The sequence below is a fragment of the Micromonospora coxensis genome, from assembly GCF_900090295.1.
GTDB lineage: Bacteria > Actinomycetota > Actinomycetes > Mycobacteriales > Micromonosporaceae > Micromonospora > Micromonospora coxensis.
On the sequence record NZ_LT607753.1, the window covers coordinates 1,251,410 to 1,309,080 of the forward strand.

43 protein-coding genes (2 of these 43 running past the window's edge) are annotated in these 57,671 nt (G+C 74.1%); 12 read left to right on the forward strand and 31 right to left on the reverse strand.

Features of this window, described 5'->3' with window-relative positions; all coding sequences use genetic code 11:
* On the reverse strand, positions 1-1,438 hold the 5' portion of the coding sequence (locus tag GA0070614_RS05560) for a 4-hydroxyphenylacetate 3-hydroxylase family protein (RefSeq protein WP_157744944.1). Its footprint begins 137 nt before the window's first position; the window shows 1,438 of its 1,575 coding nt (coding positions 1-1,438); the start codon lies at positions 1,436-1,438; its stop codon lies beyond the left edge, outside the window.
* A 296-nt stretch (positions 1,439-1,734) separates the two neighbouring features.
* Between GA0070614_RS05560 and GA0070614_RS05565 the strand changes: the two genes are divergently transcribed.
* Positions 1,735-3,360 (forward strand): MFS transporter, encoded by a 1,626-nt coding sequence (locus tag GA0070614_RS05565; protein WP_088974945.1) that lies wholly within the window; start codon positions 1,735-1,737, stop codon positions 3,358-3,360.
* Positions 3,361-3,821: 461 nt separating this feature from the next.
* Here the strand turns inward: GA0070614_RS05565 and GA0070614_RS05570 are convergent, their stop codons facing one another.
* Complete coding sequence (locus GA0070614_RS05570; protein WP_157744945.1) at positions 3,822-5,216, reverse strand: FAD-dependent oxidoreductase; 1,395 nt, start codon at positions 5,214-5,216, stop codon at positions 3,822-3,824.
* A 410-nt stretch (positions 5,217-5,626) separates the two neighbouring features.
* Here GA0070614_RS05570 and GA0070614_RS05575 point away from each other — a divergent pair, with 410 nt between their 5' ends.
* The 4 genes from GA0070614_RS05575 to GA0070614_RS05590 all read left to right on the forward strand — a co-directional run bounded on the left by GA0070614_RS05575 (position 5,627) and on the right by GA0070614_RS05590 (position 9,681).
* On the forward strand, positions 5,627-6,682 hold the full coding sequence (locus GA0070614_RS05575) for an RNA polymerase subunit sigma-70 (RefSeq protein WP_408630759.1): 1,056 nt from the start codon (positions 5,627-5,629) through the stop codon (positions 6,680-6,682).
* 238 nt (positions 6,683-6,920) lie between these two features.
* Positions 6,921-8,120 carry an acyl-CoA dehydrogenase family protein gene (locus tag GA0070614_RS05580; RefSeq protein ID WP_172892376.1) on the forward strand — a complete coding sequence of 400 codons (1,200 nt, stop codon included), beginning with the start codon at positions 6,921-6,923 and terminating at the stop codon, positions 8,118-8,120.
* Positions 8,121-8,151: 31 nt separating this feature from the next.
* Positions 8,152-8,574, forward strand: coding sequence for an SgcJ/EcaC family oxidoreductase (locus GA0070614_RS05585; RefSeq protein WP_088974948.1), 423 nt, complete (start codon positions 8,152-8,154; stop codon positions 8,572-8,574).
* Positions 8,575-8,667: 93 nt separating this feature from the next.
* Positions 8,668-9,681 carry an NAD-dependent epimerase/dehydratase family protein gene (locus tag GA0070614_RS05590; RefSeq protein ID WP_088974949.1) on the forward strand — a complete coding sequence of 338 codons (1,014 nt, stop codon included), beginning with the start codon at positions 8,668-8,670 and terminating at the stop codon, positions 9,679-9,681.
* A gap of 67 nt (positions 9,682-9,748) precedes the next feature.
* On the opposite strand, the gene GA0070614_RS05595 is transcribed toward GA0070614_RS05590, so the two are convergent.
* From GA0070614_RS05595 to GA0070614_RS05610, 4 genes are read right to left on the reverse strand one after another with little or no spacing between them, the layout of a single operon-like run.
* Positions 9,749-11,137: a condensation domain-containing protein gene (locus GA0070614_RS05595; RefSeq protein WP_088974950.1), complete on the reverse strand. Its 1,389-nt coding sequence runs from the start codon at positions 11,135-11,137 to the stop codon at positions 9,749-9,751.
* A gap of 14 nt (positions 11,138-11,151) precedes the next feature.
* Positions 11,152-12,654, reverse strand: a complete 1,503-nt coding sequence (locus GA0070614_RS05600) for a tryptophan 7-halogenase (RefSeq protein ID WP_088974951.1) — start codon at positions 12,652-12,654, stop codon at positions 11,152-11,154.
* Between the two features lie 30 nt (positions 12,655-12,684).
* Positions 12,685-14,292: a tyrosine 2,3-aminomutase gene (cmdF, locus tag GA0070614_RS05605; RefSeq protein WP_088974952.1), complete on the reverse strand. Its 1,608-nt coding sequence runs from the start codon at positions 14,290-14,292 to the stop codon at positions 12,685-12,687.
* 5 nt (positions 14,293-14,297) lie between these two features.
* Complete coding sequence (locus GA0070614_RS05610; RefSeq protein ID WP_231933546.1) at positions 14,298-17,564, reverse strand: non-ribosomal peptide synthetase; 3,267 nt, start codon at positions 17,562-17,564, stop codon at positions 14,298-14,300.
* A gap of 282 nt (positions 17,565-17,846) precedes the next feature.
* On the opposite strand from GA0070614_RS05610, the gene GA0070614_RS05615 reads away from it, so the two are divergent.
* The gene (locus GA0070614_RS05615) at positions 17,847-18,137 is read left to right on the forward strand and encodes a phosphopantetheine-binding protein (RefSeq protein ID WP_088974954.1); all 291 of its coding nucleotides are present in this window, start codon (positions 17,847-17,849) and stop codon (positions 18,135-18,137) included.
* A gap of 220 nt (positions 18,138-18,357) precedes the next feature.
* Here the strand turns inward: GA0070614_RS05615 and GA0070614_RS05620 are convergent, their stop codons facing one another.
* From GA0070614_RS05620 to GA0070614_RS05680, 13 genes are all read right to left on the reverse strand, one after another.
* The gene (locus tag GA0070614_RS05620; RefSeq protein WP_088974955.1) at positions 18,358-19,047 is read right to left on the reverse strand and encodes an O-methyltransferase; all 690 of its coding nucleotides are present in this window, start codon (positions 19,045-19,047) and stop codon (positions 18,358-18,360) included.
* A 185-nt stretch (positions 19,048-19,232) separates the two neighbouring features.
* Positions 19,233-20,597: a cytochrome P450 gene (locus tag GA0070614_RS05625; protein WP_088979245.1), complete on the reverse strand. Its 1,365-nt coding sequence runs from the start codon at positions 20,595-20,597 to the stop codon at positions 19,233-19,235.
* On the reverse strand, positions 20,594-21,175 hold the full coding sequence (locus GA0070614_RS05630) for a flavin reductase family protein (RefSeq protein WP_088974956.1): 582 nt from the start codon (positions 21,173-21,175) through the stop codon (positions 20,594-20,596). The genes GA0070614_RS05625 and GA0070614_RS05630 overlap by 4 nt, the downstream gene beginning before the upstream one ends.
* A 19-nt stretch (positions 21,176-21,194) precedes the next feature.
* A complete protein-coding gene (locus GA0070614_RS05635; RefSeq protein WP_088974957.1) occupies positions 21,195-21,635 on the reverse strand; it encodes an acyl-CoA thioesterase in 441 nt (146 codons plus the stop codon).
* Position 21,636: 1 nt separating this feature from the next.
* The gene (locus GA0070614_RS05640) at positions 21,637-27,387 is read right to left on the reverse strand and encodes a type I polyketide synthase (protein ID WP_088974958.1); all 5,751 of its coding nucleotides are present in this window, start codon (positions 27,385-27,387) and stop codon (positions 21,637-21,639) included.
* The gene (locus GA0070614_RS05645; protein ID WP_088974959.1) at positions 27,384-28,394 is read right to left on the reverse strand and encodes an RnfABCDGE type electron transport complex subunit D; all 1,011 of its coding nucleotides are present in this window, start codon (positions 28,392-28,394) and stop codon (positions 27,384-27,386) included. The genes GA0070614_RS05640 and GA0070614_RS05645 overlap by 4 nt, the downstream gene beginning before the upstream one ends.
* Positions 28,395-28,399: 5 nt before the next feature.
* On the reverse strand, positions 28,400-30,349 hold the full coding sequence (locus tag GA0070614_RS05650) for a CRTAC1 family protein (RefSeq protein WP_088974960.1): 1,950 nt from the start codon (positions 30,347-30,349) through the stop codon (positions 28,400-28,402).
* 371 nt (positions 30,350-30,720) lie between these two features.
* Positions 30,721-31,716, reverse strand: a complete 996-nt coding sequence (locus tag GA0070614_RS05655) for a DUF1702 family protein (protein ID WP_088974961.1) — start codon at positions 31,714-31,716, stop codon at positions 30,721-30,723.
* Between the two features lie 70 nt (positions 31,717-31,786).
* On the reverse strand, positions 31,787-32,848 hold the full coding sequence (locus GA0070614_RS05660; RefSeq protein ID WP_088974962.1) for a carboxymuconolactone decarboxylase family protein: 1,062 nt from the start codon (positions 32,846-32,848) through the stop codon (positions 31,787-31,789).
* Positions 32,845-34,500 carry an FAD-dependent oxidoreductase gene (locus GA0070614_RS05665; RefSeq protein ID WP_088974963.1) on the reverse strand — a complete coding sequence of 552 codons (1,656 nt, stop codon included), beginning with the start codon at positions 34,498-34,500 and terminating at the stop codon, positions 32,845-32,847. Before GA0070614_RS05665 ends, GA0070614_RS05660 begins: the two co-directional genes overlap by 4 nt.
* The gene (locus tag GA0070614_RS05670; RefSeq protein WP_408630735.1) at positions 34,497-35,069 is read right to left on the reverse strand and encodes a DUF5987 family protein; all 573 of its coding nucleotides are present in this window, start codon (positions 35,067-35,069) and stop codon (positions 34,497-34,499) included. Before GA0070614_RS05670 ends, GA0070614_RS05665 begins: the two co-directional genes overlap by 4 nt.
* Positions 35,070-35,480: 411 nt before the next feature.
* Entirely contained in the window at positions 35,481-37,016 is a 1,536-nt protein-coding gene (locus GA0070614_RS05675) for a polyketide synthase dehydratase domain-containing protein (RefSeq protein ID WP_157744946.1), read from the reverse strand.
* 30 nt (positions 37,017-37,046) lie between these two features.
* Positions 37,047-37,997: a DUF1702 family protein gene (locus tag GA0070614_RS05680; RefSeq protein ID WP_088974966.1), complete on the reverse strand. Its 951-nt coding sequence runs from the start codon at positions 37,995-37,997 to the stop codon at positions 37,047-37,049.
* 477 nt (positions 37,998-38,474) lie between these two features.
* Between GA0070614_RS05680 and GA0070614_RS05685 the strand changes: the two genes are divergently transcribed.
* The 5 genes from GA0070614_RS05685 (at position 38,475) to GA0070614_RS05705 (ending at position 45,123) form a co-directional block, all read left to right on the forward strand.
* Positions 38,475-39,281 carry a TIGR03084 family metal-binding protein gene (locus GA0070614_RS05685; RefSeq protein ID WP_088974967.1) on the forward strand — a complete coding sequence of 269 codons (807 nt, stop codon included), beginning with the start codon at positions 38,475-38,477 and terminating at the stop codon, positions 39,279-39,281.
* Positions 39,282-39,748: 467 nt separating this feature from the next.
* A complete protein-coding gene (locus GA0070614_RS05690) occupies positions 39,749-40,492 on the forward strand; it encodes a helix-turn-helix domain-containing protein (RefSeq protein WP_088974968.1) in 744 nt (247 codons plus the stop codon).
* 1,099 nt (positions 40,493-41,591) lie between these two features.
* Complete coding sequence (locus tag GA0070614_RS05695) at positions 41,592-43,040, forward strand: MFS transporter (protein WP_088974969.1); 1,449 nt, start codon at positions 41,592-41,594, stop codon at positions 43,038-43,040.
* Positions 43,041-43,093: 53 nt separating this feature from the next.
* A complete protein-coding gene (locus GA0070614_RS05700) occupies positions 43,094-43,615 on the forward strand; it encodes a winged helix-turn-helix transcriptional regulator (protein ID WP_088974970.1) in 522 nt (173 codons plus the stop codon).
* A 143-nt stretch (positions 43,616-43,758) separates the two neighbouring features.
* Positions 43,759-45,123 (forward strand): cation:proton antiporter, encoded by a 1,365-nt coding sequence (locus GA0070614_RS05705; RefSeq protein WP_088974971.1) that lies wholly within the window; start codon positions 43,759-43,761, stop codon positions 45,121-45,123.
* A 101-nt stretch (positions 45,124-45,224) separates the two neighbouring features.
* On the opposite strand, the gene GA0070614_RS05710 is transcribed toward GA0070614_RS05705, so the two are convergent.
* The 10 genes from GA0070614_RS05710 to GA0070614_RS05755 form a co-directional block, all read right to left on the reverse strand.
* Positions 45,225-45,893, reverse strand: a complete 669-nt coding sequence (locus GA0070614_RS05710) for a DUF2238 domain-containing protein (protein WP_231933547.1) — start codon at positions 45,891-45,893, stop codon at positions 45,225-45,227.
* Between the two features lie 230 nt (positions 45,894-46,123).
* Positions 46,124-47,059, reverse strand: coding sequence for a mycothiol conjugate amidase Mca (gene mca, locus GA0070614_RS05715; RefSeq protein WP_088974973.1), 936 nt, complete (start codon positions 47,057-47,059; stop codon positions 46,124-46,126).
* 63 nt (positions 47,060-47,122) lie between these two features.
* Complete coding sequence (locus GA0070614_RS05720) at positions 47,123-47,878, reverse strand: SDR family NAD(P)-dependent oxidoreductase (RefSeq protein ID WP_088974974.1); 756 nt, start codon at positions 47,876-47,878, stop codon at positions 47,123-47,125.
* Entirely contained in the window at positions 47,875-49,194 is a 1,320-nt protein-coding gene (locus GA0070614_RS05725; RefSeq protein ID WP_157744947.1) for a glycosyltransferase, read from the reverse strand. Before GA0070614_RS05725 ends, GA0070614_RS05720 begins: the two co-directional genes overlap by 4 nt.
* On the reverse strand, positions 49,191-50,147 hold the full coding sequence (locus GA0070614_RS05730) for a sugar phosphate isomerase/epimerase family protein (protein ID WP_088974976.1): 957 nt from the start codon (positions 50,145-50,147) through the stop codon (positions 49,191-49,193). Before GA0070614_RS05730 ends, GA0070614_RS05725 begins: the two co-directional genes overlap by 4 nt.
* Before the next feature lie 46 nt (positions 50,148-50,193).
* A complete protein-coding gene (locus GA0070614_RS05735) occupies positions 50,194-51,186 on the reverse strand; it encodes a BadF/BadG/BcrA/BcrD ATPase family protein (protein ID WP_088974977.1) in 993 nt (330 codons plus the stop codon).
* A complete protein-coding gene (locus GA0070614_RS05740) occupies positions 51,173-52,090 on the reverse strand; it encodes an SDR family oxidoreductase (RefSeq protein ID WP_088974978.1) in 918 nt (305 codons plus the stop codon). The genes GA0070614_RS05735 and GA0070614_RS05740 overlap by 14 nt, the downstream gene beginning before the upstream one ends.
* Complete coding sequence (locus GA0070614_RS05745) at positions 52,087-52,758, reverse strand: HAD-IA family hydrolase (protein WP_088974979.1); 672 nt, start codon at positions 52,756-52,758, stop codon at positions 52,087-52,089. The genes GA0070614_RS05740 and GA0070614_RS05745 overlap by 4 nt, the downstream gene beginning before the upstream one ends.
* Positions 52,755-53,885, reverse strand: a complete 1,131-nt coding sequence (gene aroB / locus GA0070614_RS05750) for a 3-dehydroquinate synthase (protein WP_231933548.1) — start codon at positions 53,883-53,885, stop codon at positions 52,755-52,757. The genes GA0070614_RS05745 and aroB overlap by 4 nt, the downstream gene beginning before the upstream one ends.
* 481 nt (positions 53,886-54,366) lie before the next feature.
* Entirely contained in the window at positions 54,367-55,587 is a 1,221-nt protein-coding gene (locus GA0070614_RS05755) for an MFS transporter (protein WP_088974981.1), read from the reverse strand.
* Positions 55,588-55,679: 92 nt separating this feature from the next.
* Here GA0070614_RS05755 and GA0070614_RS05760 point away from each other — a divergent pair, with 92 nt between their 5' ends.
* Positions 55,680-56,186, forward strand: coding sequence for an Lrp/AsnC family transcriptional regulator (locus GA0070614_RS05760; RefSeq protein ID WP_088974982.1), 507 nt, complete (start codon positions 55,680-55,682; stop codon positions 56,184-56,186).
* A gap of 60 nt (positions 56,187-56,246) precedes the next feature.
* Here GA0070614_RS05760 and GA0070614_RS05765 read toward each other — a convergent pair whose 3' ends face one another.
* Both GA0070614_RS05765 and GA0070614_RS05770 read right to left on the reverse strand, forming a co-directional pair.
* The gene (locus tag GA0070614_RS05765; protein ID WP_088974983.1) at positions 56,247-56,876 is read right to left on the reverse strand and encodes a mycothiol-dependent nitroreductase Rv2466c family protein; all 630 of its coding nucleotides are present in this window, start codon (positions 56,874-56,876) and stop codon (positions 56,247-56,249) included.
* A protein-coding gene (locus GA0070614_RS05770) for an amidohydrolase family protein (protein WP_231933549.1) crosses the window boundary here: on the reverse strand, positions 56,873-57,671 show its 3' portion. 446 nt of this gene lie beyond the right edge of the window; only the last 799 of its 1,245 coding nucleotides appear in the window; the start codon falls outside the window, past its right edge; its stop codon occupies positions 56,873-56,875. The genes GA0070614_RS05765 and GA0070614_RS05770 overlap by 4 nt, the downstream gene beginning before the upstream one ends.

Sequence of the window (57,671 nt, forward strand, 5' to 3'; positions counted from 1 at the left end):
GGATCTGGGCGTTGAGCAGCTCGACGCGGGTGTTCTCGTGGTTGCCGGCGTAGTTGCGCTCGTACAGCTCGTGCCGGCCGCCGAACTCGGAGCCGACCGCGTCCCAGAGCAGCTTCATCAGCTTGACCCGCTCCGCCGCCTCGACCCCGCCCGAGCCCCGCACGTACGTGTCGAGGTAGCGGCGCAGGTCCGGGTTGGCGAAGTCCTCGGCGCTGGAGTTGACGTAGATCAGGCCGCTGGCCACGTCCTGGAGCACGATCTCCCGTACCCGGGCGTAGCCGACCTGCATGAACCACCGGTACGCCATGCCGTAGGCCGGGTTGGGCAGGACCGCGCCGTTGTGCCAGGTGATCGGGTTGCGGGCGGCGGCGTCGGAGAGCCCCCAGAACAGGTTGCGCCAGGCCAGCACCTCCCCCAGCCGGCTCTGCACGCCCCGGAAGTCGGCCGTCCCGGTCGTCTCCAGGGCCTTGGCCAGCAGCCCGGCGATGAACTCCAGCTTGACCGCGAGGCGGGTGCAGCCGTGGAAGGTGAAGCGCTCGGTGAAGCCGGACCGGCCGGCGAACATCTGCACCTTGCCGAGGTCGCCGTAGATGAAGACGTTCTCCCACGGGATGAGGACCTTGTCCAGCACCAGGATGGTGTCGTTCTCGTCCAGCCGTGAGGAGAGCGGGTAGTCGAACGGGCTGCCCATCACCGCGGCGGTGGCCGAATAGGACGGACGGCAGATCAGCTTCATCCCGGGCGCGTCCATCGGCACGGTCGCCACCAGGGCGAACTCCCGCTTGCGCACCGGCAGGCCGTAGTGGGCCAGGAAGTTGTGGTGGGTCAACGCCGAGGCCGTGGCGACCACCTTCGCGCCGCTGACCACCACCCCGGCGTCGGTCTCCCGTTCCACGTGGACGAAGACGTCGGAGACCTCGTCCGGCGGGCGGGACCGGTCCACCGGCGGATGCACGATGGCGTGGTTCCAGTAGAGGACCTTCTCCTGGGCCTCCCGGTACCAGCGGCGGGCGTTGTCGGCGAACGGCTCGTAGAAGTCGGCGTTGGCGCCGAGGGTGCCGAGGAACGAGGCCTTGTAGTCCGGGCTGCGCCCCATCCAGCCGTAGCTCAGCCGGGCCCACGCGGCGATGGCCTGCTGGTCGGCCACCAGGTCCTCGGCCGAGTGCGGGGTGGTGAAGAACCGGTGCGTCCAGCCCTCGCTGCCGGTGTCCGTCGGCGCGGTCAGCACCGGACGCTGCCGCGGGTCGTGCAGCGCGTCGTAGAGCCGGGCGGTCATCCGCACCGGGTTGTGGAACGCCGGGTGCCGGGTGACGTCGCGCACCCGGTCGCCGTAGAGGTAGATCTCCCGGCCGTCGCGCAGCGACTCGACGTACTCGTCACCGGTCATCGGGCGGGTCCGGCGCGCGCCGGTCGCCGGACGGTCTGCCAGTTCGGTCATGGGTCGCCTTTCGCCGGGCCGGGCAGGCCGTCGGGGCGGAGCGGACCGGGCGATCGGCACGGCCGGCCCTGGTCCGCCTTCAGCATGGTGAGCGCCGGACGGCGGGACAAGGCCGTACGCCGCAGAGCGCAACCGGGAAGACGCCGACCCCTTGTCGGCGCACCCGCGCCGGGCCCGCCACGCCCGGTGGGACTTCCGTGACACCGGAGTCGCATAGAGCGATGACTTTCCTGGGGCCGTGCCGTCTCAACAGTGAGCCGCAGGACAGCGCGGCCGATATCGAGAGGACCAAGAGCATGACTACAGTCGACGGGCAGGCGGGCGCAGCCGCCGCCCCGGCCGTGGCTCCTCGGGCCACCTGGCGGGAGTGGCTCGGGCTGGCCGTGATGTGCCTGCCCACCATGTTGACGACGGTGGATCTCAACGTCATGTTCCTGGCGTTGCCACACGTCACCGCGGACCTGGGCCCGAGCAGCACCGAACAGCTGTGGATCTCGGACATCTACGGCTTCATGATCGCCGGCTTCCTGGTCACCATGGGAACGCTGGGCGACCGCGTCGGGCGCAAGAAGGTCCTGCTGTTCGGCGGCGCGGCCTTCCTCGCGTCGTCGCTGCTGGCCGCGTTCGCGACCTCCACGATCGTCCTCATCGTCGCCCGCGCCCTGCTCGGTGTGGCCGGCGCGACGCTGATCCCGTCGATCCTCGCCCTGCTGCGGACCATGTTCAAGGACCCGAAGCAGATGGGCGCCGCGATGGGCCTGTGGGGCACCTCCCTGATGGCCGGCGTGGTGCTCGGCCCGGTCATCGGTGGTCTGATGCTCGGCGCGTGGTGGTGGGGTTCGGTGTTCCTGCTCGCCGTGCCGATCATGGGCCTGCTGCTGCTCGCCGGCCCGGCGCTGATCCCCGAGTCCAAGGACCCGAACGCCGGCCGGCTGGACCTGTTCAGCGTGGCGCTGTCGCTGCTGGCCATCCTGCCGTTCGTCTACGGCCTCAAGGAGCTGGCCCGCAACGGCTGGGAGCCGGTGCCGGTGGTCGCCCTCGTGGCGGGGCTGGTCTTCCTCGTCGTCTTCCTGCGCCGGCAGGCCACCCTGGCCCACCCGCTGCTGGACCTGAGCCTGTTCAAGATCCGCGCACTGTCGACGGCGTTGACGATGGCCCTGATGATCGCCTTCGTCATGGGCGGCGCCGGCCTGATGGCCAGCCTCTACATGCAGATGGTCGAGGGGCTCAGCCCGGTCCGGGTCGGCACGCTGCTGCTGATCCCGTCCATCGTGATGATCGTCGTCGGCAACCTCGCCCCGGCGATCGCCCGCAAGGTCCGCCCCGCCTACGTGCTCGCCGCCGGCTCGCTGATCGCGGCGATCGGCATGGTGGTGCTGACCCAGGTCGAGAGCACCGCCGGGCTGACCACCCTGCTGGTCGGTCTCGGCGTCGTCTACGTCGGTGGCGCGTCCGTCGGCCCGATGACGCCGTTCCTGGTGATGTCCCAGACGCCGCCGGAGAAGGCCGGCGCCGCCGGCTCGCTCTCCTCGGCCGTCGGCGAGCTGGGTGTCGCCCTGGGTGTGGCGATCCTCGGCCTCATCGGCACCGCCACGTACCGGGGCCAGGTCGACGTCCCGGGCGAGCTGCCGGCGGACGCGGCGGCCACCGCCAAGGAGAGCATCGCCGGCGCCACGGTGGTCGCCGAGCAGGTCGGTGGCCCGTCCGCGGGTTCGCTGCTCGACTCGGCCCGTGAGGCGTTCACCAGCGGCCTGAACACCGTCGCGCTCGTCTGCGTCTTCGTCTTCGTCGCCCTGGCCGTGGTGGCGTTCGCCGGGCTGCGGCACGTGCCGTCGCTGGGCGACATGCCGATGCCGGGCATGCCGCCGAAGGAGCCGAAGCCGGCGGCCGACGCGGCCGGGTCGGCGCAGCCGGTGCACTGACCGGACGAGTGGCACCAGCACACCACGGCCGCTCCGGTCACCCCTCGCGGGTGACCGGGGCGGCCGGTGCCGTTCCCGGACGTGGCTCCCGCGCCGGCGCGGCGGAGGCACCACCCGCCCGTGCCCGGCCGAGCCACGGGCGGACGTACGGGTGTCCCGGCTCAGGGGCGTCCCCGGTGGCGGGCGTGCCGCGGGTCCGGCCCCGGGCGGTGTCGCGAACGGTAGGTGGACCCGACGGGACGGCGGACGGAACAGCCGAGCGACCCGGCCCCACGCCCGGAGCCGGGCGGTGGGCGGGGCCGACAGAACCGGCCCGGAGCCGAGCGGTGGGCAGGGCCGACAGAACCGGCCCGGAGCCGAGCGGTGGGCGGAGCTGACAGAACCGGCCCGGGGCCGGGCGGTGGGCGGACGTGCGGCGCCCCGGGCCGGTGGCCGGCCCGGGGCGGTGTGCGCGGGTGGGGTCAGGCGGCCGGCGGGGCCACCGTGCCGGCGGTGGGCGTGGCCAGCGAGGGGTTGGCCGGCGGGGCGACCGGGCGCAGCGGCGCGTGCCGCAGCACCCGCAGCACCATCGACGGGCGCATCAGCGCCTGGGGCGGGTCGATCAGCCCGGCGACCCGCATGAAGCCCTCGGTCACCCGGGCGTCCCTGGTGGCCGCGTACTGCACCCGGGCCATGTAGGCGTTGCCGACCCGCACCTGCAGGGTGCGCCGGCCCTGCACGCCCGGGAAGTCGAGATCGCCACCGGCGGAGATGTCCCACGGGGTGTCGATCACCCGCGACACGTCGGCCATGAACGCGCCGGTCCGTGGCGGCCGGCCCCGGCGCAGGTGCTCCCGCAACGTCAGCGCCTCGATGGAGGCGACGCTCATCCCCTGCCCGTAGACCGGGTTGAAGCTGCACACCGCGTCGCCCATGACGAGGAGCCGGTCGGGCATCCGGGTCAGCCGCTCGTAGCGACGCCGGACGCTCGCCGGGAAGGTGAACGACACCGGGTCGTCGAGCGCCTCCGCGTCGTGCACCGCGTCGTAGACGTCCGGCACCGGCAGCGAGCGGACGAAGGCGAGGAAGCCCTCGGGGTCGGTCGGCGGATGGTCGCCCAGCACCCCGGTCAGCGACAGGATGCAGACGTCCCGGCCGACCTGGCCGAAGAACGCGCCACGGGGGTGCGCGGGCGAGGCGACCGGGTTGATCGACTGCACGCCGTCGAACATCTCCGGACGCAGCCGGTAGTGCCGGGTGGTGTAGGCCAGCCCGACCTTGACCCGCTCCTCCTCCGGCCGCTGGTAGCCCAGTTCGGCCAGCCAGGCCGGGGTGCGCGAGCCGCGCCCGGTCGCGTCGACCACCAGGTCCGCGTCCAGTTCCTGCGGGGTGGCGCCGTCGGTGCGGGGGCGGACCCGTACGCCGACCACCCGCTCCCGGTCGTCGGTGGTGACCAGGCCGAGGACGTCGTGCTGCTCCAGGAACCGCACGTTGGGCAGGGCCGCCACCCGGCTGCGGACGTGGTGCTCCAGCACCGGCCGGGGGGCGGTCACCGAGACCAGGCCGGTCCGGGCCGGACGGATCTTGCGGGCGTTGAAGAACCAGCGCATCTCGCCGAGGTCCCCGGTCGGCACGCCGGCCGCCCGCAGCTCGTCGGTGATGCCGGGGAAGAGTTCCTCCATGTTGAGGTGACCGCGGGCGTGCAGGCCGTGCGCGTGCACCGTGTGCGGTGCGCCGCGCCGGGGCTCGCGTACGCCCAGCAGCGTGTCCCGGTCGACGACCAGGACCTCGCCGTAGGACTCGGCCAGCACCCGGGCGGCGAGGACGCCGGCCATGCTGCCGCCCAGTACGACGGCGCGTCTACCGATCTCACTCACTGCCGCAACCTCCCTGACGACGACCAGTTCCACCCACCCGGCGACGACGCGGCCCGGGACGCCGCGGCGGTCGCCGTCGGCACACCGGAGCGCCTCCGCCCCGACCGCCCACGGCGTCCCCGGCGGGTCACCGCGGGTCGGGCGGGCGTCGCCGCGGCGGTCGTCGCGCCGGCCGCACGGCCAGCGTCACGGTCACCCGCTGCCGGCCGCATCCTCTGCCGTGCGGTGCGCGGCGCCGCTCCCGCCGGCACGACCGGCACCGGCCACGCCGGCATGCCACCCACGGCCACTGCGGCGAGTGGTCCCGCCACGACGAAAGGTGAGCTGAGCCGCACCCCATCCGTGCTACGGTTTTGGCCGACCGTCATCGATCAGTTGCTGTCGGGAGCGGGGCACGTTCAGTGAGCCGTGTGAAGGTCAACTCCACCGAGTTCGAGGCACGCCCGTCGACGCCCCTCGACGAGGTGGCATTCGGTCGTCTGGTCGAGGGTCACCGCCGTGAGCTGCAGGTCCACTGCTACCGGATGCTCGGCTCCTTCGAGGACGCCGAGGACCTGGTCCAGGAGACGTTCCTGCGCGCCTGGCGCAAGCGGGACACCTTCGAGGCCCGGTCCACCTTCCGGGCCTGGCTGTACCGCATCGCGACCAACGCCTGCCTGGACTTCCTCAGCCGCCATCCCCGGCAGCCGCGCGCCGGGCGCAGCCCGCTGCCGACGGAGGCCGGTCCCCGTCCGACCACCTCGGACGAGGTGTACTGGTTGCAGCCCTACCCGGATCGGCTGCTGGAACCGGCCGCCCCGGCCGACGCGGAGCCCGACGCGGCGGTGGTCGCCAAGGAAACCATCGAGCTGGCGTTCCTGGTCGCGATCCAGCACCTGCCGCCCCGCCAGCGGGCGGTGCTGATCCTGCGCGACGTGCTCGGCTGGCCCGCCGCCGAGGCGGCCGAGCTGCTGGAGGTCAGCGTCGCCTCGGCCAACAGCGCGCTGCAACGGGCCCGGGCCAACCTCAAGGACCACCTGCCGCCCCGGCGGATCGAGTGGGCGCCCACGGAGGATCCGACCGACGAGGAGCGCGCGCTGCTGCAGCGCTACATGGGGGTGCTGGAGCGCGCCGACACCGGGGCGATGGCCCAGCTGCTGCGGGAGGACATCCGGATCACCATGCCGATGCCGGTGCCGTGCGTGCCCGGCATGCCCGACCCGGCCTGGTGGGACCGGTCCTCCTTCCTGGCCAGCCTGCGCGACGTGCTCGACCCGGGCTCGCCGGCCTACCTCGGGCAGTGGCGCAGCGTGCCGACCCGGGCCAACCGGCAGCCGGCGGCGGCCCACTACGTGCGCCGTCCGGGCGACACCGCCTTCCGTCCGCAGGTGCTGGAGGTGCTGCGGATCGCCGACGGCAAGATCGTCGAGATCACCGCCTTCGAGCCGGACCTGTTCCCGGCGTTCGGCCTGCCGGCGGCCCTGTGACCGCTCGCCCCGCCGCCGGGGCGACGACCGTCCGCCGTCGCGGCCCGGTCGCGCACTCTGACGTGCGGCGGAGCCCCACCCGCCGCAACGCACTCGGGGAGATGCGGGCCCGGTCCGGCCTCTGTGATCCTCGGGGTTGACCGGCCGCGCCGACCGGCGCCGTCCTCGGCGGAGCAGCCCCGCACCGTACGCGCCCCCGCTCGGGGGCGACGGGGGACGTCCGTACCGCCCAGCCGACATGTCCAAGGAGGGTGCTTTGCTCACCACCGATGTCCCGACGCGCGAGGATCTCGTCCGCCGCGCCTCCGACCTCGTACCCGTGCTCCGCGGGCACGCGGCCTGGTCCGAGGAGAACCGCCGCGTCCACGACGAGACGATCGCCGCCATGGCCGACGCCGGCATCTTCCGGTTGCGTCGGCCGCTGCGCTACGGCGGCTACGAGGCCGACACCCGGACGCTGGTCGAGGTCGCCTCGGAACTGGGACGGGGTGACGGCTCCGCCGCCTGGGTCGCCTCGGTCTACTGGATCCCGACCTGGATGGTCGGCCTCTTCCCCGACCACGTGCAGGACGAGGTCTTCGCCACCCCCGACGTGCGGGTCTGCGGCACGCTGAGCCCGACCGCCCAGGCCACCCCGGTCGACGGCGGCGTCGTGGTCAACGGCAAGTGGGGGTTCATCAGCGGCGCGCCGCACGCGCACTGGCAGGAGATCGTCGCGATCCAGATCAGCCCGCAGGGCGAGCCGATGCCGATCCTGGCGCTCGTGCCGATGTCGGAGCTGACGGTCGTCGACGACTGGCACACCAGCGGCCTGCGCGGCACGGGCAGCGTCAGCACCGTCGCGCAGGACCTGTTCGTCCCCGCCGACCGGGTGCTGCCGCTGGGCGCCATCGTGCAGGGGCAGGGCGCCTCGGTGGCCAACGCCAAGTCGCCGATCCACCGGGCCCCGCTGCTGCCGGTCGCCTCGGCCTCCTCGGTCGGCAGCGTCGTCGGTCTGACCCGCGCCGCCCGCGACGTGTTCTTCGAGCGGCTGCCCGAGCGCAAGATCACCTACACCGACTACGGCAGCCAGCAGGAGGCGCCGATCACCCACCACCAGGTGGCCGACGCGGTGATGAAGGGCGACGAGGCCGAGTTCCACGCGCAGCGGCTGGCCGCCCTGGTCGACGGCAAGGCCGTCGACGGCGCGGAGTGGACCGTCGAGGAGCGGGCCCGGGCCCGCGCCGAACTCGGCGCGGTGTGCCGGCGCGGCAAGGAGGCGGTGGACGTCCTCGCCCTCGCCAGCGGCGGCTCGTCGGTCTACGACGACGTGCCGATCCAGCGCATCGCCCGGGACGTGCAGGCGATCAACCTGCACGCGCTGATGAACCCCACCACCAACGCGGAGCTGTACGGACGGATCCTCTGCGGCCTCGCCCCCAACACCCTCTACATCTGAGCGTCCCCTCCACGACGGAAGGATCCCTCCCGTGACCACGAACAGCCTCGCACCGGACGTGTCCGCCGACGACCAGGCCGCCGTGGCGGCCGTGCCCGGGCGCATCGTGCAGGCGTGGGCGGCCAACGACGCCGACGCCTTCGCCGACGTGTTCACCCCCGACGGCACGATGATCCTGCCCGGGCTGACCCGCAAGGGCCGCGACGACATCCGCGCCTTCATGGCCCAGGGCTTCGCCGGCCCGTACAAGGGCACCCAGGTGACCGGGCAGCCGTTCGACGTCCGCTTCCTCGGCGCCGACGTGGCGCTCCTGCTCACCGAGGGCGGCGTCCTCGCCCCCGGTGAGACGGAGGTGGCCGCCGAGCGCGCCATCCGGGCCTCCTGGCTGCTGGTGCGCACCGACGACGGCTGGCAACTGGCCGCGTACCAGAACAGCCCGCGCGACGCCGGCTGACCCGGCACGTCCCACGGCGCCGGTCGGAGTCCGCTCCGACCGGCGCCGTCGACGTGTCACCCCACCCCTTCCCGCAGAGCAAGGAGAGCGGACGTGCGTGTACTGGTCACCGGCGGCACCGGCTTCATCGGGTCGCACTCCGTCGCGGCCCTGCGCCGCGCCGGACACGAGGTACGGCTGCTGGTCCGGGACCCCGCCGCGGTGGACCGCGCGCTGGTCCCGCTCGGGCTGTCCACGGACGACGTGCGGACCGTCGTCGGGGACGTGACCGACGAGGAGTCGGTGCGACGGGCGGTCGACGGCTGCGAGGCGGTGCTGCACGCCGCCTCGGTGTACTCCTTCGACACCCGACGGCACGCCCGGATGCGGGAGGTCAACGTCGGCGGCACCGAGGTGGTGCTGGACGCGGCCCTCAAGGCCGGCGTCGACCCGGTGGTGCACGTGTCGTCGATCGTCGCCCTGGCGCCCACCGGGGGGCGCCCCCTCGCCACCGACCTGCCGGTGGGCCGGCCCCGGGAACGGTACATGGCCACCAAGGCCGCCGCCGAGGAGGTGGCCCGCCGGCACCAGGCGGCGGGGGCGCCGGTCGTCGTCACGTACCCGATGGCCACCCTCGGGCCGCACGACCCGTACCTCGGCGACCAGCTCGGCCGGCTGCGGGCGCTGCTGCGCGGGCAGCTGCCCGTCTGGCCGGGTGGCGGGTTCCCGGTCGGCGACATCCGCGACGTCGCCGACCTGCACGTCGAGGCGCTACGCCCCGGGCAGGGGCCGCGCCGCCTGCTGGCGCCCGGCCGGCGGCTGTCCACCCGCGAGTTCGTCGCGACGGTACGGGAGGTCACCGGCCGCCGGCTGCCGGTCGCCTACCTGCCGTCGGCCGCGGTGCTGCCGGTGGGGGCCGCCACGTCGACGGTGCAGCGGATCTGGCCCTGGCACATCCCGGTCGAGTACGGCGCCGTCTACACCTGCCACTGCGACCTGCGCACCGGCGACGAGGTGCCGGCGCCGTCGCGTCCGGTCGCACAGACGATCCGGGACGCCGTCGCCTGGCTGTACCGCACCGGCCGGATCACCCGGCGGCAGGCCGGCCGGGCCGCGCAGCCGGACTGACCGCCCCCGCACGACGACGCCGGCGGTGACCCTGCACGGGTCGCCGCCGGCGTCGTCGTACCCGGGGTCAGGCCCGGCCGGGCCCGCCCAGCAGTTCGACGAGGGTCTGCCGGAAGGTGGTGACCATCGACCGGACGGTGCTCTCGACGAACAGGTTGGTGGTGAAGCCGACGCTGCCGACCAGGCCGCCCTCGGGGGACGCCTCCAGCCCGAACAGCACCCCGTCGGGGATCTGCGAGCCGACCGACGCCGACACCACCCGCCGGCGCATCGCGGCGAAGTGCAGGTCGCCGTGCTGCTGGCCGAACATCATGTCCGGCGACTGGGTCACCTGGAGCACGCAGGCCGCGGCGTTCGGGCCGATGGCCTCGTTCATGACGTCCGGGGCCTCCTCCAGGATCTGGATGAACGGCAGCTCGTGCGCGTACGCGGCGAGGCAGGCCGCCCGGGTCCGGGCGATCACGTCCGGGAACTCGTCGGCGCCGGCCAGGTCGACCCGGATGGGCAGGAAGTTGTAGAACGAGCCGACGGTGTTCTGCACCCAGGCCGGATGGCGTCCGGGGGTGAAGGTCGGCACCACCAGGTCGGTGCGTCCGGTCTGCTCGCGCAGCTGGGTCAGGTACGCGGCCAGCAGCACCATGAACGGGGTGCTGCGGGTGCGCGCCGCCAGGTCGGCGGTGGCCCGGCGGAACTCCTCGTCGAGCAGGAAGCGGTACCAGGAGGTGACGAAGGGCTCCTCGGACCGGGTGCGGTCGGTCGGGACGGCGACCACCTGCGCGCCGCGCAGGTTCTCCCGCCAGAACTCCCGCGCCCGGCGGACCTTGTCGCTGGAGAGGTTCTCCTGCTGCCAGCGCACGTACTCCCGGTACTGCCGCACCGGGGGCAGCTCCGGGGCCCGGCCCTCCCGCCGGGCGGAGTAGAACTCGGCCACGTCGCGCAGCACCAGGTGCACCGACCAGCCGTCCACCGCGGTGTGGTGGGCGGCGAGGACCAGCACGCCGTCGCGGGCGTCGAAGCGGCCGAGCACGGCCCGCAGCAGCGGCATCTCGTCGATGCCGAACACGCCGGCCTCGATCTCGTTGGCGAAGTCCTCGGCGACGAGGTCCCGGTCGCGTCGCGGTCCGGCCCGCAGGTCGCGCACCTCGAGCGGGACCGGCGCGGGCGGGCGCACCTGCTGGTACGCCTCCTCCCCGTCGCGCACGATCGAGGTGCGCAGCGTCTCGTGCCGGACCACCACGTCGTCGAGGGCCTGGCGCAGCGTGTCGACGTCGAGTTCGCCGGTGACCCGCCAACCGCCGACGATGGTGTACCGCGGCCCGAACGGCCCAGTGTCGTCGCCGTGGTCGATGTGGTGCAGGAACTGCTGTTGCAGGGAGAGCGGGACACGGGTCCCGGTCTCCTCCGTGGCCCCCGGGCCACCGGCCGAGGTCGGTGGGGGCAGCAGGGTGTCGGTCATCGGGCTCCCTTCCGTCAGCCGGCCGGCTGCGGCGGCGTCGACCAGTGCAGGCCGTCGGTGGACGGCACCAGTCCCCCGTCGCGTACCGGGATGTTCTCGTCGGTGCTCTCGCCGAGCTCCGCCTGGATCTGGATCCGGGTGCCCTCCTTGGACACCGACCGGGCCAGGGTGGAGCGCAGCAGGTCACGGTCCTCGCCGGCCTCCTGCACCGGCTGCGCCACCATCTCGGCCAGCTCCTGGTACGCGGCGCCGCGCCGCCCGCCGTTGGCGGGCGAGACGAGCGCGGCCTCGTTGGACGAGCCGCCGCCGACCAGCTCCACGAAGGACTCCACCTCGGAGGCGACGTTGTTGGTGACCTTCTTCGCCTTCCAGAAGTAGGAGTTCTCGTCCTGGTGCATGTCGTAGAAGGCGACCAGGAAGTCGTGGAACCGGGCGTACTCGCGCCGGTAGCGCACCTCGAACTCCTCGAAGCAGGTCGTCTCGTCGACCTCCCCGCCGCGCAGCACCGTGTTGATCGACCGGGCGGCCAGCAGCGCGCTGTAGGTGGCCAGGTGCACGCCGGAGGAGAAGACCGGGTCGATGAAGCAGGCGGCGTCGCCGGCCAGGACCAGCCCCGGCCGCCAGAACTTCTCCTGGATGTACGAGTAGTCCTTGCGGACCCGGATCTCGCCGTACGGGCCCTCGGTCACCCGGCGGGCGTCGGAGAGGTACTCAGCGATCATCGGGCACTGCTGGATCAGGTCGAGCAGGGCCTTCTCCCGGTCGCCCTGGGCCCGGTCCAGCGCCTCCGGCATCAGCACCGCGCCGACGCTGGTCAGCTCGTCGGTGAGCGGGATGTACCAGAACCACCCGGCGTCGAAGGCGACGGCGAGGATGTTGCCCCGGTTCGGCGCGGGCAGCCGTTTGCCGCCCTCGAAGTAGCCGAACAGCGCCAGGTTGCGGAAGAACTCGGAGTAGCGCCGCTGGCCGCCGACCCTGGTGTGGATCCGGCTCTTGTTGCCGGAGGCGTCGACGACGAACCGGCTGCGCACCTCGCGTCGGACGCCGTCCGGGCCGCTGAGCAGCACCCCGTTCACCCGGTCGGTGTCCGCGTCGACGAGCACGTCCACCACCGACGTCTCCTCCCGGACCTCGACGCCCTTGCGCCGGGCGTTGTCCAGCAGGATCTGGTCGAAGCGCATCCGCTCCACCTGGTAGGCGGTGGCGGCGTCGCCGGCGAACTTCGAGGACAGGCCGAAGGAGAAGGTCCACGGCTCGGGGTTGGCGCCCCACCGGAACGTCCCGCCCCGCTTGGGCATGAAGTTGGCCCGGCGCAGGTCCTCCTCCACACCGAGGATCCGGCAGATGCCGTGCACCGTGGACGGCAGCAGCGACTCGCCGATCTGGTAGCGGGGGAACCGCTCCTTCTCCAGCAGCAGCACCCGGTGGCCCTGCATGGCCACCAGCGTGGAGATGGTGGATCCGCAGGGGCCGCCGCCGACCACCACCACGTCGTAGTCGTACCCGTTGTCCATCATCGGACCTCCCTACCCGGCGTCCGCCGGAGCTCAGCGCAGCTCGACATCGGTCTGTCCGAGGGCGGCGACCAACTCGCCCCGGGTCAGCGCGTCGGCGACCCGCTCGATCTCGTCGGACATGAAGCGGTCCCGGTCCAGGGTGGGCGCGATGGCCCGGACGAACTCGTACGCCGCCGCGGAGGCGGGGCTGAGCCCGGGGCGGCGCCCGGAGATGTCCACCGCCTGGGCGGCGGCGAGCAGCTCCACCGCGAGGATGTGCTGGTTGTTGCCGAGCACCCGGCGGGCGTTGCGGGCGGCGATCAGCCCCATGCTCACCACGTCCTGGTTGTCGCCGTTGGACGGCACGCTCTGGGTGCTGGCCGCGCCGATGGTGCGGTTCTCGGCGACCAGGGCGGTGGCCGGGTACTGCGCGCCGGCGAAGCCGCTGTTGAGGCCCGGGTCGCCGGTGACCAGGAACTCGGGCAGGCCGTAGCTGAGGTGCCGGTTGAGCAGCCGGTTGGTCCGCCGCTCGGAGAGCACGCCGAGCTGGGTGAGCGCGATGGTGACGAAGTCCATCGCGAAGGCGATCGGCTGGCCGTGGAAGTTGGCCCCGTGGAAGACCTCCTGCCCCTCGAAGAAGAGCGGGTTGTCGTTCGCCGAGTTCAGCTCGATGTTCAGCTTGTTGGTGGCGTGGTACAGGGTGTCCCGCACCGCCCCGAGGACCTGCGGGATGGCGCGCAGCGAGTACGCCTTCTGCATGTACACGTCGGTGCGCTGCACGTCGACGCCGTCCTGCTTGCCCTCGGCGAGCTGGCTGCGCAGCTGCCGGTGTTCGACGGTGAGCGCGCTGCCGCGCATCAGGGCCCGCATGTTGGCCGCGGTGTCGATCTGCCCCTGGTGCGGCCGGGCCACGTCGTGCCCCTCGGCCAGGAACGGGCTGGTGGAGCCCTGCAACGTCTCGATCACCAGGGCGGTGACGATCTCGGCCTGCCGGACCTGGTCCATCGCCCGACCCACCACCAGGGCGCCGAGGCCGGTCATCGCCGAGGTGCCGTTGATCAGCGCCAGCCCCTCCTTGAAGCGCAGCTGCATCGGCTCGATGCCGTGCTCGCGCAGCACCTCGCCGGTGGGCACCCGCCGGCCGTCACGCAGCAGGTAGCCCTCGCCGATGACGGTGCAGGCGATGTGCGCCAACGGAGCCAGGTCACCGCTGGCGCCGAGCGAGCCGATCTCCGGGATGGCCGGGGTGAGGCCGAGGTTGAGGTAGAGCGCCAGCCGCTCCAGCAGCTCCGGGCGGACCGCGGAGTGCCCCTTGGACAGCGCGTTGAGCCGGGCGGTGACCACGGCCCGCGCCTCGTCCTCGGCGAACAGCGGACCCACCCCGGCGGCGTGGCTGCGGACCAGGTTGGTCTGCAGCTCCACCTCCTTGGCGGTGTCGACCAGCATGTAGATCATCTCGCCGTAGCCGGTGGTGACGCCGTACACCGGGACGTCCTGGCGCACGATGTCCTCGAACAGCATCCGGCTCTTGCCGGCACGGGCCAGCGACGACGACGCCACCTCGATGGGCGCGCCCTCCTCGGCGACCCGCCGCACCCCGGGGATGTCCAGGTCCTCGCCCGTGATTTCCACCGCCTGCGCGGTCTTGGCCAACGTCAATGCACTCACTCCATCGCGTCCGTGACAGCTCTCAGGTCTGCCGAATCCGCTGGTACCGAACTGTCGTGGGCCGCGCCCGCCGCCTCGACCAGGGCAGCCATGCCGGCCAACGTGTTGTGGGTGAAGCACTCCCGCAGCGCCACGGTGACGCCGAAGCGTCGCCGGATCCGCGCCACGAGCCGGGGGACGAGCAGCGAGTGCCCACCGGCGGCGAAGAACGTCGCCTCGGCGTCGAAGCGCCCCCCACCGAGCAGGTCCGACCAGATCTCGGCCAGCCCCTGCTCCACCGGGCCGGTCGGGGCCCGGCGCGCCGACGCCGACCTCGGCGCGGGCAGCCGGCGGCGGTCCACCTTGCCGGCCACGGTGCGGGGCAGCCGCTCGGGCACCGTCTCGAAGGAGACGAGCACCATCGCGGTGCCGAACCGTCGCCGCAGGTGGGCCCGCCACTGGCCGGCGCCGGCGAGCGGCGCGCCGTCGGGTCCGCGACGCGGCACGACGTACGCGGTGAGCCGGACGACCAGCCCGTCGGCGTCGGTGACCGGCACCACCACGCACTCCGCCACCGAATCCTGCGCGGTCAGCGCCGCCTCGACGTCGGCCAGCTCCACCCGGGTGCCGAGGAGCTTGACCTGGTGGTCGCGGCGGCCCCGGAACTCCAGCAGCCCGTCCCACCGTCGCCGGGCCAGGTCGCCGGTGCGGTACCACCGCAGGCCGGTCCCGTCGTCCGGCCGGCCGGCGGGGGCCCGGAAGGCCGGCCCGTCCGCGCCGACGCCGACGTAGCCGTCGCAGACGTGCCGGCTGCGCACGACGATCTCGCCGGTGACCCCGGTCGGGCAGGGCCGGTCCGCCTCGTCGAGGACCAGCACCTGCCGCCCGGGGATGGGCCGGCCGATCGGCACGGTCGCCGGCACCGGGCCGGTGATGTCGTGCCAGGTGGCCGCGATCGTCTCGGTCGGGCCGTAGATGTTGGCCAGCCGGGTGTCGGGCAGGACCCGGCGGAACCCGTCGACGAGCGGGCCCGACAGCGCCTCGCCCATCAGCACCAGCCGGGTCAGGGCGGTGGGCCGGTCGGCCGGCGGCCGGGCCGTGATGACGGCCAGCAACTCCCGGGCGAAGCTCGGTACGGTCTGCAGGAAGGTGATCCGCTCCCGCACCAGCCAGTCGGTGAACTTCTCGGGGTGCACCCGGATCCGCTCCGGCACCGGGTGCAGCGTGCCCCCGCCGACCAGCGTGGCGAACACCTCGCAGAGACTCGGGTCGTGCTCCGGGGTGACCCACTGGGCCACCCGGGCGCCCGGCCCCAGCCGCATGGCGTCGGCCAGCCACCCGACGAACTGGGCGAACGCCCGGTGGGTCTGGGCGATGCCCTTGGGTCGTCCGGTCGAGCCGGAGGTGTAGGCCACGTAGGCGGTCCGGGACCCGGGGTCGTCGACCGCCGGCCCGGCCGGATCCGCCGGCAGCGGCGGCAGCGCGGTGACGTCGACCAGCCGGCCGTCGAGGTCGTCGCGGAACCAGCGGGCCAGCTCGTCGGCCGGGTCCTCGCCCGCCCGCAGCAGGCAGGCCGGGCGCAGCTCGGTCAGGATCGCCCGGCCCCGCTCCCCCGCGTCGCCGGTGCCGAACCAGACCAGGTGCCCACCGGCGCGCAGGATGCCCAGCGACGCGGCGAGCTGCCACGGCCCAGGGGCCATCCGCACCGCCACCGGCGCGCCGTCGACGGGCAGCCCGCGCAGGTGCCCGGCCACCGCCGCCGCCCGGCGCTCCAGCTCGGCGTACGTCCACCGGTCGGGCACGCCGGCCACGGCGAGCGCGTCCGGGATCCGGCGGGCGTGGTCACGGATGGTCTCGTGCACCGGCGGTGGCTCGACCGTCGGAGCGTCCGGGGCCGGTTCGGCCGGGGCCGGGGCGTCCAGCGGCAGCCGGTCCAGCGGGGTGTCCGGGGCGTCCAGCGCGGCCGACAGCAGCGTCCGGACCTGCCCGAGCAGGCCCGCCGCCGTCGCCGTCTCGAACCGGTCCCCCCGGTGGGCGAGCGTGCCGGTGACCGAGGGCCAGGTCCGGCGTACGGTGACCACCAGGTCGGCGACGGTCGGCCCGCCGTCGGCGATCTCCGCCGCGCGGGTCTCGGCGCCGGCCAGCCGCAGCTCGGCCTCCGGCCCCGGTACGGCCAGCAGCACGTCGCAGAGCGGCACCCGCCCCGGGTCCCGGTCGACGGGCAGCGCCCCGACCAGCCGCGCGAACGGCAGCTCGCGGTGCGCGGTGGCGGCCCGGAGGACGTCGGCGGCGCGCCGGAGGACCTCGGTGAAGGTGGGGGCGCCGCCCAGGTCGGCGCAGAGCACCAGCAGGTTGTCGCAGGGGCCGACGAGCCCGGTGAACGCCGGCGGCAGCACCGGTACGGGCAGCACCACGCTGACCCGGTCGTCGTCGCCGTAGCGGTGCAGGACGGCCTGGAGGGCGGCGAGCAGCACCACCGTCGGGCTGACCTGCCGGGCCCGGCAGAACGTGGCGAGCCGGTCGGCCAGCTCGGTGCCCCAGTCGAACGGGACCAGGCCGGCGGGGGCGGACGGCCGGCCGGCGGGGTCGTGGTCGGCCGGCAGTGCCACCGGCGGCGGGGGCGGGGTCAGCGCGGCGGTCCACCAGTCCCGCAGCCGTCGTCCGGCCGGACCGGCGACCAGGTCGCGCTGCCAACGGGCGTAGTCGGCGTAGCGCAGCGCCGGCGGCAGCGACGGCGGGCCGGCGGTCGCGGGTTGCACGACCGCGGCGTAGCAGGTGGACAGTTCGTCGACGATGATCGAGACCGACCGGTCGTCGGCCACCGCGCGGTGCAGGGCCAGCACCAGCCGGTGCGCGGTGGGGCCGGTGCGCACCAGCGTCAGCCGGGCCAGCGGCCCGTCGGTGGCGTGCTCGGGGGCGGTGGCGGCCGCCGCGCAGACCCGGTCGGCGGCACGGTCGCGGTCGGCGGCGTCGAGGTGGCTGAGGTCGACGTGGACGAAGGCGCCCTCGGGGTCGGCGGAGAGCACCGGCACCGGGCGGCCCGCGCGCTCGGCGAGTCGGGTCCGCAGCACCTCGTGCCGCCGGAGCACCGTCCGCCAGGCCGCCCGCAGCGCCGGCGCGTCGAGGGTCCCGTCGACCTGCCAGGTGCGGACGATCCGGTGCACGCCCCGGTACGGGGCGAGGTGGTCGAGCAGCCACACGCCGTCCTGCGCCCAGGACGTGCGGACGGGACCGGCATCCGTTCCGGATGTGCCGACCACCGTCGTGTCTCCGCTCGTTGTCACGGTCGAATCGTGGCATGCAGCAATGGGGTGGTCTTCTCAACAATTGCGATCTCTAAATCGAACACGCACAATTGCCCGCCCTGGATTTCTCCGGGGCGGCCCGACGCGGGAAGGGATACCCGCGCGCCGTCCCGCAGCCGCGTCCGCAGCCGCGCAATCGCAAGGATGCGCGGGCCCGTCGACCGCGCGGAGCATGGGTGCGCGGTACGCCGTGCCTGCTGCGGTCCGGCGGTGGCCGGCCGGCCACGGGTACCGGACCTGGCCTGGGAGGGAGCACTGCGCATGACGGAGATCGATCTGAGCGGTTCGAGTCAGTCAGCGGTCGAAAAGCGTGTCGAGGCGATCTGGCGCGACGTTCTGCACATGCCGCAGGATCGGCCGGACGCGACTTTCTTCGAATTGCAGGGACAGTCCATCTCGGCGGTTCGCATCGTCACCCGTATCGAGGACGAACTCGGTGTGGTGGTGGACGTCGGGCTCCTCTTCGAGGACCCGGACCTGACCACCTTCACGGCGGCGGTCGTGGCCGCCGCGCTGCCCGGGCAGGACGCGCAGGCGGCCAGCCCCGCCTGACCCGCGCCCGGTCCGACGCCGCGGATCCACTCTCGGGGGTGGGTCCGCGGCGTCGTGTCCGGCCCCGGACCGGCGGCCGGGTCGTCGACGCCACGGACACGGTCGTGCCCACCGACGGTCCCGCACCGGCCGGCGGGCGCGATCCACGGCGCGGGTGACCCGCCGGCGGCGCACACGACGGGACCCCGGGCCGGCGGGCCCGGGGTCCGGTGCCGACGCCTCAGCGGCGCCGGGCGATGGTGAGCCCGTCGGCGATCGGCAGCATGACCGTCTCGAAGCGGTCGTCGGCGGCGAGGGTGGCGTTGAAGGCGCGCAGCGTCTGCGCGGCGCGGCGGGGCAGGCCGGGCTCGGCCAGCTCCGGGTCCAGGACGTACCCGTCGAGCAGCACGTTGTCGGCCAGCAGCAGCCCACCGGGACGCAGCAGCGGCAGCACCGCCTCGTAGTAGGTCGGGTAGTTCATCTTGTCGGCGTCGATGAAGACCAGGTCGACGACCGTGTCGGCGGGCAGTGACCGCAGCGTGCGGGCCGCCGAGCCGAGCCGGAAGTCGATCCGGTCGGCCACCCCGGCCCGCTCCCAGTGGGCGCGGGCGATGTCGGTCCACCGGTCGGTGACGTCACAGGTCACCACCCGGCCGCCGGGGGCGAGCCCGCGGGCGATGGCCAGGGCGGACAGCCCGGTGAACGTGCCGATGTCCACCGCGGTGCGGGCCCCGACGAGCCGGGTCAGGATGGTCAGCAGCGCGGCCTGTTCGACCGTCACCATCATCCCCGCCGCCTCGCCCACCGCGAGGGTCGCGTCGACCAGCCCGCTCAGCGCCGGGTCCGGCGGCGAGCTGGAGCGGGCCAGGTAGTCCTGGACCGCCTGGTTCACCGGCACGTGCTTGACCTCGGCGAATCCCGCGTTGCTCATGCGTCACCTCCCCGACGTGCCGGCCGCGCCGTCGCACGTCCATCGATCCACGGTCGCGACCATCGTCGACCCGTGCCCCGGGCGGGGGCATCCTGTGCTGTGCGGCGCCCCGGACGCGACGACCCTGTCGCGCGCCCGGGGCGCGGCGGTCGGCGCCACGGCCGGCGCCGGTAGACGTCCGGCGCTCACACCGTCGCCGAGGAGACGGCGGTGACCCGCATCGGCAGCCCGCCCCGGATCCGCAGGGAGAGCATCGGCTCGGGCACCACCTGGTACGACGGGTCGGCGGTGAGCCGCAGCTCCCGCATCACCATGGCGGTGACGAAGGTGGCCTCCATCAGCCCCAGGTGGTTGCCGACGCAGAACCGCGGTCCGGCGCCGAACGGCACGTACGCGTACCGGGGCCGGCCTCCGGAGCGGGCCGGGTCGAACCGGTCGGGGTCGAACCGGTCCGGCTCGTCCCAGAAGTCCGGGTGCCGGTGCAGGGTGTACGGGCAGATCAGCACGTCCACGCCGGCCGGCACGTCGTACCCGCCGATCTCGTCCGGCCCCTGCGAGATGCGGGAGAGCATCCACACCGGCGGGTAGAGCCGTATCGCCTCGTTGATCACCTGGGCGGTGAACCGCAGCCGGGCCAGGTCCTCGTGCACCGGCAGCCGGTCGCCGAGCACCTGCACCGCCTCGGCGCGGACCCGTTCCCGGATCTCCGGGTGCCGGTCGAGCAGGTGGAAGGTCCAGCCCAGCGTGCTGGCGGTCGTCTCGTGCCCGGCCAGAAGCAGGGTGACCAGTTCGTCGCGCATCCGCAGCCGACCCACCCGCGGGTCCGGCTCCTGCCGGGTCGAGACGATCAGCCGGGACAGCGCGTCGTCGCCCTCCTCGCCCCGGGCCCGCCGCTCGGCGACCAGCGCGTCGACGACCCGTTGCAGCTCCCGCCGGGCGCGCCGGAACCGGAGCTGGTGCGGCAGCGGCAGCCAGGTCGGCACCGAGCCCATGGTGACCATCTCGAACATGGCCTGGTCCTGCATGACCTCGAAGTCGTGTCCCACCGAGCGGTGCCCGCTGAGGTCGCTGTCGAGCAGGGTGCGGCCGAGCACCCCGAGGGTGAGCCCGGTCATCTCCCTGACGATGTCGACCGGCGCGCCGTCGCGGTGCTCGCGCAGCCGGTCGACCAGCCGGGCGGCCTCCTCGACCACCACGCCGGCCTGGGCGGCGATCCGCTTGGCCTGGAACGCCGGCTGGATCACCCGGCGCTGCTTGCGCCACAGCTCGCCCTCGCTGGTGAGCAGGCCGTCGCCGAGGGCCCGCCGGGCCTGGGCCAGCCCGACCCCCTTGTGGTAGTTCTGGCTGTTGTCGGCGAGCACGTGCTTGGCGTGGTCGGGGTGGTTGAAGAAGTAGAGCGTCTTGAAGCTCGGCCCGAGCCGGACCGCGTCACCGTAGCTCGCCGCCGTGCGCATCAGGGCCAGCCGGTCGCGGGCGAGCTGCCAGAGCGTCCGCAGCATCGCCGGCCCGGTCGGACCCGCCGGCACCCGGCGGGCCTGCGTGGCCGTCATCCCGTCACCCCGCCCCGGGCCGTGGCGTGCCACGCCGGCACGCCGCCGGGCAGGTCGACGCCGTCCGGGGTGAGCTGCCGGAACCGGCCGTGGACGAAGAGCACGCCGTCGGCCTCGGGCTCCCGGCGCGCCGAGAGCAGGCTGCCCACGAAGATGGTGTGGTCGCCACCCTCGTAGGACCGCCACAGCTCGCACTCGAAGTGCGCCAGCGCCCCGGTGATCAGTGGGGCGCCGGTGACCCGGCCGGGGGCCCAGTCCACCGCGTCGAACTGGGCGGCGCCCAGCGGGCGCCGCCGGTTCGCGAAGTGCCGGGCCACCGGCTCCTGGTGCGCGGCCAGCACGGAGACCCCGAACTGGCCGCGCTCCAGGAGGCTGCGGTGCATGATCGCCTGCTGTTCGACGCAGACGAGCACCAGGGGCGGATCGAGGGACACCGACGTGAACGAGTTCGCCGTCATCCCGTGTGGACAGTCCCCGCCGACGGTCACCACGGTCACGCCCGTGGCGAACGTGCCGAACGCGCGGCGCAACTGGACGGGGTCGGACGGCTCGACGGCGGACTCTGACTGGACGTTCACGTGTACCTCCCGTGGGTCGCTACGCCGCCCGTACCCGTGCCCGGTAGGGCGCCAGGGCCCGGGCCAGCGACTCCGGGACCCGGGCGGGGCTGGTGCGGTTGTTCGGCCCGCGCATGCAGGCCACCCGTTGCCGGCCGCGGGCGACCAGCACCTCGCCGTCGGGGTGCAGCCGGACGTAGTCGAAGCTGAACTCGATCTGGGTCTGCGCCAGCTCCACCAGCCGCATCCGGATGGCGATCTGGTCGAAGGCGGTGATCTCCGCGAAGAACTCGCAGTCCACCTTCAACGTGAACAGCTTCAGGTCCTCGCGCAGGTCGTCGAGGACCTCCGTGGCCCGGTCGTGCAGGAACATCTCCCGGCACCGCCCCTGCCAGCGCAGGTAGTTGACGTAGTAGACGTTCCCGACGAGGTTGGTCTCCTCGAAGCCCACCGTGTGCCGGTACTCGTAGTAGTCCTCCATCTCAGGACCACCCGTCGGTGAGGACGGCCAGGACGACCGGGGTGGCCGCGTCGCCGACGGTGGTGGCGAGGGTGGCCACCCGTACCGCGTCGGAGGCGAAGACCAGCCAGCCGTCGTGCCGCGCCGGGGTCAGCGCCACCGGCGCGTCCTCCGGCAGGCCGACCTGACGCAGGCAGGCCAGGACCGCCTCGATCCGGGTCCCGGCGGTGTCCCGGTCCTCACCGTGACCGCCGACCACCTGGTCGAGCAGCGCGCCGTGCCGGCCCGACACCGCCGACCACTCCTGTGCCGGGCGCGCCGGCACCGGCCGTACGTCGCAGCCGACCTGGGCGGTGGCCGCCACGGCGAGGCGGAGCCCGGCGCCGTGCGAGACCGCCACTGCGCGATCGCCCACCTTCTCCGGACGGCCGTCCGGGTCGCGGCGCAGCGACACGGCGTGCCCGAGGGCACGGCCGACCGCCAGGGCGTCCGGGTCGCCGGCGTCGGCGTCGCCGTCCGGCTCGACGGCGACCGCCACGGCCGCGCCGATCAGGTCGCCCAGGGTCCGCTCCAGGTAGGAGCCGAGCAGCGGCGCCACCCAGGGACCCCGGCCGTCCTTCTTGCGTACGGCCCGCAGGTGCAGGCCCTCCCACCGCTCGACGACCTCGCCCGTGCCGGTGCGCAGCGCGATGTCGTAGACGTAGGTGTCGCCGTCGCGCTCCCGCTCGGTGGCGCAGTAGCGCAGCTCCCCGTCCGCCCCCATCCGGGGCCCGGCCGGGTACAGCCGCTCGATCGCCACCGGCAGCAGCGTGGCGTCCGGCACGCAGACCTGGTTGCCGTGCATCAGCGCGTCCCGGACTCCCGGGTCGCCGAGCACCAGGGTGCGCGACAGGTAGGCGCTGAACCAGTCCGTGTCGGGCATCGTCGCCACGTCGGCGTCGACGTCGCGGGCGGCGGCCCGGTGGAAGCCGCGCAGCCGCTGGAAGCGGGCCCCCTGGAACAGCGTGTCGCCGTACAGGTCCCGGGCCGGGTCCAGGGGCACCGGCGGCAGGTCGTCGGCGACCTGCTCCGGCGGGCCGGCCGGCACCGGTGCCTCGACGAAGCGCAGCTGCGCCTCGAAGTGGTCGGCGGCGAACCCGGTGTCCGCGGTACGGATCACCGCCCGCACGGTGTCGTCGGCGGTGACCAGGGCCGCGATCCGGATGGTGGTGCTGCCGTGCGGTGGCACCACGATCGGCCGGGCGAACCGGGCCTGCTCGATGACCGGCACCTGCTCGCGCCCGGTGACCGCCATGGCCACCTGGGCCATCGCCTCCATGCCGAACACGGCCGGGAAGAGCAGGTTGCCGTCGAGCAGGTGGTCGGGCAGGTACAGGTCGCTGCCGGCGGTGAGCTCGACGTCGGTGACCAGCTCGACTCCGTGGTAGCGGACCTGGGGTCGGTCCACGAAGCGCAGCAGCGGCAGCTCCGGCTCCTCGAAGCGCAGCGTGTCCAGGCCGTCGGCCCGCCCGCTGACCACCACCACCGGCGGGGTCTGCGGATCGCCGACCAGCCGGCGCAGCACCGCCACGCCCTGGTCGGGGGTGATCGGGGTGATCCCGTCGCGGGTCAGCGACTCGACGACGGAGAGCCGCTCGCCCATGCCGACGCCGGACCAGACCGACCACTCCAGGCAGAGCGCCCGGCAGTGCGGGTGCTCGGCGCCGAAGCGCCGGGTCTGCTCGGCGAGCCGGTCGTTGGCCGTGGCGTAGTGCGCCTCACCCCGCAGCCCGGCCCGGCCGATGATGCTGCCGAAGGTGACCAGCAGCTTCAGCCGGTCGGCGTCGACCGCCGCCAGGACGGCGGTGAGCCCACCGACCTTGGGCGCCAGCGCGCCGTGGAAGGCGTCCATGTCCAGCGAGGTCAGCGCCGCCGGCTCGTTGCGTCCGGCGCCGTGCAGCACCGCGGTGACCGGGCCGAGCAGGCGCTGCGCCTCGTCCACGGCGGCCCGGACCGCCTCCGGGTCGGTGACGTCGGCCCGGAAGTAGCGGGCCTCGACCCCGGCGGCGGCGAAACGCTCCAGGTTGGCCGTCAACTCCGCGTCACCGGCCAGTTCGGAGCGGCCCAGCACCGCCAGCTTGGCCCCGGCGTCGGCGGCCAGGGCCAGCGCGCACTCGGCGGTGATGCCCTTCCCGCCGCCGGTGACCAGCAGCACGTCACCCGCCGTGAGCGGGTCCTCGGTACGGCCCGGGGTGATCGGCAGGGCCCGCAGGACCTGCTCCCGGCGTCCGCCCGAGGGGTCGTAGTGCACCTCGTGGTACCCCTCGGTCGCGGCGACCTCGGCCAGCACCCGTTCGGCGGCGTCCAGCCCCGTCGGCAGGTGCACCACCGTGGTCCGGACCCGCGGGTCCTCCAGCCGCAGGGTGCGGGCCAGGCCGCTGGCCCCGAGGCCGTGCTGCACCACCACGAAGCGGTCACCCGCCCCGCCGGCCAGCACCGCCCGGGCCCCCTGCAGGGCCGGTTCGAGCTGCTCCGGTGTGCAGTCCGCGGGCAGCCAGACCAGTACGCCGCCGCCCACACCGCCGGTGGCCAGCGCCTGCCGGACCTGCTCCGCGCGCGGGTCGGTGAGGGCGCCGAAGAGCTGCCAGCTCCCGGCCGGCCCGGCGGGGGCCGGCGTCGGCGCGGGCGTCTCGACCAGGTCGACCGCGAACGCCCGGATGAAGGTGGCCACACCGGCCACCGACTCCGGCTGCGCCAGGTCCTCGGTCAGGCCGGTGCCGACCAGCGTGTCCAGCGCCTCGGCGACCTCCCGAACGGTCGCCGTGGCGACGTTGGTGGGCAGCCGCGACGGGGGTACGCCCAGCCGCTGCGCGGCCTGGTTGACCACCTGGCTGACCGTGATCGAGCTGAGGTGCAGGTCGTCGAGGAGCCGGCTGTCCTCGCCGACCATGTCCAGCGGCAGCTCCGCCCGCTCGGCGACGAGCCGGCGCAGCACCAGCGCCGCCGGCTCCCCGCTGGGCGTGGCGCCGGCCGCGGCGTCGGCCTCTACGGCCCGCTGCCGCGCCTCGGGCAGCGCCACCTCGGGCACCGTCTCGCAGGGGCTGGTGAAGAAGGTGAACTCGTCGACGTCCTTCAGCGGCCGGACCAGCCGGCCGTCGAAGAGCTGCGGGTGCACCCGGGCGGCCCCGACGACGTACGCCGCCGCGACCACCCGCAGCACGCTGGCCATCGTCTCGTCGTCGGTGTCCAGCGCCACCGCCGGCACCGTCACGTCGGTGCGGGCCAGGTCGGACAGGATCCGCCCGGGACCGACCTCGACGAACAGGTCCACCTCCTTGGCGGCCAACGCGACGGCCTGCGCGAACAGCACCGGATCGGTGATCTGGTTGCGCAGCAGCACGGCCAGGTCGGTGTCCGCGGGCAGCTCGGCCCCGGTCACCGTGGAGATCACCTGCCGGTCCAACGGGTGGAACCGCTCACCGGACAGGTACCCGCCGAACGCCTCGGCCGCCTCGGCGACCAGGGGCGAGTGGAAGGCGTGCGAGACCCGCAGCCGCTTGCCGGCGACGCCGGCCGCCTCGGCGCGCTCCAGCACCCGGCCGACCGCGTCGACCGGTCCGGAGACCACCGTCTGCCGCTGGCTGTTGTAGCCGCCGATGACGACCGGATCGTCGCCGAGCAGCCGGCGTACGGTCTCCGGGTCGGCCGGGATGCCGGCCATCGCCCCGTCCGGGCGGCCGTGCTCGGCCATGGTGCGACCCCGGGTGGCGGCCATCCGCAGCACCGACGGCAGGTCCATCGCCCCGGCCCAGTGCAGCGCGGTGAGTTCGCCGAGGCTGTGCCCGACGGCGACGTCCGCCTCGATGCCGAGCGCGGAGAGCACGCTCAGCCCGGCCACCGAGCCGGTGACGATGCGCGGCTGGGCCACCTCGGTGGCCACCACGTCACCGGTGGGCAGCGCCGCCTGGGTGACGATCCGGTCGGCCTGGGTGAACCGGCGGCGCAACGCCTGGGCGGGACGGCCACGGCCGGTGCCCTGCCCGGGGAAGAGGAAGCCGACCCGGGCGGAGCCGCGGGCGTGACCGAGGAAGGCCCGGCCGTCCGCGGCGTACAGCCGGGTCTCCCCCGCCTGGAGGGCGGCGTGCACCCGCAGCAGCTGACGTTCGGCGTCCTCCGGCGAGCGGGCCACCACGGCGGCCCGGTACGGCCGGTCGCCCAACTCCCGGTAGAGGCCGGCGGCCAGGTCGCCGAGCTGGGCGTAGGAGAGCTTGACCACCTGCCCGGCCAGGACGCCGATCCGCTCGGCCAGCTCGGCCGGGGTGTCCGCGTCCAGGGCGAGCAGCTCGACGTTCTGCGTCCGGGCCGCCATCGTGCGGGTCCGGGCGTCCGGCGAGCGGCGGGCGCCCTCCTCGCCCTGCAGCACGAGGTGGGTGTTGATCCCACCGAAGCCCATGGCGGTGATGCCGGCGTGCAGCGGCGCGTCGGCCGGCCACGGCTCGGCGGTGGGCAGCACCCGCAGCTTCGCCCCGTCGGCGGTGAGCACGTCGTGCGGGTCCTCGCAGCCGACGGTCGGCGGCAGCATCTGGTGGTGCACCGCGAGGACCGCCTTGAGCAGGCCGGCGACCCCGGCCGCCGCCTTGGTGTGCCCGATCATCGCCTTGATCGAGCTGATCGCGGCCGGCGTGCCGGACGCCCCGGCGGCGCGACGCGCCTCGGTCAGCGCCCGCAGCTCCGTCGCGTCACCGACCTCGGTGCCGGTGCCGTGCCCCTCGAACATGGCGACGGTCTCGACGCCGAAGCCGGCCCGGTCGTACGCCCGGCGCAGCGCCAGCCGGTAGCCGTCCTCCTCGGGTCGGGTGATGCCGCCCTTGCCGTCGGAGGACACCCCCCAGCCGGCGATCGAGGCGTAGATCCGCCGGCCCTGCGCCACCGCGTCCTCGTGGCGCATGAGCACGACCATGCCGCAGCCCTCGCCCGGCCAGAAGCCGTTGGAGCCCCGGTCGTAGACCTTCATCTCGCCACGGGCCAGCGCGCCGGTCTTGGCGAAGCCGATGATCTCGAAGGGGTCGATCGACAGGTCGACGCCACCGGCGACGGCGACGTCCAGTTCGCCGTCGGCCAGGCCGCGGCAGGCGGTCAGCACCGACAGCAGGGACGAGGAGCAGGCGCCGTCGACGGTGTAGCCGCCGCCCTTGAGGTCGAAGTAGTTGCAGATCCGTCCGGCGATGGTGTTGGACAGGCCGCCGGCCAGGGTGTCCTCGTCGATCTCCGGGAACGGCGCCTTGTAGCGCTGCTCCAGCGCGCCGAGGAAGTCGGCGAGCTGCGCGTCGTCCCAGCCCTGCTCGCGCAGCGCCGCGCCGACGGTCCGGCGCACGTACGGCCAGCGCAGCCGCAGCACGTTGGCCCGGGAGAACTCCCCGGTAAGGGTGTTGCCCACGACCACACCGGTCCGCTCGCGGGGCAGGTCCTCCCCCATCGGGAAGCCGGCGTCGCCGAGGGCCGAGGCGGCCACGTCCAGGGCCAGCCAGTGGGTCAGGTCGGTGGAGCGGTACGTGCTGCCGGCGATGCGGAACTTCATCCGGTCGAACTCGTACCCCTCGATGACGGCCGCGTTGCGCGCGTAGAACCGGTCCGGGACGCTGCGGTCGGCGTCCCAGTAGTCGGCCAGCCGCATCCGCTCGTCCGGCAGGCGGCGGAAGGCCCGCCGGCCGGCGATCACGTTCTCCCACAGTTCCCGGGGCGACGCGGCGTCGGGATATCGGCACGCCAGGCCGACGACGGCGATCGCACTCATGCCGGTACCGCCTCCTTGTGCGAGTTGGGGCCCGCGGCGAGGGCGTCGGCGCCGGTGGGGACCGGGGCGGGCACGCTGCCGGGGGTTCCGCCGGCGGTGGTGGCCTCACGCTGCTCGCGGACCTTGTTGGAGATGTGCAGCGCCCACAGGTACATGCCGCGGATGAGGCAGACACCGGCGGTGGCGAAGAAGAGCCCGTACGCGATCCCCGCGCCGGTGATCACCCCGTAGAGGGTGGCCACCCCGGCGCCGAAGGCGATCTGCGAGGCGGGGCTGGACGGGCTGGTGCCCGGGTCGGTGATCATGTAGTTCGTGAACAGTACGAACGCCACGCTGGTCATCATGCCCAGGGCGCCGAGGATGGCGGTGTCGAGGATGAGGCCGCGCACCACCGCCTGGAGCACGAACGCGGAGAGCCAGCCGAGGATCAGCCACATCCGGCCGGTGAGCTTGGCGTTGAGCATGGTTCCGGCGGTGATGATGATCGCCGGGATCAGCCAGTCGCCGAACGCGTTGGTGTGCTCGGTGAAGTGGTAGGGCGGCGCGATGCTGGCCCACGGGAAGAGGATCAGGATCATCGCGATGCCGAAGTTGGACGGGTTCATGTAGTGCCGCAGCCGGCCCTTCACCGGGGCCCGCAGGATCCACTTCGCGGCGATCGCGACGGTGACGCCGAACATCATCACCCAGACCCGGTCGTTGACGTAGGTCAGCATGTTGACGGCGAGCGAGGTGATGTGCGCGGGGAAGAGGAACTCGACGAACCCGCGCCGGCCGGCGCCGAGGAAGCGCGGCGCGCGGCCCTCGGCGCGGGCCCCGATCACCTCGAGGACGATCTCGACGGTGTATCCGGTGGCGAGCGCGATGAAGGGCCACAGCCAGGGCTGCTCGAAGCCGAGGTAGGTGTAGCCGACGATGTTGAAGATCGTGATCGAGATGGCGAAGCGGCGGAGGGCCGTCGTGGTCTTGGTGTCGTGTCGGACAGGGCTGGTCTTGGTCTCGGCCATCTCCGTTACCTCTCGTTGGCCTGCGAGCCGAGCTGCACGTCGTGCCAGCCCGGGGTCAGCTGAAGGTCCTGCTTGCGGATCTGTCCGGTGCGGTCGCGCCAGCAGAGGCTGACCTTGACCGGGCCGGTCACGTCGGCGCCGAGACCGATGTGCACCTCGTTGCTGCGCTTGCCGGAGTGCCCGCCGCCGCCGTCCACCTTCGAGACGAGCGTGCGGCCGTCCGGGGTGGTGACGGAGACCTGGGCGCCGACGGCGGGCGAGCCGCGGCCGGCCGGGTCGGCGGACTGGTGGGTCAGGCGCAGGCCGAGGAAGGCGCCCGCCTTGGGGCTGGTGTTGTGGTAGAAGATCGGCTCCGCCCACTGCCGGGCCACCGCGAGGTCGAGTCGGCCGTCACCGTCGGCGTCGCCGGTGGCCAGCCCCCGGGTCGGTACGGGGATGTCCAGGCCGAGCTCGGGCGCGATGTTGACGTACCGGCCGTCCTCACCGCGCACGAAGAAGTGCAGCCGCTGGCTGCCGCCGACGTCGTCACCGGCGCGCACGTTCGGCCACCAGTCCGGGTCGTGCACCACGGTGTCGTTGGCGGTGGCCAGCTCCTGGAGCTGGGGCCAGCGGTTGACCTCGCCCCGGACGAAGCCGGTGGCCTGCGCGATGGCGAGCCGGCCGCCGTTGTCGAAGTCGGCCATCTTGACGTCCCAACCCCAGCCGGACCAGGCCAGGCCGAGGTCGGCGCTGCGGTCGTAGAACGGCGCGTCGCCGCCGCTGAACTTCGTCTTCACCTCCGCGTGGTTCTTCGCGGTGTTGATGAAGGCGTAGTTGCTCTCGTGGATGCCGAACGGCGTGGTGATGTTGCTGACGAACAGGTCGTACAGGCCGTCGCCGTCGATGTCGCCGAAGTCGGCGCCCATCCCCTTGAACGAGTCCTTGCCGAGCACCTTCGACTTCGGGACGGTCGCGCTGCGCACCCCGTCGACCAGGACGAACTCGATGTTGCCCGGGGTGGAGCGGTTGTAGAGCAACCGGTCGGGGCCGAAGTCGTGGGCCAGGTACAGCTCGGGCAGCAGGTCGCCGTCGATGTCGGCGGCGGAGGCGCCGAGGGCCCAGCCCTTGGACGCGATCCGGGGGACCACGTTGTCCACCCGCTCGAAGGTGGCGCCCGGCTCCGCGCCCGGCGTGCCGCCGGTCCACCGGAAGATGTAGTCCTCACCGCCGTTGATGCCGTTGGACATCGAGTCGTTCATCTCCACCCCGCCGTCGACGGTGTCGTCGAGGACCGGGCTGTGCGGGAAGTAGTTCCCGATGTAGATGTCGACGTGGCCGTCGCCGTCGAAGTCGTCGATCGCCACCGCGTTGGTGTTCCACAGTGGGCCGTTGTACTCGCCGGCACCGACGCCGGGCACCAGCTCGACCGGACGGAAGGCGCCGTTGCCGAGGGCGAGTGCGCCGCCGCGGGCGAGGAAGAGGATCGGCGTGCGGCCCCAGTAGTAGACCAGCAGGTCCATCCGGCCGTCCTCGTTGAAGTCACCCGGCGCGCAGCCCATCGGGGCGGTGATCCGGCTGATCGGCAGCGGCGCGGCGTCGAGCGCGAACGGCTGGTACCGCTGCTCGCCCTTGCCCGGCGTCGGCGTGACAATCGTCTGGTCCGTGCGGGGATCGGTCAGGCAGAGGTCGTTGGCCAGGCCGTCGCCGTCCAGGTCGTTCATGGCGATGCCGGCGCCCACGGAGGAGATCCAGGCGTCGATGTTGGTGTAGGCCTTGTTCACCTTGCGGACGGACTGCTGAACGGCTCCGGAGGGCAGTGCGATGCCCTTGGGCTCGAACGCGTACCGGGACGCCAGCCCCGACCGCTCCTCGGCGGATGCGCTGGGCAACCGGACGGCGAAGAACATTCCGACCACGAGTGCGAGGCCGATGATCCCGGCTAGCTGCCGGCGCAGCAAGCCAAACGTCGCTGACATGAACTCAAGACCTCCCGTTGGTGACGGACTCGTCGGTGGTGACTCCACCGCGCGTCGCGGTGGCGTACCGGCCCGGGCCGGTCGGGTCACGGGCCGCCGGCGCCGTACGCGTCGCCGGTGGTCCGCCCCCGGCCGGAGGCGGTCGACACGCGACCGGGTCCGGTGCCGGATGGCCCGGAAGGAGACCGGTGGTGTCGCCCGCCATTCGGGGGGACGTGTCAGCAGATCCTCACAGGACGCCAGAAACCCGGGCTACTCGAAAATTGCTGAGCATTGTCGTACATCGAATTGATGACACATATAAATATGATTCCCGGCCACCGGGACAGGGTTTTCGAAAAGGACTGGGCAGGCCACGGTAATGTGCGGCACTAATCTGCTGCGGCGTGCGCCGTCCTGTCGAAATGCTGACGGATGTTGGTCCGCCACGTCTCGTAGGGTGGCGTCGGCCCGCCGTCGTCGGCGCCCGGCGCGGTGTCGTCGGCCAGGGCGACGGCCGCCGGCACGGACAGCTCGGCGAGCGCGGCGGCGGCCACCGCGGAGTGCGGCGGCACGAAGCCCGCGTGCACCCGAGCCCGCACCGCGAAGACGCTGCCCAGCGCCAGCTCCGCCGCGTACGGGCCGGCCCAGCGGCGCAGCGCCGCGAGATCGGCCTCACCGCACCCGCCGGCGAAGGTGGCGGCCAGCCCGACGCCGCTGTACAGGTCCGCCTGGCGTTCCGGGGCGAAGCGGCGCACGGCGGCGTCCACGTCGGCCACCCGGGCGCCGTGGATGAACCACAGGGCCCGGCCGATGCCCTGGTCCACCGCCCGGCCGAAGTAGTCCGGCCGGCCCTGCCAGGCGTACGGCGCGGGCACCCGCTGCTCGTCGACCCACTTGCGCGCGTCGAAGTAGGCCAGGTCGAAGCCGTAGCCGTCGACGGCCAGCCAGGTCATCGTCGGGTGGAACGGGCCCGGCTCCAGATCGGGCACCACCTTGCGCCACAGCGGCCGGGGCAGCCGGGCCATGGCGAAGCCGATGCCGATGTAGGCCAGGAAGAGGTGCGGGGCGCCCGGTCCGGTCAGCAGTTCGCGGGTGCGTCGCCGCCGGCCGCCGCCCATCGCGTCGAGCACGGTGAAGGCCATCGTGACGCCCTCGTACGCGAACCCGCGCATGCCCTCGTCGACCAGCTCGACGCGGTGCTGCACCTCGGTGAGGTCCCGGGCGTCGATCCCCCATTCGAAGCCGCACACGACGGTCCGGGGAATCGCCTCCAGCCGCGCGGTGGCGGCCGACGGCGGCCCGGGGAAGCCCCGGCGGGCGAAGCCGACCTCGCTCAGCGCGGGTGCCAGCGCGAGACGGCGCAACGAGCCCAGAACGGTGGACATGGTTCCTCCCGGATGGAGTCGGACAGGACGCTCGCCCGCCACCGGCGGGGTGCCGGTGGCGGGCGCGGGGTCACGACGGGGCAGCCGGTGGGACCGGGTCGAGCGGGACCCAGGCCACCGCCCGGCGGGCAGCCGCCATGCTGGCCCAGGCCGTCAACTCGACCAGGGCGCGATCGTCGGCCCCGCCGGCGCGCACGCCGTCCACCACCTCGTCGTCGACCTGGTAGGCCGCCAAGGCGGTGAGCAGCGCGAGCCGCCCCGCGGGGCGGTCGGCGGCGGGCAGGGCGCGCACCGCCTCGCCGACCCAGGCCCGGCTGAGCCCGGTCGGCCGGCCGTCCCAGTCGTCGAGCCGGGCGGCGACCAGCTCGCGCACCGACGCCGGCACCGACCGGCGCCCGGCGGCGTCGATGACGGCGCCGCCGCGGGCGAGCGCGTCGGCCAGCACCGGGTGGCCGGCGGTCCAGCCCAGGTCCGGTGCCGGTGGCGCGGGCGGCAGCAGGTCCAGCGCGACGCCGGCCGGCCGCTCGCGTCGCGCCCCCCGGGCCATCAGCCGGCCGAAGACCCGGCGCACTCCGCCGCGCACCGGCTCCGGCACCCCGGCCGGGATGGGCGAGGGATCGAGGAAGACGTTCACCATCCGGTTGAGGTAGTGGAAGACCAGCGCGACGCCGAGCAGTTCGACGGCCTCGTCGGCGTCGACCGGGGGCACGGCGTGCCGGGCCGCCGCCCGGTCCGTGCCGGCCCGGGCCCAGTCGGCCACCCGGGCCCGCCGGACGTCGCGCGCCGCGTCGGCGCCCGGCCGGACCAGGCCGGCCATCGTCGCCGAGTGGACCTCCACGCAGTACGGGCAGGTGTTGGCCGACGACACGGCGGCGGCCACCGCCTCCCGGGTGGCCCGGTCCACCCGCCCGGCGGCGACCAGCGTCTCGCGCAGCACGACCCAGCACGCGGCCAGCACGTCCGGCGCGGGCGAGTGCAGGCTGACCGGTGGGGCGAGCATGCCGAAGTCCCGCTCCACCTGCGCGTAGACCGAGGCGACCAGGCCCTCGGCCCGCTCGACCGGTACCGGGGTGACCCGACGCACGTGCCCCCGGGAGGGGCGCCGGGCCACCCTGGCGTACAGACCGGTCACCGCCGCAGCGCGCCGCTCACCAGCGGCAGCACGGCGTCCCGGCTGCTGGTGGCCCCGTCCGGCGCGGGCGCGCCGTAGCGCACGTCCACCCCGCGCGCCCGCGCGGCCTCGACGATGCCCGGCACCGCCCGCTCGGCCAGCGCGGCGATCGTCATCGCGGGGTTCACGGTCAGCCCGGCCGGCACCGCCGAGCCGTCGGTGACGAAGATGCCGGGGTGGTCGCGCAGCTCGTGCCGGTCGTCGAGCGCCGAGGTCGCCGGGTCGTCGCCGATGCGGCAGGACGCCAGCGGGTGCACGGTGTACGCGCCCACCACGTCGTTGGTCCACGGCATCACCCGGGAGAGCCCGTCGCGTTCGAGGATGTCGCGCACCTCGGCGTCGGAGAGCGCCCAGCCGCGCAGCGTGTTCTCCGTCGGCTCGTAGCGCAGCGAGCCCCGGGCCAGCATCTGCTGGGACAGCCGCATCGCGTTGCCGCTGGGCGGCGGGGCGCCGAACACGCCCTCGTTGTCGTCCTCGCTCATCGTGAAGACCGTCAGCCAGGACTGCCACCTGCGCAGCAGCTCCTTCTTCTCGGCGCCGAACCAGGTCGGTCCGAGGGCGTCCGGCACCTGGGCCAGGATGGTGCCGAAGCCCGGCGGGAAGTAGAGCTGCTCCAGGGAGTACCGCTCGTACTCCGGCAGGGACCCGTCGAGCTTGTCCCAGGTGGCCACGCAGGGGCCCTTGCCGATCTGGTACGCCTCGTACGGCACCCCGTCCGGCCGGCTCAGCCCGAGCACGTCGCGGATGCGCTCCTCGTCGAAGATGGCGGTGTTGAGCCGTTCGCCGTTGCCGGAGAAGTACCGGCCGACGGCGTGCGGCATGGTGCCCAGGGTCGGCTCGGAGCGCTGGAGGATGACCGGCGTGGCCCCGGCCCCCGCGGCGAGTACGACGATCTTGGCGTCGATGGTGCCGCTGCCCACTTCGACCCGGTAGTCGACGTCGTCGAGGACGGTGTAGTGCACCCGGTAGCCGCCGTCGTCGGTGCGCGACAGGTGCTGCACCTCGTGCAGCGGGCGGATCTGCGCGCCGTGCGCCAGCGCGGCGGGCAGGTAGTTGAGCAGCAGCGACCGCTTGGCGTCGAAGCGGCAGCCGGACATCATCCAGTTGCAGTTGGTGCACTTCTCCTGGTCCAGCGCCACCGGCACCGGGTTCGCGGTGCGTCCCGCGTGGTCGCAGGCGGCGCCGAACAGCCCGCCGGAGAACGGCACGGTGTCCCAGCTCGTCTGGGTGACCGGCAGCGCCTCGGCGACCCGGTCGTACCAGGGTTCGAGGGCGTCGCGGGAGATCGCGGCCGGCCACATCCGGCGGCCGAAGCGGCCCTGCCGGTCGAAGACGAACCGGGGCGCGCGGGGCATCGCGGCGAAGTAGACGACGCTGCCGCCGCCCACGCAGTTGCCGCTGAGCACGCTCATCCCGTCGCCGATGACGAAGTCGAAGATCCGGGTCGACGACGAGCCGAACTTGAAGTCGTGCTGGAAGTCCTCACCGGACAGCCACGGACCGCGCTCCAGCACGACCACGCGCGCGCCGCCGGCGGCCAGGTGGTACGCGGTGATCGCGCCGCCGAAGCCGCTACCGATCACGAGGACGTCGGTGCTCTCGGAACTCGTCATGCAGGGCTCCCGGAGGGGGTGGTGTCGGGGTGCGGCCGGGCCAGCTGCCGGCCGTAGCTGTAGGTGCCGAAGCGCCACAGCCCGTCGGCGTCCGGCGGGCGGAAGCCGATGGTGTTCAGTCCCGCGTGTCCGGCGGCGAGCGCCTCCACGGTGCTGGTGTGCGATCCGGCGTCGAAGGCGATGGTGCTGAACATGGCGAGGCTGATCCACGCCTCCCGCTCGGGGTGCCCGCGGTCGGTCAGTCGCTGCACGAGCAGCACCCGGTGCGGGTAGTCGAGCGCGACGAACGGCGGGACCTGCGGGTCCAGCTCGATCCCGGCCTCGGCGGCGTACCCCCGGGCGTGCTCGTTGAGCCCGTCGGCCAGCGCGTCCAGCGCCGGGGCCATGCCCCCCTCGGCGGAGCGGAGCACCTCCAGCGCGCCGGAGGCGACGGCGCCGCCGCCCCGCGACACCCCGGCCACGGCGCGGTCGCCCGGCCACCGCTTCTCGCCGGGCAGAATCGTGTCGGCATACGCCTCCAGCGCCATCGTCCGCGCCTGGTCGACTTCCATTTCCGTGGGCACGGGCATCACCTCCGACGATCAATCGAATGGACAGGAAACGCGTGACGCGCCAGCGGACGCGGGCAATTCAGGTGGTGGCGAAAGTGGCCCACCGCCGCCCGCGACATTCATCCGTCATGGCGTACCCCAATGGTCTACGGAGGCCGCCGCGCGCACATCTCGCGTTTTGCTTTCCCTGTCCACAATGGACAAGGCCGCCCCGACACGGGGCGACCGCCGGGTGGACACGGGCAGGGTCGGGACCAGGATGCGCGGGGGCGGCACGAGCGCCGGGGCAGGAGCCGGACGGGCGTCGGGCCGGGTGCGGCGACCGTGCGGGGAGAGCGCGACGGCGCAGGATTCCCGGCGACGAGCCCCGCCTCGGCCGGCACGGACGCCTCCCCCGGCGGCGCCGGCCGCCGAGGCGGTGACGGTGGCTCAGCCCTCCGACGCCACCGCCACGACCAGTTCGTCCGGCCCGCCGCGCAGCCCCACCACGCAGGTGGCGACCCGCCAGCCGCCGGCGGTGAGCAGCACCCACCGGTCCGCGGTGTTCCGGTCGTGGATGAGCGGGGTGACCGCCGTGACACCGACCTTGTGCAGCGACTCCAGCGCCGACCAGACCCGGGTCGCCGCCGTGGACAACGGCTCGCCGGTCTCGGCGGCGACCAGCTCGGCCAGGGCGAGGTGCCCGTTGAGCAGGTGACGCCACTCGGCGCGCTCGCGCCGGGCGACGGGTTCGAGGTCACAGCCGACCGGTGTGCGCGCGGCCACCGCCAGGGTGGTCGTCGCGCCGTGCGCGGCCGACACCCACCAGCCGCCGCCGACCTCGGGCCGCCCGTCGGGGCGGTAGCGCACCGTCGCGCCGCCGCCGAGCAGCCGGGACACGGCCAGGGCGGTGTGCTGCCGGCGCCGCTCGCGGTGCAGCCCCGGCTCCAGCACGGTGGCGGCGTCGACGCCGAGAAGTTCGATGAGCCGGCGGTGCAGGTACGGCCCGAGCACCTGGGCCGGCCACGGGCCGGGTGGGCGGCCGGCGGGACGCAGCCGCAGCCGCAGGCCGGTCCAGCGCTCGACGACCCGCCCCCCGGCCAGCGCCTCCAGGTCGAACCGGTGCACGTCCCCGTTCCGGTCGCGGCGCACGGCGTGCAGCGTCACCTGCTCGTACGGGCCGACGCCGGCCGACCAGATCCGGTCCACGGCGAGCGGTTGCAGCACCGCGTCGGGGGCCCAGGGCTGCAGGGCGTGCAGGAAGGCGTCGCGCAGGCCGGGGTCACCGAGCACCAGCGGCTCCGGCGGGGCCCCCGCGAACCACCAGGCCGCGCCGGCCCCGGCCAGCTCGGCCACACAGCCCGACCCGGTGATCTCGCGGTAGCGCAGCAGGCGGCGCAGCCGGCGGCCACGCCGGACCAGTCCGTCGTACACCTCGCGGGCCGGGTCGATCGCCATCGGCGGCGGCTCGACCGGCCGCGCGGGGGGCACCGGCAGCGCGGCCGGGACCGGCACGGTGGCCGCCGGGTACCGGACGGCCGGCGCCCGGTCCGGCACCCCGCCGGCGCCGCGGTGGCGCAGCCGGGCGCGGACGTGGTCGACCTGACCGCCCGGGTACGCGCTGCGCAACGTCACCTCGGCGGTGCCCGTCTCCGGCCCGGCCACCGCCGTCAGCCGCAGCTCGACCGCGCCGTCACGGGGCACCACCAGCGGCGCGCCGAACTCGACCGCCTCGATCACCGGTGGTCCGAGGTGGCCGGTGAGCGCCGCCCACGCCTGGGCGAGCGCTTCCAGGGCACACGCGACGGGGAGCACCGGCGCGTCGCCGTCGCCCGGGTCGTCGAGGTACGGGTCCTCCCCCGGCCCCAGGGTCGTCGCCGTCACCAGCAGCCGGCCCGGCTCGTGCGCGAGCACCGAGGTGGTGAAGCGCGCGGCGAACCCGGCCCCACCGGGCGCCGTACGGTACGCCGTCGTGATCCGCTCCACCGTGCCCACCTTCCCCGGCCGGGTCGTCCGTCAGGCGAAGTGCGCCTGGATCCGCTGCCGCCAGACCTCGTACGCCGGCTCGGCCCCGTCCGGCCCAAGGGTGTCCCGCTCCCGCTCGGTGAGCGCCCCCGCCTCCTGCGGCGTGCAGCCGCAGAAGATGCCGGTGGCCAGGGGCGTGTGCTCGGTGACCAGACCGGCGACCACCCGCGCCTGGGCGGCGAAGGCGGAGCCCTGGGCCAGCTGCGGCCGGTACCGGCCGGCGTGGACGTACAGCTTCTTGAGGTCGTCGGAGTCGGCGCCGCCGGCGTAGGTGGCGGCCAGCCCCATGCCGCTCCACAGGTCACCGTGGCGGGACTCGTCGAACCGGCCGATCAGCTCGGCCGCCACGTCGGGGTCGGCCCCGGCGACGAACCAGCTGGCCCGCCCGATGCCCTGGTCCAGGGCGCGCCCGGCGTAGTCGCCGGGCACGTCCGGGGGCCAGGCGACCGGAACGACCTCCTGGCGGCGTACGAACCGGTCGGTCTCGAAGTAGGCGCGGTGGAAGCCGAGGCCGTCGAGGACCAGCCAGCGCAGCAACGGGTCGGGCGCCGGGACGGACCGCCAGCGCCACCGGGGCAGCTTGGCGTACGCCCAGCCGATCCCGACGTAGGCCATGTAGATGTGCGGCGCGCCGGCGCCGGTCAGGAAGCGGGCGGTACGGCCGCCGCCGGGGGCGACACCGTCCAGGATGGCGTAGCCCATGGCGGCGCCCTCGTAGGCGAACCCGCGGAACTGCCGCTCGATCAGGTCCAGTCGGGTGATGTCGGCGTCCTCGCGGGCCTCGACCGCGGCCCGGAAGCCGGTGAGGAAGCTGGCGCCGACGGATTCGAGCCGGCGTCGGGTGGGCTCGTCCTTGACGTGGAAACCACGCCGGCTCATCGTCGTCTCGACGATGTCCGGCGTCATGAGCTGCGCGCGGAGGCTGCGCCACAGGCCTGCCATCGGGCTCTCCCCACGGATGACGGACGCCGGTGGCGTCCGTGTCCTCGTCCGGTGCATCCGGATGGGCCGAGGCTATGGGCAGCGCGCGACCATCGCCTACTTCCCGGTTGCTCTGCGTGACCTACCGATCACGGCAAATCACGGGTTTGTGCTGGTAGGAAGGCTCCGCGCCGGGCGTAATTGCTGCTCAAGGGTCGGTCGAGTGACGGCACGAACAGAGAAGGAATGCGGTCGCCAACTGGGGCACACTCGGAAAGTCTATTCGACGTAGATCACGTCCCGCAGGGCGCGTCGACGCATGTCAGGCAATTTCTCGGCACCGGCCGGGAGTGTTGCCACAGCATTATAGATCCGATATCGGACAACGAGGTTCGTCAATCGGTATATGTGCGAGACATTGAGTCGGCACACCGCGCGGGGCCGGAGCGCCGAACAGGCATCCCGCCCGTGACGACCTATCAGGAAGAGGGTACCGACGTGACCCAGGCACCCGACGTGATCGCCGATCTCACCGCGGAGAGCGAGGCTCTCGACGCCCTGGTGGCACAGCTGGACGCGGACCAGTGGGACACGGCCACCCCGGCGCCCGGCTGGACGATCCGGCACCAGATCGCCCATCTCGCCGCGACCTTCCGGCTCGCCGGGCTGGCCGCCGCGCAGCCGGCCACCTTCCAGGAGGTGGTCTCCCGACTCAGCGACGACTTCGACGCCAACGTGGCGGCGGCCATGGCCGATTTCGTCGTCGAGCCGCCCCCGGTCCTGCTGTCGCGCTGGCGCGCCGAGCGGGCCACGGCCGAGAAGGCGCTCGCCGCCGTGCCGCCCGGCCAGCCGGTGCCGTGGCTGGTGCGCCCGCTGCCGGCGCCGGTGCTCGCGGCGGCCGGGATGATGGAGGTCTTCGGGCACGGGCAGGACGTCGCGGACGCGCTGGGCGTGCGCCGGACTCCCACCGACCGCCTCGGCCACCTGGTCGGATTCGCCGTCCGGACCTGGGACTTCGGCTACCTGGCGCGCGGACTGACCCCGCCGGACGTCGAGTTCCGCTTCGAGATCACCGCACCCTCCGGCGCGGTGTGGACCTTCGGCCCGGAGGACGCCGCGCAGCGGATCACCGGCCCGGCCGAGGACTTCTGCCTGCTCGTCACCCGCCGCCGGCACCGGGACGACCTGGCCCTGCGGGCGGTCGGCAGCGACGCCGACCACTGGCTGGACATCGCCCAGGCGTACCGGGGGCCGGCCGGATCGGGACGTGCTCCGGGCCAGTTCGCCCGGACCGGGCAGCGGTAGCACGTCAACCGGATTCCACTCCGGGGAACGTCGGATATCTGTCCGGTGCAGTTCCGTCCACCGGCCGGGACCACGGATCGTCCCTTTTCCAACGTTCCGGCCGGCGGACACCCGACAAACCGGATGGAACAGCCAGAGATTGCCCGGCAACACATACTACTGTCACCGCATACGGGGCAAGCGTCCATTTTCGCCACCCCTGACCAGTCTCCGCACGAAACCCTATGTCGACCTGCGTAAATATGCATGTTGATTGTGGACCCGGGTGAGGGCTAACATAAACGCACCGTCGCCACGTAATTGCTCTACGTCAATCCCTGCCAGCTTCTGAACACGCAATTGCCTCCGGCTTAACGACACCGGACGCGAGCGGGACAGGCGTATCGCCACGCGCCACATCTGACGTGTCAGGACACCGACACGAGACCCTGCGTCACACGCGCACAGCCATCGGATTGGGGGATGCGATGGAAGACAGTATCCAGAGAGCCGTCGGTCGGGTCATCGAGGCCATCCGGGAGGACCTAGCGGAACAGCACACCGTGGACGGCATGGCGAAGACCGCCATGTTCAGCAAGTTCCACTTCACCCGCATCTTCCAGCGGACCACCGGCATCTCTCCGGGACGCTTCCTCATGGTCATGCGGTTGCACCGCGCCAAACAGCTGCTGTTGTCCACGTCGTTGAGCGTCACCGAGATCACCCATGAGGTCGGGTACGCCAGCGTGGGCACCTTCAGCTCGCGGTTCAGCAGCAGCGTCGGCGTCTCGCCGAGCACCTTCCGCAGGCTGGGCGGGGTGACACCGCAGGTTCCCATCGACCACCGGTCGGTCCCCCAGCCACCGGTCCCGGCGATCCAGGGCACCGTGCACGCGCCCGAGTCCGACCGCGCCGGCGAGCGGATGGTCTTCGTCGGACTGTTCCGCGACCCGGTGCCGCTCGGGCGACCGGTCCGCTGCACCGTCCTCGAACGCCCCGGGCCCTACCGGCTGGAGAGCCCACCACCGGGGCAGTGGTACGTCCTGGCCTACTCCCGGACCCGTGACAAGCAGAGTTACTGGCGCGCCAACCCCGAGGACCAGGACGCCCTGATCGGCGCGCACGGTCCACTGACCATCTGCCGGCGTCCCGGCTCGATGGAGGCCGACCTCCACCTGCGGCGGATGACCCCGCTCGACCCGCCGATCCTGCTCGCCCTCCCCGTCCACTGACTCCGCCCTGACCGCCGCGCCACGGTCCGTCGACCGGGTCCCCGGGACACGACCCGGTCCCGACGAGGCCGCAGCGCGGCGGCGGTCCGTGGTCACCGATCAGGTGCCCACGCCACCCGGGCCGGCCGTGACGGCCGGCCCGTCGGCGATGGGGACCACCGGTCCTTCGGCCGTACCCGGACCGCCGTCGCCTCGGCGGTCCGGCGCCGGGCCAGGCGCCGGCCGGCGGTCGTCGCGAACCGGACAGCCCGCCCGGCCGCCGGGCGGACGGGAGCCGGCCGGACGCCCCGCAGCGCCCGCCGTGGACGAACGCGACGGCGCGGGAGGAGCCGCGTCGGGTCGAGACCGCGACCCGGCGGGGCGCAGCCCGGTGCCCACCGCGCCGGGGCGTACCGGCCATCGTGGATGGTGGGCTCGGGCCGCCCGGGGCATGCGACGCCGGACTCCCCCGGCACTCCGCCGCCAATCCGAGGTCGTGCACCTCCCTCGGGCCGGCCACCCGCCCGAGCGCCCACCCGCACCTGGCAGCGGAGCGCCGGTGAGCTGGGCCCGGGCCGGCGGCGTGGTGCGTGCCGGCCGCACCGGCTCCCGACCGCGACGTGCTGGTGACCGAGCCGCGGCACACCCGACGACGACCCCGATCCGCGCCCGTCGGCGACCGGGCAACCACCCGGCGGGCCCCGGCCGTCGACCCCCGCGGGACCCGGCCGTCCACCCCCGGTGGGCGGGCGCGTCGAGCAGGCCCGCGCCGGCCGCCGGGCCAGGTGGAGATGCACGTCGGACACCCCGTCGTCCACCCCTGCGGCCTGCTCTTGTCAAGATGTGCGGCGCTGCCCCGCAACTGGGGCGCGGAGGGTCGTGCTGGCGACTCTCTGCTGCTATCTTCATTGCCCAACGTGAGTTTCAAATCCGCACCGAGTGGTTGTGGGCGGCGCCGCACGAGCGGCAGCCAGGGCGGCGCACCCAGACACAACCCGGTCGTCGTACCTCGGGTCCGTCCGTCGTACCCGTGGCCGCCGCGGGCCGGTGACAGCCCGCGGCACGCCTGACGCGTGCCGATGCGGCTAGCTCCCGCATCACCGGGAACCAAGGGGCTGGGATGGTGGACAACTTCAGCGGACCGTCACCGTCGGCGGCGCAGCTCGGCAGACGCCAACGGCTCGCCCTCGGCGCGCTCGGCGCCTCGTTCCTGATGGTGGCGGTGGACAGCACCATCGTCTACGTCGCCATCCCGAGCATCCAACGCGGGCTGACACTCTCCACGGCGACCGTGCAGTGGCTCATGTCGGCCTTCCTGATCAGCTTCGGCGGCGTGCTGCTGCTCAGCACCCGGCTGGCCGACCTGTTCGGTCGCCGCCGGCTGTTCACCACCGGCCTGGCGGTGGTGACCGCCGCCTCGCTGCTGTCGGCCGTGGCCTGGTCGGGTGGGATGCTGATCGTGGCCCGGGCCCTGCAGGGCACCGGCGCGGCGCTGGTCGCGACGACGGCGCTGCCACTGCTCGCGCTGACCCTCGGCAACGGTCCGGCCCGGTCCCGGGCGCTCGGCCTGTGGACCGTGATCGGCGCCTTCGGCGGCACCGCCGGACTCCTGCTGGGCGGGCTGCTCACCGACGGCCCCGGTTGGCGCTGGGTCTTCCTCGTCAACGTGCCGGTCGGGATCGCCGCCGCGCTGCTCGTACCGATCCTGCCGGCCGACCCGTGCGCCCGCTCCGGACGCCCGCTGGACGTGGCCGGCGCGGCGAGCCTGATCGGCGCCCTGGCGCTGTTCGGCTGGACGATCGTCGGGGCGTTCGCCGCGGAGGCCTCGGCCGTGGGCGCCGCGCTGCGGCTGGCCGGCGCGGTCGTGCTGCTCCTGCTCTTCCTGGTCGTCGAGTCACGGGCCGCCCGTCCGCTGGTCCGCCCCGGGCTGCTGCGCTCCCGGACCCGGCTGGCCGGTCTGATCGTGCTGTTCACCGCCGGCACGGTCGTCGACGGCGTGCTGCTGCTGATCACCCTGTACGGCCAGGAGTCGCTGGGGTTGTCCGCCACCGGCTTCGGGGCGCTGATGGTCACGCTGACCCTGCCGTCGGTGATCGGCTCGTACGCCGGTCAGGCGGTGGCGCTGCGGCACGGGCTGCGGACGGTCGCCATGGCTGGCATGGCCCTGGCCGGCGCCGGCCTGCTGGCGCTGGCGACGGTGCGCGGCCCGCTGGCCACCGGGAACATCCTCAGTGTGCTGCCCGTCATCGGGCTCGGCGCGGGAGCCGCCTTCGTGGCCGCGCAGATCGCCGTCACCCTCGGGGCCACCGACGCCGACTCACCGGCCACCTCGGGCCTGACCGACGCCTCGTTCAGCATGGGTGGGGCGATCGGGCTCGCCACCGTCTCGGCCGCGCTCGTCGCGCACCAGACGGCGCCGGGGTCGGTGGCGGCGCCCGCGCAGGTGGCCGCCGGCCTGCAGACGGCGTTCACGGTCACCGCCGGTCTCGCCGTCGTCGGTCTGCTGGCGGCGCTCCTGCTGCTCCGGCGCGGCGGGGCCCACCTGCCGATCGGACGGTTGGACATGTGATGTGCGCAATTTCTACGGGGTCGGGTCGGCCGAACGGCCACTACTATGACTCAATGTCTCGACGCGGGTACGGACAGGATTGCTCGATCGCACGCGCTCTCGAGGTGGTCGGTGAGCGCTGGACACTGCTCATCATCCGCAACGCGATGGTCGGCGACTGCCGCTTCGACGCGTTCCTCAGCAACCTCGGACTGGCCCGCAACGTCCTCGCCCAACGGCTCAACACCCTGGTCGAGGCGGGCATCTTCGAACGGGTCCCCTACAAGTACCGTCCCCTGCGGCACGAGTACCGGCTCACCGCGCGCGGCCGGGAGCTGGCGCCGGTGCTGACCGCGTTGATGCAGTGGGGCGACAAGCACTTCGCCGGTGACGGCCGGCCGGAACGGGTCACCGTGCACGCGACCTGCGACCATGCCGTCGAACTGGTGGTGGTCTGCCCGTCGTGCGGCGGACCGGTCCCGGCCGACGAGGTGACCACCCGGTCCACCACCGCGCCCGGATCGCCGGAGGAACCAACCGCTGTGGACGGTGACCCTCCGGTCGCGCTCGCGGCGGCCCTGCCCGCCGGCTCCTGATCCCTGCCGTCCGCCCGGCCGTCGGCGCGCCGCACCGGCGTCCACTGTGGCCACGATGCGGCGAGACAGGGCAACACGGGAGACGCCCGCGACAGGGTCAGACCGGAGAATAAGGGGACGCATCCGGCAAGGAGGTCGCCCCCGTGGTCCTGTCCGCCTCCGCGGCACCGTTGGCCCACCACCAACTCCTGGTCTTCCTCACCGCCGTGGCGGTCCTGCTGCTCCTCGCGCGCCTGCTCGGCGCGCTCGCCGAACGGATCGGCATGCCCGCCGTGGTCGGCGAACTGCTCACCGGCGTCGTCCTGGGCCCGTCCCTGCTCGGGCACCTCACCCCCGGGATCACCGGGTGGCTGCTGCCCAGCGACCCGGGGCAGATGCACCTGCTGGACGCGATCGCCCAACTCGGCGTCCTGCTGCTCGTGGGCATCACCGGCACCCACGTCGACCTCACGCTGCTGCGCCGGTACCGGCGGGCCGCCGCATCGGTCGCCGCCTGCGGCCTGCTGGTGCCGCTCGGCCTGGGCATCGGACTGGGCCTGCTGATCCCCGCCTCGGTGTCGGCGACACCCGACGCCCAGCGGTGGACCTTCGCGCTCCTCGTCGGGGTGGCGATCTGCGTGTCGGCCGTGCCGGTCATCGCCAAGACCCTGTCGGACATGCGCCTGCTGCACCGGGACATCGGCCAGCTCACCCTCGCCGCCAGCGTCATCGACGACGTCGTCGGGTGGCTGCTGCTCTCCCTGGTCGCCGCCGCCGCGACCGTCGGGCTCACCGTCGGCACCGTCGGGCTGACCATCGGGTACCTGCTGGGGTTCGTGGCGTTCGCCGCGACGGTGGGACGGATCGTGGTGCGCAGCGTGATGGAGCGGGCCGCCCGCTCCGGCGAGCCCGGCCCGGCGGTGGCCGGCGCCGTCATCATCGTGCTGGTCGGCGCGGTGATCACCCACTCGCTGGGCATGGAGGCGCTCTTCGGCGCGCTGGTCGCCGGGGTCCTCATCGCCGCCACCCGCTCGGCCCAGGTGCTGCTGGCGCCGCTGCGGGCGATCGTGCTGTCGGTGCTCGCCCCGCTCTTCCTGGCCACGGCCGGCCTCCGGATGGACCTCACCGCGCTGGCGGAGCCGGCCGTGGCGCTGACCGGCCTCGCCGTGCTGGTGGTGGCGGTGGTCGGCAAGTTCGCCGGCGCGCTCCTCGGCGCCTGGCTGGGCCGGCTCGACCGGTGGGAGGCGCTGGCCCTCGGCGCGGGCCTCAACGCCCGCGGTGTCATCCAGGTGATCGTCGCGCTGACCGGCCTGCGCCTCGGCGTGCTGAACACGGCCATGTACACCGTCGTCGTCCTGGTCGCCATCGCCACCTCGCTGATGACCCCGCCGCTGATGCGCTTCGCCACCGGCCGGATGGCCGAGGGTGAGGAGGAACGGCTGCGCCTGATCGAACACGACACCTGGCGGGGCAGGCACCCGGTCGGCAGCGCACCGCCGACCGCGGCCGTCCGCCCCGAGAGCGCCTGATACCACGCGACCGGACGGCCGCCGAGGGTCGCGCCGGCACCGACCGGGCGGGCCGCCCATCCCCACCCGGGCAGGTAAACCGCGCCGCCGGTACGAAGGGCTCAGCCTCCGGTGCCGGACCGCGGCCCGGAGATGGGCACCGGGCTCGGCACCCGGGACGCGGGCGGGGGCAGTTGGCGGTCGTGCCACCGGCTGAGCAGCGCCAGCGACAGGATCGCGCCGACCAGCGCCAGGAACATGTCCCACTGGGTGTCCCAGACGTCGCCCTGGGTGGCGAGGAAGTCGTCGGCGGCCGATCCGGCGGCCACCGCCGCCCACCACTCGATCATCTCGAAGAAGGCGCTGAAGGCGAGGCAGGCGCAGACCACGAGCGGGCCCAGCCACCGGCTGGCCCGCAACGGGGAGCGCCGGACGAGGATCTCGCGGACCAGGATGGCCGGCACGAACCCCTGCACGAAGTGACCGAGCCGGTCGTACGGGTTGCGGGACAGGTCGAGGACGTCCCGGGCCCAGTCGCCGATCGGGGTACGCGCGTAGGTGTAGTGCCCGCCGACGATGAGGATCAGGGCGTGCCCGGTCAACAGGCAGCACAACAGCGTGGTGAGCGGGAAGCGACGCCAGGTCAGCAGCACGAGCGGGATGCCGACGATCACCCAGACCGTCTCCAGCAGCCAGGTGAGCCGGTCGTACGGCCGGATGCCGGACACCACCAGCGCGACGACGACCAGGCCCAGCAGTGCCTGCGGCAGGACAGCGCGTACTCGGGTCACCGGGACCGCCTGTTCGTGGGGCGACGGGCGGGCCATCCGCCGACGGGACGCCGACGATATCAACGCCCGCCACCGGTGAGGACCATGAGAACGGGCGAGGACGACCAGCCCGCGGGGCCGGCCGTCACCGCCGGGCGGCCCCCGTGCGACGACCGGCGCCGGGACCCGACACGGCCCCGCCGACGGCGCGGCCCGGACCGACGGTCACCGCCACGGTCGCGGCCCGACGGTCACCGGAGCTGGGGTGTGGCTGCCGGTGCGGGTCGGGGGCCCGGCGCCGGGCGCGCCACGGTGGAGCCGGCCGCCGGGGCGGAGTCGTCCACGGCGTCGATGCCGGCGAACAGGTCGTCCTCGGGCAGGGAGGTCGGGACGACCGAGGACGCGAGTTCGAAGTCCTCGGTCGGCCAGAGTTCCCGTTGCAGGGCGAGCGGCACCGCGAACCAGTGGCTGTCCGGGTCGATCTGCGTCCGGTGCGCCCGCAGCGCGTCGTCGCGGCGGTCGAAGTAGTCGGCGCAGGGCACGCGGGTGGTGATCCGGTGCGTCACGTCGCGTTCCGGCGTCCACTCCCGCAGCCAGTCGTGGTACGGCGACGGCAGTCCCTCCGCGATCAGCGCGTCGTGCAGGACCCGCATCTTCGCGCCGCACCACTCGTGCACGTAGTAGAGCTTCGACGGCTGCCAGGGCGGCCCGAGGGACGGGTGGGCGGCGCCGTCGGCGGCGAGGGTGAAGGCCGCCCGGGAGATCTCGTGCGCCCGGATGTGGTCCGGGTGCGGGTAGCCGCCCCGCTCGTCGTAGGTGATCATGACGTGGGGACGGAAGTCCCGTACCACCGCCACGAGCGGACCGACCGCCTCGGACAGCGGCAGGGCGGCGAAGGTCCCCGGCGGCAGTGGCGGCGGTGGGTCTCCCCCGGGCCAGCCCGAGTCGACGAAGCCGAGCCCCTGCTGCCGTACGCCGAGGATCTCGACCGCGGCGGCCAGTTCCTCCCGCCGGACCTGCGGCAGTCGCCGGCGGACCTCGGGGCGGTCCATCGCGGGATTGATGATGTCCCCGGCCTCGCCGCCCGTGCACGTCACGACGAGCACGTCCACGCCCCGGGCGGCGTAGCCGGCCAGGGTCGCGGCGGCCTTGCTGGACTCGTCGTCGGGGTGGGCGTGCACGGCCATGAGCCGCAGTGGCGACGATGACGGCATCGGCGTCCTCTCCGTTCCGGGTCAGGGTGTGCCGGCTCAGCGGGCGGCGCGGACCAGCGCCGCTCCCCCGTCGACGTTGATGAACTGGCCGGTGACGTGGGCCGCCGCCGGCGAGCAGAGGTACGCCACCGCGTCGGCGACGTCGACCGGCCGCTGCGCCCGGTCGGCCGCCGGCTGCCGCAGCGGCACCCGGTCCTCGGCGACCCGGTCGAACTCGGCGCGGTCCACGGCCCGCCACTGCGGGCTCCACACGAACCCCGGCCGGACGCCGTTGACCCGTACCCCCTGGCCCGCGAGCACCACCGCGAGCGAGGTGGTCCAGTGTTCGAGGGCGGCCTTGGCCGCGCCGTACGCCGGGGACACCGCCCACGGCATGGTCGCCGCGATGGAGCTGACGTTGCAGACGCAGCCGCCGGCCACCAGCCGTCCGCGCAGCGCCCGGGTCAGCCGGTACGCCAGCGACAGGTTGAGCCGGAGGATGTCGTCCCACACCTCCTCCGGCGGCCAGTGGACGTCGGTCACCGGGCGCAGGGCCGGTCGCCGTTCCCCACCGAGCACGTTGACCAGCACCGACAGCCGGTCGGGTAGCTCCTCCGTCAGGGTGGCGACCGCCTGCGGGTCGCTGAGGTCGTACTGCCGGAACCGCGCGCCGGGCGGCAGCGGATCCCGGGGCGCGGCCAGGTCCACGCCGATCACCCGGTCGACCACGCCACGGCCGAGCAGCCGCTCGACCACGGCGGCGCCGATCGTGCCGCTCGCGGCGGTGACCAGGGCGGTGGACGGGTCGGTCATCGTGCCTCCTCGACGATCGGGCCGGCGACGGCCGGTCGGGGAGCCCGCCGGTCGACGATCGTCCGGTAGTCGCGCACCAGCCGGGCCATGGTGAACCGCTCGGCGACGACGTCGGCCGCGGCCGCGCCGAGGCGGTGGCGCAAGGACGGCTCGGCGAGCAGGCGGCGCAGCGCGGCGAGCACCGCCGCACGGTTGGTGGGATCCACCAGCAGGCCCGTCCGGTCGTGCTCGATCTGCCGGCGGATGCCGCCGACGTCGGCGGCGACCACGGCCCGCCGCTTGACCATCGCCTCGGTCACCGCCAGTCCGAAGCCCTCCTCCAGGCTCTTGTGCACCACCACGTCGGCCCGCCGCTGCACCGCGTTGATCAGCAGGGCGGCCCGGGTCTCGTCCCGCAGCGAGGTGAGCAGCAGGTGCACCCGGGCCCGGTCGGGACCGGCCATCGCGTCGCGCGCGGCCCGCACCTCGTCGAGCACCCGCCGCCCCTCGGGATCGTCGGGGATCTCGGTGGGGTCGACGCCGGCCAGCACCAGGTGCACGTCGTCCGGCAGGTCGGGCACGAGCCGGACGACGCCGGTCATGTCCTTCAGCGGATCCCACCGGGCCACCTGCGCCACGACCCGGACGCCGGGTGGGAGGGGACGGTCCTGCTCGACGGTGGCGACGGCGTCGGCGGCGGGCCGCCCGCCGACCAGACCGGTGGCGGCGAGCGTGGCCGCGACGATGTCCGGCGACAGGGGACGGTTCTTCGGTCCGTCCGGGTCGACGGCGGGCGGGACCACGTGCCGGCGGTGCGCCGCCACCGACGGCGGGGCGAACTCGGGCAGCGTCGTGACGACGCCCTCCACGGCGGCGAGGTCCGTGGCGAAGGTGTCCCACACCAGGGCCGGCCCGTCGGCTCCCGGCCTGATCGTGCCGATGTGGCAGTGCCAGATCACCCGGGCGCCGGCGGCGGCGAGCGCGGGGGCGAGCCCGAGGGTCTGCGGGTCGTGCAGGACGAGCAGGTCTCCCGGGGCGACCTGCCCGGCGAGCCACCGGGCCTGGGGCGCCAGGACCGCCCGGTAGTGGGCCACCGCCCGCGCGTCGAGGCCGCCCGCGTCGCCGGTGCCGTGCAGGAGGTGGTGCAGGTTCTTGGTGGTACGGAAGAAGTCGTGGTCGCCGGCGATCACCGCCCAGCCGGTCGGGGTCCCGGCCGTGGTCTGCGCGGGGACGAGGCCGTGCAGCAGTTCGGCCACGCCGCCGCCGGTCGCCGTCGCGTTGACGTGCAGGACCCGCCCGCGCCCCGTCGGCGGTGGCGTCACCCACGTCGGCCTCACCAGGTCCGCCCCTCGGGTAGCCGGGCCGGGACGACGCGCCGCAGCAGGTCCATGCTGAGCCGGATGCTCTGTTGCCGGGGCAGGAGCGCGTCCTCGTGCTCGACGTAGACGGTGCCGTCGAAGCCCTCGTCCTGCAACGCGGCGACGATGCCCGGCCAGTCCAGCTCGCCGAGGCCCAGGGCACGGAACCGGATCGGCGGCTGCGGACCGTACCGGCTCCAGCCGGCGCCGGGCGGGGCGGCCGGCCCCGGCCACCGTTGCAGGTCCTTGGCGTGGACCGCGGCCATCCGGGCGCCCCACGACCGCACCGCCTGCACCGGGTCGTGCCCGCACGCGGCGAGGTTGGCCGGGTCGACGCAGAGCCGCAGCACGTCGTGCCACTGCGGGTTCTCGGCGAAGAGCAGGTCGGCGCTGGCCCGGTCGTAGACGATCTGCTTCGGATGCGGCTCGATCATCACCGTCACCCCGGCGTCCCGGGCCGCCCGCACGATCGGGTCCAGGTGCTCGCGGCACTCGGCGACGTTGTCGCGCCAGCTGACGTCGCTGCCCCACCAGGACAGCCAGCGGGCGAAGTCCGGGCAGCCGGGCAGCAGCCGGACGGCGTCCGCCCCGAGCCGCTGCGCCAGGCGGACGGCGCCGGTCGCGCAGGTCGTCGCGTGCCGCCGCTTGTCCGCGGCGTCGCCGGGACGGACCGGGTCGGTGTGCGGGCCGTGCGGGCCGAGCAGGAGTTGGGCGTCGCGGCTGTTGCTGACGCAGCCGACCTCGCGGCCGGCCAGCAGCGCCGCGACCTCGTCGAGGTAGCCGGGGTCCTCGGCACACCGCAGCGGATCCACCAGCCCGAGCGAGCTGTCGGTGGGCAGGTCGAGGACGACCGGCCCGAACTCGTCGGCGTGGTCGAGGGCCGTCTTCAACCCGCTGCCGCCGAAGGCCGCCAGACACAGGCCCAGCCGCATGATGTCCTCCTCTCCTCCCCGGCCGTCCGCCGGTCGGGCCCCGGGTTCAGGTCGTCAGGATCCAGGCGTGCCGTCCGTCGATCGCCGCCGGCACCGCGAGCGGGCGCCCGTCGGTGAGCAGGTGTCGCAGCGCGCCGAGCACCGTCTCCGCGCTCGTGTCGACCTGCTCGACGTGACCGGCGCCGAGGTCGGCGCGGAGCCGGTCGGCGACCATCGCCTGGAACGGCGGACAGCCGCTGAAGACGCCACCCACCGTGGCGACGGCGAAGCCGGCCGGCAGGGACAGCCGGCGGCGCACCGCCCGGACGCCGGTGACCAGTTCGGTGGCCGCGCGATCGAGGATGTCCGCGCAGACCGCGTCGCCGTCGCGCCAGCCGGCGCACACCAGCGGCGCGAGGTCGGCGAGCCGCTGCTTCGGGTACGGCTGGGCGGCGATGGCCCGGGCGAGCGCGGGCAGCGTGCTCCCGCCGGCCCGGGTCAGCAGGGAGACCAGGGCGGTGCGGGGTCCCCGGCCGTCGAGTGCCCGCACCGCCGCGCACAGGCCCTGCCGTCCGATGTCGACGGCGCCGCCCTCGTCGCTGCCCAGGTACTCGCATCCCCCGGCCCGCGCGACCGTGCCGCGCCGGTCCACCCCGAGGAAGCCGGAGCCGGTGCCGCACACCAGGGCGATGCCCGCGCCGGCCAGCGCCGGCACCCCCCACAGCAGCGGGACGACGTCGTTGGAGACCACGAGCCGGGCGGACAGGCCGGCGGCCTCGGCGGCCCGGCGCAGCCGGGTCAGCTCCGGCTCCGGGTCCTCCGGGTCCAGCGCGGCGCTGGCCAGCCAGCCAAGCACCGGCGCGGCGCCCGCCGCGACACCGATCCCGGCGAACACCTCGTGCAGGGTCCGGTCGGCCGCCGGCCCGGTGGCGTGCGGGTTCACCGACGGCCGGACGCGGTGCTCACGGGACCCGTCGGGCCGTACCGCCAGGACGCGGGTGTGGCTGCCCCCGGCGTCGATCGCGACGAGGGTGGCGGCGCCCGGGTCAGCGGCCCGCACGGGCGTTCCCGGTCACGGGCGCCTCCGCGAGCATCGCGCGCAGTCCGGCCTCGGCCGACATCGGCAGCCAGCCGTCGACGCCGAGCGCGGCGGCGAAGTCGTCGCAGGCCAACGAGGAGTACCGGGGCCGTGAGGCCCACTGCGTCTCGGCCCGCCGGCAGGGCCGGACCAACCCCTCGTCGGCCCCGCACAGCCGGTACGCGAGCCGCGCGAAGTCGTACCGGCTCAGCTGCTCGGGTCCGGCCAGGTGGCGGACGCCGACCGGCAGCGTCGGGGTAGCGCACAGTGCGGCGAGCACGTGCGCGACGTCCGAGACGTGCACCGGGGTGAAGTCCTGGTCGACCGGCGCGAGCAGGGGTTCCCGCCGGTGCGCCGCGGCCAGGCAGCGTTGCCCGTAGGTCGCGCGGTGCTGGTCCGTCCAGCCGTACACCAGGCTGACCCGCAGCACGAGGCCCTGACCGGTGTCGCGCACCGCCCGCTCGGCTGCCGCCTTCACCCGGCCGTACGCGTTGGCCGGGGCGACCGGGTCGGTGGGGCGGCGCAGGGGCCGGTCGCCGGGGAAGACGTTGTCGGTGGAGACGAGCAGCGTCGGCACGCCCAGCTCCGCGACCGTCCGTGCGGTGCCGACGTGCGCCTCGGCGGCCCGGTCCTCGTGGTCCTCGATCCAGGTGACGTCGCTGGGCCCGTGGGTGAGGACGACGACCCGGGGACGCAGCCGGCGCACCGCCGCGCCCAGCGCGGCGCGTCCCGGAGCCCCGGCGAGGTCGACGGCCAGGTGCTCGCCCGTCGGGTCGGGGGTGACGCCGACGGTCGTCGTCAGGTGCCCCTGGCTGCGGAGCCGCCGCGCGACGGCGGCCCCGATCAGTCCCCGACCGACGATCACGACCGGCGGTGCGGGGGTCATCCGTCCACGGCCTCTCGGAGGCGGAGCACCAGCCCCGACGCGGCCGGCGTCACGGCGAGGCCGGCCAGGTTCTCCACCAGCGCGTCGAGGTCCGACGTCGGGCCGAGCACCGGCCCCCGGACGCCGACGACCCGGCAGCCCGCGGCGCGGGCGGCGCGCACGCCGCTGCGCGCGTCCTCGATCACCACGCACTCCCGGGGGGCGAGGCCGAGACCCCGTGCCCCGGCCCGGTACCCCTCCGGGTCGGGCTTGCCCCGGGCCACGTCGTCGGCGGTGACCAGGACGGCGGGCACGGGCAGGCCGACGTGGCCGAGCCGGGACACGGCCAGCGCCCGGCTGCCCGAGGTGACGACCGCCCAGCGGTCGCCGGGCAGCTGTGCCAGCAGCGCCGCCGCCCCGGGGCAGGGGCGCAGGTCGGCCGTGTCCTCGGCCTGCTCCTTCTCCAGGGCGACCGCCTCGGCCGCCGGGTCCAGGTGCGGGGCCAGCGCGGCGATCGTCTCCGCGCTCGGGCGGCCGTGGCAGTTGGCCAGCACGAGCGCCGGGTCGAGGCCGTGCCGCCGGGCCCAGCCCTGCCAGGAGCGGTCCACGGTGCTGCCGGAGTCGACCAGGACGCCGTCGAGGTCGAAGAGGATGCCGGCGGCGTGCAGGGCGCCGTCGGAGGCCGTCACCGGTCCGGCTCCGACAGGCGGCGCAGCACCGACAGCACCTCGTCGTCGCCCACGTCGTCGACGATCGCCGTCTCGCCCAGCCGGATCGGCAGCACGAACCGGATCCGGCCGTCGCGGATCTTGCGGATCTGGTCGAGGGCCGCGACCACGGCGTCCGGCTCGACCGGGACGGGGAGGTCGGCGATGCGTACCGGCAGCTCGACGCGGCGCAGCAGCCGCACCAGGCGGTCGTGCACGTCGGGGGCGAGGATGCCCCGGCTCGCGGCGATCTCGGCCGCCACCGTCATGCCGAACGCCACCGCCTCGCCGTGCAGCACCGGCCCGTAGCCGGTGACCGTCTCGACGGCGTGCCCGACGGTGTGACCGAAGTTGAGGGGGCGGCGCAGGTCGTTCTCGTAGGGGTCGTGCGCCAGCAGCTCGCACTTGACGGCGCTGGAGGCGCGGACGAGCCCTTCCAGCGCGTCCAGGTCCCGGTCGAGGACGCGGTCCGCCACGTCGGTGATGAGCTCGAACAGCGCGGGCGACCCGATGACACCCTTCTTGATCGCCTCGGCGAGCCCGGCCGCGAGCTGCCGCCGGTCCAGGGTGGCGAGGTAGCCGACGTTCGAGACGACGGCCTTCGGCTGGTAGAACGCGCCGATCAGGTTCTTGGCGCTGCGGTGGTCGACGGCGACCTTGCCGCCGAGCGCGGCGTCGACGTGCGCGAGCAGGGTGGTCGGCACGTTGACGTACGGCACGCCGCGCATGTACGCGCTGGCGACCCAGCCGACGGTGTCGATCACGACGCCCCCGCCGACGGCGAGCACGACGTCACGGCGGGCCAGGGCGGTGCCGGCGAGCCAGTCGAGCAGCTCGCAGGCGGTCCGCAGGGACTTGTTCGCCTCACCGGCCGGAAAGGACGTCAGGGCGACGTCCACCCCACCGATCCGGAGCTGGTCGGCGAGGTTCTTGGCGTGCAGGGTCGCCACCCGGTCGTCGGTGACGAGCGCGACGCGACGGCCGTCGATCTCGCGCAGCAGGTGCTGCACCGCGACGGTCTCCTGCTGGCAGACGTGGACGCAGTAGGTCTCGGAGCGGTCGGCGGAGAACTGGTGGGGCGCTCCGCCGGGTCCGGTGGGCAGTGGCACCTCATGGCGGCATCGAACATGAGTTGTCATGCGTTTCCTCAACACTTCCCTGGGCGACAGGGCGGCTGCGTGACGACGGTGTACGGGGACACGCGCGTCGGGGCGAGGTCTCGGCGCCGCCTTCCGCGAGCGACCCCGGCTCCACCACAGGTACGCCGGGCACGCCTTGATGTCGTTGTCGTCGAGAGACCGGCAGTTCGTTGGCGTGGTCCGCGTCCCCCGACCGGTGGCCCGACACCAGGGCGGCGCCGGGACGGACTCGCCCCGGCGCCACCACCGTCGATCGGCTCGACGGTGCCGCCCCGGGACTCCTCCACACCTGCACGGGAGACGTCGACCGTGTGTGCACACTCCAACACGGCCGTCCCGCACGCGGTCGCGGCTCGACAGATCCCGGTAAGAATCTCGGCGTTCGTCGATGTCGTGGCGGCCGACTCCCGCCGGCGCGTCCGGTGACGCCGCCTTGCCGCCCGGGGATCGGCTACGGCCGTGGCGTCCGGGCCGGACCGCGGCGCAGCAGCAGCGGCACGGGGGCCAGCGCGACCAGGCCGCCGGCCAGGGCCACCAAGGGGAAGCCACCGCCCGCGAAGAGGGCGCCGGCGGCGAGGCTGGCGACGATCGAGGCGGTGAAGACGACGGCGTCGACGCCGCCCTGCACCTCGCTGCGCTCGGCCGGGTCCAGCTCGCGGCTGAGCAGGCTGCTGCTGCCCACGAAGACGAGGTTCCAGCCGTAGCCGAGGAGGAACAGCCCGGCCGGCAGGGTCGTGGTGTGCCCGGTCGGCGCGACCATCACGGCGGCGGCGGCGGCGACCAGCAGGGCGACGCCGCAGCCCACGGCGAAGCGTCCGCCCATCAGGTCGGCGATCCGGCCGGAGAGCGGGGCGAGGGCGAACATGCCGATCATGTGCGCGCTGAGCACGAGCCCGACGACGTCCAGGCCGTGGTCGTGTTCGTGCAGTTGCAGCGGCGTCATCGTCATGACGGTGACCATGGCCAGGTGCGCGGCGAGCATGGCGCACAGGGCGGTGGCGACCGCCGGACGTCGCACCACCTGCCCGATCCGCTGGCGGGAGAAGCCGGGCCGGCGGGCCTCGACGCGGCCGGCGCCGGGCAGCAGCGTGGTGACGGTGACCGCCAGCGCGGTGAGCGCGGCCGCGGCGAGCACCGCACCGGAGAGCTCCGGCAGCCCGAGGGCCTCGGCGAACCGGCCGGCGGGGGCGACCAGGGTCGGTCCCGCCAACGCGCCGACGGTGCCGGCCCAGACGATGATGGACAGCCCGAAGGCCTTGCGGTCCTCCGGGTACAGGTCCGCCGCCATGTACCGGGCCACCTGCGCCCCGCCGTTGCCGATGCCGATCAGCACCATGCCGACGAGCAGGGCGGACAGCGCCGTGCCGGCGGCGCCGGCGAAGGCGAGGAGCGCACCGCCGAGCGCGCACAGGTACACCGTGAACAGGGCGGACCGCCCGCCCCGCCGTGCGGTCAGCGCGCCCAGGCCGAGCGCGCCGGCCGCCGAGCCGAGCACCCCGGCCGCGTTGGCGAATCCGCTGAGTCGCGACCCGACGGTGTCGGCGACGATGAGCGTGCTCACCGTGCTCGCCGCCACCATGGCGGTGGTCATCATGGCGACACCGATGAACAAGGACGTCATCGAGCGGCCCCGTACGACGGGGGCCGGCTCCTTGAGGAGCGCAATTCCCATGCGGGCAGATTAGATATCCGTCGCCGACGATAGAATGGCATTCGCGTGGCAGATCCGGCTGTCGCCACCCGACTGAAAGGTCATTCGGTGGTATGGCATCTCAATTGGACAAGGCGCTGGACGATGTCGACTGGGAGATCATCCGCGAACTCCAGGAGGATGCCCGACTGTCGTTCCGCGCGCTCGGCCGGCGGATCAACCTGTCGGCTCCGGCCGTCGGTGAACGGGTGCGGCGGCTGGAGGACCTCGGTGTCATCAGCGGCTACCGGGCGCAGATCAACCCCCGGCTCGCCGGGTACCCACTGCTGGCCTTCGTGGAGCTGCGCTGCGCCCGGGGGCGGTGTCTGCTCGACACCAGCTCGGCCACCGAGCATCCCGAGATCAGCGAGGTGCACAAGCTCAGCGGGTCGTACTGCTCCCTGCTGAAGGTCCGCACCACGTCCCTGGACCACCTGGAGAGCCTGCTCGAACGGCTCGGCCGGCACGGGGAGATCCGTTCCACGCTGGTGTTGTCCACCCAGCACGAGGACGGCCGGGTGTCCGTCCCCCGCGACGACTGGCGCAGCGCCACCCGGCACACCGGCTGGCGACGCCAGTGACGATCCCGCCCCGGCCCGCCGGCGCGGAGGCGTGGCCCCCGCACCGGCGCCGACCCGGGGTCAGGAGAACTCCGGCTCCTCGGTACGGGTCCGCTTGAGCTCCCAGAAGTGCGGGAACTCGGCCAGCCCGGCCAGCGAGTCGAAGAACCTGCCGGCCTGCTCGCCCCGGGGGATCCGGGAGATCACCGGCCCGAAGAACGCCAGCCGGCCGATGTGCACGATCGGCGAGCCGACGTCCGTGCCCACCGGGCGCATGCCCCGCTCGGTGCTCTCCTTGAGCCGGGCGTCGTGCTCCTCGCCGTGCGCGGCCTCGGCCAGCTCGGCGGGCAGGCCGACCTCGGCCAGCGCCTCCCGCACCACCCGGTCGTAGTCGGCGTCCCCGCGCTCGTGGATCCGTGTGCCGACGGCGGTGTAGAGGTCGCGCAGCACCTCGTCGCCCTTGAGCGCCACGGCGGCGGTGGCCACCCGGACCGGCCCCCACGCCTTGCGCATCCGCGCCAGGAACGCCTCGGGGTCGTCCTGGTACTGGGCCGGCACCTCACGGTCGGCGTTGATCAGGGACACACTCATCACGTGGAAGCCGAGGTCGATCTCGCGTACCCGCTCCACCTCGAGCAGCCACCTCGACACGATCCACGACCAGGGATCCATCGGGTCGAACCAGAGGTCCACCTTGGCCCGTGCAGTCACCGTAAGCCCTCCTCGCTGTCGGTACTCGTCATGGTCGCCGGCCGGGTGACGTCGCCGGCCGGATAGGCCCGGCCCCTGGCCACGACCAGCCGGATCCTGGCCAGGGCGCTCAGGTCGACCAGCGGATCGCCCTCGACGACCAGCAGGTCCGCGCTGTACCCGGCGGCGAGCCGCCCGGTCACGGCGCCGAGGCCGATCGCCGCGGCGGAGGCGACCGTGGCCAACTCCACGACCCGGTCCGCCGGGAACCCCAGCCAGTGGTACAGCTCCAGCAGGCCCACCAGGTCGTCGAAGGACGCGTTCGCCACCCCGGCGTCGGTCCCGGTGATCAGGGGTACGCCGAACTGTTCGAGCAGGACCAGTCGCTCGTACGTGCGGCGCGCGACGTCGTCGCCCTCGGCGGCGCGCACCGAGCGCCAGTCCGGCCCGCAGGTGGTGCAGCAGGCGGCGACGCCACGGTCGGCCATCTCCCGCATCAGGTCGTCGTACCGTCGCATCCGGCCCTGCCCGTCCATGCCGGTGCAGTGCTCGACGCTGTCGACCCCGGCGGCGACCGCGTCGGCGATGGCGGTGAGGCCGTGCGCGTGGGCAGCGACCGGCAGGCCGTGCCGGCCGGCCTCCTCGACGACGGTGCGCAGCTCGGCCCGGGAGAACTGGCTCTCCCACATCCGTGGCCCGCCGGGGGTGAGGTGCCCGCCGCCGGCCATGACCTTGACGACGTCGACGCCCGCCGCTGCCAGCTCGGCCACCTTCGCCCGGATCCCGGCCACCCCCTCGACCACTCCGCCGAGGAAG

Excerpts from the sequence above, each read along its gene's own strand:
- GA0070614_RS05755 (WP_088974981.1), bottom strand. The coding sequence starts at position 55,587 with ATGGGAATTGCGCTCCTCAAGGAGCCGGCCCCCGTCGTACGGGGCCGC.
- GA0070614_RS05625 (WP_088979245.1), bottom strand. The coding sequence starts at position 20,597 with ATGACGGCCACGCAGGCCCGCCGGGTGCCGGCGGGTCCGACCGGGCCG.
- GA0070614_RS05655 (WP_088974961.1), bottom strand. The coding sequence starts at position 31,716 with ATGTCCACCGTTCTGGGCTCGTTGCGCCGTCTCGCGCTGGCACCCGCG.
- GA0070614_RS05635 (WP_088974957.1), bottom strand. The coding sequence starts at position 21,635 with ATGGAGGACTACTACGAGTACCGGCACACGGTGGGCTTCGAGGAGACC.
- GA0070614_RS05690 (WP_088974968.1), top strand. The coding sequence starts at position 39,749 with ATGGAAGACAGTATCCAGAGAGCCGTCGGTCGGGTCATCGAGGCCATC.
- mca (WP_088974973.1), bottom strand. The coding sequence starts at position 47,059 with ATGGCCGTGCACGCCCACCCCGACGACGAGTCCAGCAAGGCCGCCGCG.
- GA0070614_RS05600 (WP_088974951.1), bottom strand. The coding sequence starts at position 12,654 with ATGATGGACAACGGGTACGACTACGACGTGGTGGTGGTCGGCGGCGGC.
- GA0070614_RS05650 (WP_088974960.1), bottom strand. The coding sequence starts at position 30,349 with ATGTCAGCGACGTTTGGCTTGCTGCGCCGGCAGCTAGCCGGGATCATC.
- GA0070614_RS05760 (WP_088974982.1), top strand. The coding sequence starts at position 55,680 with ATGGCATCTCAATTGGACAAGGCGCTGGACGATGTCGACTGGGAGATC.
- GA0070614_RS05695 (WP_088974969.1), top strand. The coding sequence starts at position 41,592 with ATGGTGGACAACTTCAGCGGACCGTCACCGTCGGCGGCGCAGCTCGGC.
- GA0070614_RS05580 (WP_172892376.1), top strand. The coding sequence starts at position 6,921 with ATGTCCAAGGAGGGTGCTTTGCTCACCACCGATGTCCCGACGCGCGAG.
- GA0070614_RS05720 (WP_088974974.1), bottom strand. The coding sequence starts at position 47,878 with ATGACCGACCCGTCCACCGCCCTGGTCACCGCCGCGAGCGGCACGATC.
- GA0070614_RS05615 (WP_088974954.1), top strand. The coding sequence starts at position 17,847 with ATGACGGAGATCGATCTGAGCGGTTCGAGTCAGTCAGCGGTCGAAAAG.
- GA0070614_RS05680 (WP_088974966.1), bottom strand. The coding sequence starts at position 37,997 with ATGGCAGGCCTGTGGCGCAGCCTCCGCGCGCAGCTCATGACGCCGGAC.
- GA0070614_RS05595 (WP_088974950.1), bottom strand. The coding sequence starts at position 11,137 with ATGACCGACACCCTGCTGCCCCCACCGACCTCGGCCGGTGGCCCGGGG.
- GA0070614_RS05730 (WP_088974976.1), bottom strand. The coding sequence starts at position 50,147 with ATGCGGCTGGGCCTGTGTCTGGCGGCCTTCGGCGGCAGCGGGTTGAAG.
- GA0070614_RS05640 (WP_088974958.1), bottom strand. The coding sequence starts at position 27,387 with ATGAGTGCGATCGCCGTCGTCGGCCTGGCGTGCCGATATCCCGACGCC.
- GA0070614_RS05620 (WP_088974955.1), bottom strand. The coding sequence starts at position 19,047 with ATGAGCAACGCGGGATTCGCCGAGGTCAAGCACGTGCCGGTGAACCAG.
- GA0070614_RS05740 (WP_088974978.1), bottom strand. The coding sequence starts at position 52,090 with ATGACCCCCGCACCGCCGGTCGTGATCGTCGGTCGGGGACTGATCGGG.
- GA0070614_RS05665 (WP_088974963.1), bottom strand. The coding sequence starts at position 34,500 with ATGACGAGTTCCGAGAGCACCGACGTCCTCGTGATCGGTAGCGGCTTC.
- GA0070614_RS05565 (WP_088974945.1), top strand. The coding sequence starts at position 1,735 with ATGACTACAGTCGACGGGCAGGCGGGCGCAGCCGCCGCCCCGGCCGTG.
- GA0070614_RS05670 (WP_408630735.1), bottom strand. The coding sequence starts at position 35,069 with ATGCCCGTGCCCACGGAAATGGAAGTCGACCAGGCGCGGACGATGGCG.
- GA0070614_RS05645 (WP_088974959.1), bottom strand. The coding sequence starts at position 28,394 with ATGGCCGAGACCAAGACCAGCCCTGTCCGACACGACACCAAGACCACG.
- GA0070614_RS05700 (WP_088974970.1), top strand. The coding sequence starts at position 43,094 with ATGTCTCGACGCGGGTACGGACAGGATTGCTCGATCGCACGCGCTCTC.